This window comes from Veillonella caviae (genome assembly GCF_003992125.1).
GTDB classification, from domain to species: Bacteria; Bacillota; Negativicutes; order Veillonellales; family Veillonellaceae; genus Veillonella; species Veillonella caviae.
Map to the genome: position 1 here is coordinate 57,672 of NZ_RQUY01000006.1, position 46,347 is coordinate 104,018.

Genomic DNA, 46,347 nt, shown 5'->3' on the forward strand with positions numbered 1-46,347 from the left:
ACCGCATGAAACACCTTTTACGACGGAACCATATCGCTATATTGACCCAGAAAAACCATGGCGTGAATTGTATTTTGAGGATTGTACCTTTAAAAATATGCAGGAATTGGTTATCAGTAGAGGCACACAAATTGTAGAGTCCCCATCGTTAGAAGACATTCGTAAGTATGTGTCTTATCAATTAGACAATGAAATTTGGGAAGAAGAACAACGCTTTGAAAATCCGCATGGTCATTATTTAGATATGAGTCCAGACTATTATCGTATGAAGATGGACTTGCTTAATAAATTGGGACGAAAAAAATAGCACTAGTTTACTTTGTGTTGCTACTGTTTCGATAGTAATACAACATTATAGCGTGCCGTGGTTCTCAGTGACTGCATATAATAGAGGAGGGCTTATGTTAGTGAATCCAGAACAGACAAAAGAAGCATTAATTCAGTGGATACAACAGTATTTTGAGGTCAATGGCCCGAAATGCTCCGCTGTAGTGGGCATATCGGGTGGCAAGGATTCTACCATTGTAGCAGCCCTTTGCAAAGAAGCGCTCGGTGCAGACCGCGTCGTTGGTGTTCTCATGCCTAATGATATACAATCGGATATAGACGATGCTAAAGCCGTTGTAGCACATTTAGGTATTCCTCATATAATCGTTAATATCGGCTCTGCATACCGCGCGTTAACATCTGCTATTGTTAATGCTGAAGGTTTTACAGCTGTTACAGGTCGCAGGGATTTGAGCAGTGATGCAGCCATTAATACGCCGCCTCGCCTTAGAATGGCTACTTTGTACGGAGTAGGGCAAAATTTGCCAAACGGCGCTCGTGTAGCTAATACATGTAATGGTTCTGAAGATTATGTAGGGTACTCTACAAAATTCGGCGATGCAGCTGGTGATTTTAGCCCTTTGGCTAATCTCGTTGTAGAAGAAGTGCGTCAAATCGGTAGATTGCTTGATATTCCACAGTACTTGGTAGATAAAACGCCTAGTGATGGGTTGAGTGGACAATCTGACGAAACTAAATTAGGATTTACCTATGCCGTACTAGATAGATATATTCGCACTGGGGAAATTGATGATAAAACTACGAAACAGAAAATTGATCATTTGCAACGTATCAATCGTCATAAATTAGAATTGATGCCTGCTTTCATTCCCGCAGGCGTAAAATAGGAGGCTCATATGGATACAAAAATTGCCCTCATCGGCACTGGTGGGACTATTGCTGGACAAGGTGCATCGGATACGGACTTAACAGGTTATACTCCTGGAATATTGTCTTTGCAAGACATCGTTGCAGATATTCCTGGCATGCGCGATTATGGGCCTTATGCGGCTACACAATTTGCTAATATTGAAAGCTCTGATATTACGGTGTACCAATGGATTAAATTGGCGAAAACAGTACAAAAATGTGTAGATAAAGATGATATTGGTGCTGTTGTTATTACTCATGGCACTGATAGCATGGAAGAAACAGCATATTTTTTGCATCTTACGGTACATACAGATAAACCAATTATTATTACTGGATCCATGAGACCAGCTGGCGCCATTAGTGCCGACGGACCACTAAATCTGTTACAAGCTGTACAAGTAGCGAGGACTCCAGAATCTCATGGTAAAGGTGTATTAGTTGTATTAAATGGATATATTGATGGTGCTCGTGATGTGACGAAAATGAATACTACTAATGTAGCCACCTTTGGCAGTCCTAATACAGGTCATATGGGCATTGTTCAAGATGGAATGGCGCATTTCTATTCTGTTCCTGTGCGAAAGCATACGATGGATTCTGAATTTGGAGTGGAACAGGATTTACCTCGTGTAGATATTCTTACTTGCTATGCTGGCATCGAAGAAGTAATGGGGCTTGCCATATTGGCGACAAATCCAGCGGGCCTTATCTTGACTGGTTTGGGACATGGCACAATTCCACAAGTCATACGCAACATAACTAAAAATCTATCAATTCCTGTAGTGAGAGCCTCTCGTACAGGTAGTGGTATTGTTTCAAAAGTTCCACAAGACGAAGATGCAGGTTACTATGTAAGCGATTCCTTGAGTCCGCAAAAGGCGCGCATACTGTTGATGTTGGCACTACAAAAAGAACGGACTGCTAATGATTTAGAACGGATTTTTAAAGAATACTAATCGTTATATGATAATTCAGTAAGATAGGCTTATAGGCGAAAAACAACACTTTGGGGTCCTATAAACCACTTTTTATCTTATAAGTTATAAGATAAAAGATAGCTCCTACAGTATATTCTGCGGGAGCTATCTTTATTGTTATATTATTTGGTTGTTACGCATAAATCCCATTAGCTAATGCTCTTTGCACCCCCATGTACACGGCTTTGGCTAATGTATCGCCAAAGAGAGAGAAGGTTCCTGCGTCTGTTAGCACATCACCATTGGTGTCGATGGTGATGATGATCCCGTCGGTGGCAGTTCCTGTAGCGGAAGTATGAACAGACTTAGCGAGGTTGTGGTCTAGTTCGGTAGCATAGGTAGTGTGGTGATTGGTACCTTCAATATTCCAATCTTGTAAAGCCGAAGTTTTCGCCTCCGTAATGGTCATAATAGCTTTCACCATAGCGCTGTCAGTTAGCGCCTTATTAGTAAATACAAGGATATTGATGGTTCCTGGTGTTTGGAATTGCCCCTGCTTTTCTTCGTAGCAATAGCCGGTACCAGCGCGATGAGCGGTTTCGTCAACACCAGCGGTGATAATGGTCTCAATAATAGTATCCCCTTCTTCGACAATGGTGTAGGCAGCACGGTCCATCGTTGCCGATGTTAACAGGGCTGTGCTAAAATGGACGGGAACATCAATGTGCTCGAATTCTTGGGCTAAATAGTTTGCCACTGAACCACCAGGCAAATCGGACTCTGTTTCGATTTGATACGTTAACTGTTGGTTGCGTACACCTAAGGTGTGATGAAAACCGCCATTTAATTGGCCACTACTCAAAGAGTAGTGAATATCGTCAAATAAGATGGTGACCGATGTGGATTCGGCCATAATATGACCGCCACAGGCAAGTTCTAATGGCGGTGCGTATGGATTGGTAAACATAATAGGGCTCCCTATGAATTTATATCGCATTCGTAACAGGGCAATAGATAGTAGTTAAAACGTTCTTGCTACAGCCTGTTGTGATAGTTATGATATATATGAACATATTACGAATATATATGGAAAATTATAACATAGAAAGGTGTATATGAATATTAATGAATTCATTGCTTCCGCGTCAGAATTGATTTTTAATGACGCTCACATGCTCTTAAAATTACGAGATTGGTTTTTTAGTCAAGCTGGTAATATTTTGCTGGCACTTATTATCTTTTGGATAGGACGTCGTATTATTGGGTGGATCAAAAATGTGGCAATCCGCATTATGACTAAGGCACAGTATGATTCGGCAGCCATGAGTTTTGTGGCACAAATTATTAATTATGTACTCTTGGCAGGGTTGGTTTTGATTTGCTTGAATCAAATTGGTGTGCCTACTACATCTTTTGTGGCTGCTTTTGGTGCTTTTGGCTTAGGTATTGGATTAGCTCTGCAAAACAACTTGGCGAATTTGGCATCTGGTTTGCTCATCCTTATTTTCAAGCCTTTTAAGGCGGGGCACTATATTTCTACTGGGGCCATTGAAGGTAATGTACATGCGATTCAATTTATGAACACTATCGTTATTACAAAGGATCAAAAACGCGTATATATTCCAAATTCTCAGCTCACATCACAGCCGGTGACGAATTTTTCGTATATGAAAGAACGCGCCATTCCTTTTGTATTTGATATTGGATACAATAATGATCATCATCAAGCGATAGCGATTTTAAAGGATATTTTTGATAAGGAGCCGCGTGTTCTCAATGTAAAAAATATGGAAATTGGCATTACTGAATTTGGCGATAATTCTGTGCGTATTGCGGCTTTTGCGAGGGTGAAAACGTCGGAATATGTAGATGTGCGCTATACCATTATGTCTAAGGTGAAGGATGCATTTGATGCTCATGGCATCGACATCCCATATCCTCAACGGGTGGTGTATGTACACAATGAAACGCGTATGGACACTGATGCTAATGTCGGTGCTCATGAATGTAAACCAACAAGTACTGACAGTACAACTAAATAGGTTTGACTAGATTGTAATTAGAGTGTTTACTTGAAAGCGTAGAAATTAAAAATGTACATAAGTTAATAAAACGTATAAATTAGTAGAGTGTATATATTAAGAAAGAGAAATACATGATAGTAAAACATACTAATAATTTGAGGAAATGGGCGTACACAATTATTGCATTTGTAGCACTGTGCGTGGCTTTCACCATGAATAATATGGTAAACGCCGCAGTATTGACACCGCCATCTACTATTGGGGAAGCGGTGGTTCTCATTGATGCAGATACGAAAGAGATTTTGTTCGCCAAGAATCCAGATAAATGGATGCATCCGGCTAGCACTACGAAGATGGTTACATTGTTGACTGCCCTTGAATTAAAGGGGACGCAGTTAGATGAGTTAGCAACCATTAGTCCTTATGCGACCAGTATGGAAGAATCTAACCTCGGCGTTCGTGTAGGTGACCAAATTACATTGGAAGGTGTCATTGAAGGTATGATGGTGGCTAGCGGTAATGATGCAGCCGTTGTGGTGGCGGAAAATGTGAGCGGATCTGTAGCGAATTTTGCAAAGGATATGGATCGCATTGCTGCCAAGGCAGGAGCGAAGAATAGTAAGTTTCTCAATCCTCATGGGCTCACTCAAATGGGTCATCATTCGACAGCCCGTGATTTGGCGCTCATCGCTGCATATGGTATGAAATATGATATGTTCCGTGATAAGGTGGCCAATGATTATTATAAGGTGCCGTATCAGAATCGGATGCCTGAAACGATTCGTACCACTAATCATTTTATTCGTAACAAGTACCCTGGTGCCAATGGCTTAAAAACTGGATTTACCAATGCTGCAGGGGAATGCTTAATCGCATCAGCCACTCGGGATGGGCACACCATGATTGTGGTTATGCTCAATGATGATAATCGCTGGGAGGAAGCAGTACAATTCTTAGATTATGGATTTAAATTGCGCGGTGTAATTTAGAGTACTCTGTTTCTACGGTTGCATAGTGTATCTGTAATTGATGTATATATGTAAAAAGGTCCTACTTGGGTAGGACCTTTGTTATAGGAGAATGTATGAGTTCATTTTTTGCTTTTTTAAAACGTATGCGTTTCATTAATCGCTGGAGTTTGATGCGTAATACGGAAACGGAAAATATTCAAGAACATAGTTTAGAGGTAGCCATGATTGCCCACAATTTAGGGGCCCTAAGAAATGAATATTTCGGTGGTTCTGTGGACATGAACAAGGTAGCTGTTATTGCCATGTTTCACGAAGTGAGTGAGATTTTTACAGGTGATATGCCGACTCCCATTAAATATTTTGATCCCAAATTACGATCCCTGTACGGTGAAATTGAAACCTTGGCACAAGAAAAAATGCTTACCACCTTGCCAGAGAGATTACAGTCTGTGTATCGCTCTCTCATCGTCGATGCGGAACAATCAGAAGAATGGCCACTTGTAAAAGCGGCGGACACATTGTCGGCGTATATGAAATGCGTCAATGAATTAAAGGCAGGCAATGACGAATTCAAAGAAGCTCATGATACTATTTTGGCAAAACTACAAGGATTACATATGCCAGAAGTAGACATGTTTATAGAGGAGTACATACCAGCGTTGAGTAAATCACTAGATGAATTAAACTATTACGATATGTAGAGTTTATAAGTTGTTGATGTAATCGTGATTTCGTAATAATATAGACTTCCCTCGCCAAGCAAATGCTCGTTTGCCGTATTTCGCTTTGAACTCTCTATTGGTCATGGTTTCTAATTCAGATGCGTCTAGTAGCGGTTCGATATGTTGAAATTCAACGATGGGGGTTATAGGTATGTTGTGATTGTGTGGGCATACTTCTTGGCATTGGTCACAGCCGAATAGCAATGGTGATTTCCCGATGATGATTCGTTCGTCGTCTGTGAGGTCACCTTTTTTTTGCGTTAGATAGCTTTTGCATGTTTCAAATTGGAAGCGGTTTGTGCTGAGGCAGTTACCGAGACAGGTGTGGATACATTGATTGCAGCCTAGACATGTTTCTGTGTTTGGTTGGTTCGGTTCAAAAGGGATGGTGGTGAGGATGGTTCCGATAACTACATAAGAACCCCAAGTGGGATTGATAAAACATTTATTTTTACCGTAGAAACCGAGTCCTGCCAGATATGCCATGTATCGGTCAGCGAGAGGACTCGTGTCGCAGTGAATGGAATGTTGGGCAGATGGAACTAAAGAGGTAAGCTTATCCACTACGCGTTGTAAATATGTATTCACTACGATGTGATAATCCGTGCTCCATGTATAGCGGGATAGATTGCTTTCGCCATGGAATGGCACATAGTAGGGGAACAAACAAACGATGGCGCTCTTTGGGGTAAAATCAGATGGCCCTTGTATTCGTTCCTTTACGTTCGCAGCGGTGAATGGACACGGCTCAGAATCGAATAAAATGTCTTGTGCCTCGTCGGGCAATGGCCAGGATGTGGCACCTGTTACGGGTATATGTAATTCCTTGCAAATTTCCTGTAATTTTATATTGTCTACCATAGATTTACGATGTAATAATTGATACAATTAGAATATATAAGTAGATGATTCCATAGGTCATCTGTGCAATACTCAGTGACACCTTTTTGTGCACTGTGAGGTCGATTGTTTTTAGTATACCATTGAGAGGACAGATTATGTTAGCCTTTTTGAAAGTATTACAACCGAAGACGGTGGAAGAGGCCTTTGAAATGGCCACAAAAAACAAGACTGCCCCAATGCTTGCCGGCGGATGTTGGCTGCGTTTAGGGCGTCGTACATGGCCTGCTGTGATTGATATGGCAGGACTAGATTTGCGGTATGTCCGCGAAGAGGATAATGAATTTGTAATTGGTGCTATGGCGACGCAAGGTGATGTGGAACGGTTTGAACCACTTAAACAGTTTTGCGGCGGTGTCGTAGTGAGCGGCGTGAAAGAAATCTTAGGTGTACAATTTAGAAACATGGCTACTATGGGGGGATCCGTAGCTAGCAAATTTGGCTTTTCCGATATTATTCCGGCACTCCTTGCAGTGCATGCAGATGTGGTCACTTTCAAAGGGGGCCGCATGTCTATACAGGATTATATGAATTATCGGGAGCGAGATATTTTAGTGGAAATTCGCATTCCTAATAATCCAGTGCCTGTTGCCATCGAAGCGTTGCGTATTTCTCGAGGTGATTTCCCGTACTTAACAGGATCGATTCGTCGTGATGGCCGTCAATATGAAGTGTACATCGGCACGAGACCAGGGGCACCACAACTAGCAACGCAAGCGAGCTCTGTGCTTTCAGAAAAAGGAATGGACGGAATAGCGGAAGCAGCTCAATTGGCGTCTGAAGAGTTGGTGTATCAAAAAAATTCCCACGCATCTAAGGAATACCGTGTGGAAATGGTAAAATCTATGGTTCGACGATTAGTTAAGGAGGTGGCGCAATAATGGAATTAGTATTACATATTAATGGTAAAAATGTTACCGTTAATGTTGCTACGGATGAAATGTTATTGCATACATTGCGCAGTCTTGGCTATTTCAGTGTGCGTTGTGGTTGCGATACAACAAACTGCGGTTTATGTACCGTCTGGGTGGATGATGAAATTACATTATCTTGTGCATATCCTACATTCCGCGCACCAGGTCATAAAATTACGACCTTAGAAGGCTTACAAGAAGAAGCGTCCTTGTTAGCGGATTGCCTCGCATCGGAAGGGGCGGACCAATGCGGTTTCTGTACTACAGGCATGATGATGAGTGCCATCGCATTGAAACGGAGAAATCCAAATGCATCTGATGATGAAATTCGTGAATATTTAATCGGCAACCTCTGCCGTTGTACTGGATATGCATCCCAATTGCGGGGTGTACGCAAGTTCCTCAAAGGAGGTCTATGATGAAATACATTGGTAAGTCTTATGATAAAGTCGATGCCAAAGGGATTCTCAGCGGCAAACCTTCCTATACAGGTGATTTTGTACCAAAAGATGCGCTTATTATCAAAGTATTGCGTAGCCCTCACGGCCAAGCAACGATTAAATCTATCGATACATCGAAGGCCAAACTCATTCCTGGCGTAGAAGCTATTTTCACTTATGAAGATGTACCTACAACACGATTTACCTTGGCTGGACAAACTTTTCCTGAACCATCTGCCTATGATACATTGATTTTAGAACCTACTGTGCGTTATGTAGGTGATGAAGTGGCGTTGATTGTGGCGAAAGATGAAGCAACAGCGTTAAAAGCGATGCCTCTCATCAAGGTGGAATACGATGTGAAAACACCAGTTTTGGATATGCATACTGCTATCGGCCATGAAACTATTGTTCATCCAGAAGATGATATCCACAATAACATCCCTGTAGGACAAGATTATAAACGCAATATTTGTGTATCCTATCATAAACGTGTGGGTGATGTAGAGGCGGAATTAGCTAAATGTGACTATGTCGTAGAAGGCACCTATTTTGACCAAGCTACGCGTCAATCCGCAATGGAACCATTCCAAAGCTACGGTTATATCGACCATTTAGGTCGCATTGTTATTGTCAGCTCTACGCAAATCGTGTTCCATGTACGCCGTCATATTGCACGGGCTCTCGGTATTCCTGCATCTAAGATTCGCGTTATCAAACCTCGTATCGGTGGTGGCTTTGGTTCTAAACAAACGGCGTGTACAGAAATTATGACTGCTTTCTGTGCGTGGAAATTACAAAAACCTGTATATTTGTTATATGATCGCCCAGAATCACAAACATGTTCTACTACTCGTCATGCGCGAGAATGGAATATTCGGGTAGGTGCTACAAAAGATGGTATCATTCAGGTCATCGATATGGACTCTATTACCGATGCTGGTGCTCATGCAACACATTGTTTCACTACTACAACAGCAGGGGAACATAAATCGGTGCCTCTCTACAATAAGGGCAAAGCCGTTCATTACGGTACCGAAGGGGTGTATATGAACCATACTCCAGGTGGTGCATTCCGCGGATATGGTGCAACGGAAGCCTTGTGGCCTTTAGAATGTGCTGTTAATCGATTGGCCGATGAAATGGGGATTGACCCAGCGGAATTGCGCCAAAAGAATTTAATTGCTGCTGGTGAAACTAGTTTAGTATATCATCCTGATGAAATGATGGATTCAGGTTTATTCCAAGAAACGGTTAATAAAGTAAAAGAAATGGCTCGTTGGGATGAACGTCCTCATAGTTGGGATATTGATGAGCGGTATCGAGGTGGCCTTGGTATGGCATTGGCATTGCAAGGATCTGGTGTAGCTAATATCGATGTCGCATCTGTTGAAATTCGCCTCGGTGATGATGGTAATTATACCTTGTATACTGGTTCTTCTGATATGGGCATGGGGTCTAATACGGTGCTTTCACAAATGGCCTGTGAAATATTGGGCTGTCCAATGGAATATGTAACGGTTGTCGAATCAGATACTGATATTGTGCCTTTTGATCCAGGTTCCTACGCATCTAGTACGACATATGTAACTGGAACAGCGACGAAGATGGCAGCGGAACAGTTGAAGGAAAAAATCATCGCTAAATTAGCAGAATATATGGACGTAGAACCAGAGGCTATTGAATTTGATGGTCTCATAGGTACTACTAAAGATGGATCTAAGCAGATGACAGTGAAGGAATTGGCTCCTAAATTGTTAGTCGGTGGGGAACGGGCAGAACAATTGTCAGGATTTGCTACTTGGGGTAGCCACACATCGCCACCGCCATTTATGGCATCCATTGCAGAGGTTAAGGTAGATAAGCAAACAGGCCAAGTGATTCCATTACATTTCTATTCCTGCATTGATTGCGGCACAGTAGTGAATCCTAAACTCTGTCGCGTACAAGCTGAAGGTGGTGTAGTCCAAGGTATTGGCATGGCATTGTATGAAGATGTGCGGTATTCCGATAAAGGTCGTTTAGAAACAAACAATTTTATGACTTATAAGATCCCAACTCGTCAAGATACAGGGGAATTGCATACTGAATTTATCGAATCTTATGAACCGACAGGCGGTTTCGGTGTAAAATCTATAGGCGAAGTCGTAATTAATACGGCGTGTCCGGCTATACAACATGCCGTGAAAAATGCAGTCGGTGCTGATGTTCGTACATTACCTATGACACCAGAGAAGGTATTTATGGCAATGGACGCGAAATATAAGGTATAACCATTTTTTGCATTCCTGAAAGGGGCCTTGAGTTATGACATCACAAACACAGTATTGGAATCGCTTAATCGGACCGGGCATCGTCGCCTTGGTTGGTGCAGGCGGTAAAACAACGGTTTTATCTAAGTTGGTAGAATACGGTCGGCTGAAAGGTCAGCCTATGGTGGTCACCACTACCACTCGTTTGTATGAATCTCAGGTGGCTCAATATGAGCCGATTTACTCAAAGGATATTAATGATGTAGATGAATACTGTACACATCGTATCTTACAAGGTTATTGCGGAGCTTGGTTTACCGGTATTTCTAGAACTAAGGTGGATTCTGTAGATTGTGAAAGCATCGATCATCTCACCACATTACATCCTAACTGGCAAATCGTAGTCGAGGCGGATGGAGCAAAAGAAAAATGGCTAAAAGCACCAAAAGATACGGAACCTGTGGTGCCTAATAAGACGACTACCACCATTGGGGTTGTGAATTTACAAATGTTAGGATCTCCATTAGATGATGAACACGTACATAATCTTGAATTGGTGCAATCCATTGTGAACCGCGATATGGGAGCTATTGTAACACCTCACATGTTGGCACAAATCGTTTTACATAAACAAGGTTTGTTTCAATACAGTAAGGGTAAGAAAATCCTATTCTGTACAGGCTACGATACCGTGCAACATCGCATTATTGACGATTTTATTGGATATATAGTAGATAGCGACATTAGTGCTATCGTATTGGCAGATGGATATAAGGAGAGTTGTGAAATTCGCCGTATCATTCAGTGCCGATAGGTGTATATATGAATGGTGTGTTTTATGAAAGCGCTCCCGTTGGGAGCGCTACTTCATCGTCTAATCCGCATATAGGTATTCTTCTATTAGCGGCAGGTCAATCAACACGTATGGGCCAAAACAAGCAACTATTGCCGTGGCGAGGAAAAACCGTATTACATGCGGTATGTGAAGCTTTACGGGGCGGGTGGGATTTGTCAAGTGTACATCCTCCAGTAGGGCGTTACCCCTTTGTGGCTGTTACAGGCTATGACCATAAATTCTTGGATCCTATTGTAGAGTCCTATGGATTTTCTACTGTGTGGAATCTTAGGCCTGAAAATGGACAGGGGTTATCTATCGGATTAGGTGTTCAACAATTGGTGAACCAAGAATGGCTGCCATTAGATGGCATAATTTGCTCTGTAGCAGATCAACCGTTATTAACACCATTTGTTATTTGTGAATTAATTAATGCCTTTCAGAATCAATGGATAATAGAGTGTAGGGACGGTGAATTACCATCAAAGACCATTGTAATGCCACATTATGGGGCAGCCTACACACCAGGCAATCCTGTACTATTTGGTGCACATTGGTTTGATGCTCTTTGTCATATCGAAGGTGATCAGGGAGGCAAAACGATTATACAAGGTCCCGGTCGGGATTATATCAGAAACATATGGATTCCTGCTGACATAGGGGATGACGTAGATACGCCAACGGATTATGAGCGTATTGGAAATCGTGAAAGCGAGGATATATGAAACCATTAGTACTTATGCGTGGTGGCGGCGATATTGCGTCCGGCGCTGTATATAGATTATGGCGAGCAGGTTATCCTGTTGTTATCAATGAAATCGCCATTCCTACCATGATTCGTCGCGAAGTTAGCTATGGCAATGCGGTACACATGGGGGAAATGATTTTAGAACGATTAGTAGCTCGTCATGTATCGGTTGACGAAATTACAGATACCTTGGCAACTGGTGTAATTCCTGTAGTGACTTGCTCTTATGAGGAATTATTAGCGGCTATTAAACCAGATATCGTTGTAGATGGTATTTTAGCGAAACGCAATTTAGGCACTAAACGGCTAGATGCTCCTTTTGTTATTGGTATTGGACCGGGATTTAGTGCCGGCCACGATGTGAATGTGGTTATCGAAACGATGCGAGGCCATTATTTAGGGCGTTGTATTTATGATGGTGAGGCAGAACCTAATACTGGTATTCCTGGTAATGTAGGGGGCTACACTCATGAACGTGTTATCCACTCACCAAAATCAGGGTTATTTACGGCAAAACGACATATCGGTGACTCTGTACAAGCTAATGAAGTTATCGGCTATGTCGATGATGAACCAGTGCGAGCTAAAATTAATGGTATTTTACGGGGCATTTTGAAAAGTGGACTCATGGTGTCTGATCACTTTAAATTAGCCGATGTAGATGCTCGTTGTGAAGAATCTCATTGTTATAGTATTTCCGATAAATCCCTTGCTGTTGGTGGCGGTGTATTAGAGGCTGTAACTGCTTGGGACTATGAAAGGAATCGCGATGCAAACTATATATGATGTTATGAAAGCCCGTTTACAAGTGACGGCGCCAACCTTTATGGTAACTATTCTCTCCGGCCCACGGCAGGGGGATAAAACGATTTATAGTGAAACTGGCGATGTTCTCTATGGAGAGGCCATTGATGGATTTTCTCTTGCTAGTGTAAAACCCAATTCTCTTTGCGTATTTGAAGGAACAGAATATTTTGTACAACCGGTAGAAAAAGATCCATCTGTTCTCGTCCTCGGTGCAGGTCATGTGAGTCGAGCGATTACAGATTTGTTATTGTTCATTGGATGTAGTGTAACCGTTGTAGACGATAGACCAGAATACGTAGTGCCAGAATTTTTTGATGAGCGCGTCATAAGAAAGTGCTTACCTCTTGATAATTTTAAAGACTCTTTGGATTTATCTGAATATAATGGCTTTATTGTGGTAACGAGAGCTCATGAATTTGATAATACTTGCCTCGATCAATTGCGCGATCAATTGCCAACCTATATGGGTGTTATGGGGAGTCGACAACGGGTATATTACGCTCTTGAAAATTTGCGTGCTCAAGGCTGGACACAGGAAGAAATTGATATGGTGTATGCTCCAATCGGCCTCGATTTAGGTGCTCAAACACCGGAGGAAATTGCACTATCCATAGTCAGTGAATATCTGGCAGTAGTGAGAGGTAAACAAGGTCAGTTTTTACGAAAAGGGAGAGTAAGCAATGAATCGTGAGTTTGTAGAATATCTGAGTGAACGACAAGATACAACATTGGCAGTAGCTACTATTCTTCACACAAATGGTTCTACGCCACGCAAGGCAGGTGTATCCATGGTAGTATACCCTGATGGGTCTATTTTTGGCACCATTGGCGGTGGCCGTGCGGAAAATGAAATCCGTTTGAGTGCCCTTGATTCGTTAGAAAAAAGAGAATCTCATCGCCGCATTGAAGTTCTTCTCAACGATGATGTAGCCGTTAAAGAAGGCATGGTTTGCGGTGGTCGCATGGATGTATGGATTGAAACTCAAAATGTATAGTTCCTTTCGTGTACATTTTGTATTCGCTAGTATTATTGTAGAAATAATAAATCAAATTGTAATCAATTAAATGGATGGTTTTGAATTTACAGTCCTAGTAAAATACGATAAAATATAAGGTACAGCTAAATAGGCTGTACCTTATTTGTTGTATAAGGAGATTCCTATGCATTTTGATGCTCTCATACATACCTTTCGGGTTCTCGATGTGATAGACATCTTGACAGTTGCCATCGGTATTTATTATATGTACAAGCTGTTGAAAGATACACGTGCTGTGTCTCTTCTGAAAGGTTTGCTCTTTTTGGCTGTATTAAATCTAATCAGCCATTTATTTAATTTATATGTTATTAATTGGATTTTACAACAAGGTATGACAGCCCTTCTCTTCGCATTGCCAGTAGTATTTCAGCCTGAATTGCGTCGAGCTTTAGAACAATTGGGCCGAGGCCGGATTTTCTCTAAAGCGCAAAACGTAAATGACGAAGAAATGGATATGGCTATTAATGAAGTGATGGCCGCTGCTCGCGTTATGTCTCGCGAACATACAGGGGCTCTCATCGTATTTGAACGAGAAGTAGGTCTTAATGATTTCATCGATACTGGTATCATCGTTGATGCAGTGCTCAGTCGTGAACTTATCAAGAATATCTTTGTTCCTAGTACACCTCTTCACGATGGAGCCATGATTATTCGCAACGGTCGTATTCGCGCTGCCGGTTGCCTATTACCGCTTACTGAAGATCGCACCTTGAGTACAGAACTTGGTACACGTCATCGTGCTGCTATTGGTTTGTCGGAACAAACAGATGCGGTTGTTGTGGTGGTCAGCGAAGAAACGGGTGTTATTTCCTATACTTATGGTGGTCATATTTACCGACACCTCCCAGAAGATCAAATTAAAGAGGCTCTCCGTACCTTTATGGAACGACCACGCCAAAACATTACGAATATGTGGAAATGGGGTGGCAAAAAATGATGATACATTTTAAACGCAATTGGATTGCGAAAATACTTTCACTATTGGCAGCCATCGTCATGTGGTTTTTCATCATGCGTGACCAAAACCCTGTGATGGAGGTAACCTATACGGTGCCTGTGCAGGTGCAAAACCTAGCGTCTAACTATATTGTAGAAGATGCGCCACCATTTGTACGTGTCACTCTCAGTGGACCTAGGGACACTATTATTTCTATGAAAAATGATGTTCTCAAGGCCTATATCGATGCATCAGGCGTAGGGGTGGGAAATAACAATGTGAGCATTCGTTTTAACCCACCAGCAGGTATGAATGTGGTAGAAATTCGTCCAGAGAATATTACCCTCACAGTAGACGAATATGCAGAGAAAACATTACCTGTTGAAATTGTGCCAATTGGTAAATTCCCAGATACGGTCGCATTGAAATCGGTAACGGTTATACCAAAAGAAGTGACAATATCTGGCCGTAAACAACAAGTGATGAACGCCACTCGTGTGATTATGAAAGTAAACGCTGAGGGGCAAACGAAAAACTTTAGTTCTGTTTCTCCTTTAGAGGCTTGGGATAATGCAGGTAATGTATTGGACGTAAATATAAACCCAGCTCAAGGGCAAGCACAATACGAAATTACTTTGCTAAGGAAAGACAAAGCGGTGCCTATTAATGTGCCGCTAGTTGGTCAAGTTCCATTTGGTTATGAAGTAAAGGGTATCGTTGTTAATCCAGTGCAACTCACAATTTCTGGGCGTGAAGAAGTGGTTGATAGTGTAACGGATATCAAAACAGAACCAATTGATATTTCTAATGCTACGGCTAATATTGAAGGGGCTTATAATCTTGTGCTCCCAAATGGTATTACAAGTAAAGTCACCACAGTACGTGTAAAAATAGAAATTGCACAGAAACCATAATATAAAAGGTATACTATGATTAGAATTATAAATCTTCGCGTTGCCGTGACCGTATCGTCAAGCATCGAAGAAATAGTAGAAAAAAAATATCCTCCATTGCGTGGACATATTGAGCGTATTCACGTTGTGAGACGTGCTGTAGATGCGCGGAAGAAACCGAATATTGTGTTCGTATATACTCTATTAGTAGAGGCTCAACAGGAAACACAAATCATAAAAAAACTCGGTAAAAACAAAGACGTTACTTTGTTTACGCCTGAGGATCCAGAACCTATCGTCATTGGTACTGTACCATTGGTGCATCGACCAGTAGTCATGGGTTTTGGGCCTGCAGGAATGTTGGCGGCTTTTTACCTAGCCCGCGAAGGGTACCGACCTATCGTATTGGAACGGGGACAAGATGTAGATACGCGCAGTGCAGACGTAGAAACATTTTGGAAAACAGGCCAATTTAAATCGGAATCGAATGTACAGTTTGGTGAAGGTGGAGCAGGTACCTTTTCGGATGGCAAACTGACAACTCGCATTACGCACCCACGATTACATGAAATTTCAAAATATTTTGTTAACTTTGGTGCGCCAGAGGAAATTTTATATAAACATAAACCTCATGTTGGTACCGATAAATTACGGCATATGGTAAAAGCTATGCGTCAACGCATTATAGAATGGGGCGGCGAGGTGCGCTTTGGTGCAAAAGTAACAGATTTGTTTATAGAACATGACCGTATCGTTGGCGTAGAAGTGAATGGCGATGAACGCATCGATACTACTATTGTATTGGCTGGGGTAGGGCACAGTGCCCGTGATACATATGAAATGCTTTATCACCGTAACGTTGATATGACTGCCAAACCCTTTGCTATCGGTGTACGCATTGAACATCCGCAATCCTTGATTGATTACTCCCAATACGGTGTAGAGCCGGAAAGTCTCGGCCTTGGTGCAGCAGAATACTCCTTGGTGTACCACGACAAGGAAACAGGCCGTACTGCTTATAGCTTCTGCATGTGCCCAGGCGGTCAAGTGGTAGCCTCTGCATCGGAACTGGGTGGTGTTGTCACTAATGGTATGAGTTTGTATGCTCGTGACAGCGGTGTTGCTAACTCTGCTATTGTAGTCAATGTAGGACCTGATGATTTTGGGCAACACCCATTAGACGGAATTGCATTTCAACGAGAATGGGAGCGCAAGGCTTATGAATTAGGTGGTTCTAATTTTGATGCCCCAGCGCAGACAGTGGGGTCTTTCTTAGGCCTTGATAATGCACCATCTATAGCAGACAGCGTTCATAGCTATGAACCACATATTGTAGATAGAGATTTACATGATTGCTTACCCCCTTATGTGACATCTGTGCTAGAACGAGCATTGCCGTACTGGGGGCGCCGTATTAAGGGATTCGACGGCGAACATATTTGCATGACTGGCGTAGAAACGCGCACTTCTGCACCGCTTCGCATGGGGCGCAATGAACAGCGCATATCCCCAACGGTACACGGATTTTACCCTATGGGAGAAGGTGCAGGCTATGCAGGTGGGATTATGAGTGCTGCCCTTGATGGGGCGGAAACAGCCATCGCTTGCATGAGCGTGTACGCAAAACCGGAATAGTGATATAATACACACAAGAATGAATAGAACTAAACATTTTGTTTAGATATACGGAGGATATTATGGCTCGATTATTTGGCACCGATGGTGTGCGTGGCGTAGTCAATGAATTTTTAACACCTGAATTGGCCTATCATTTAGGTCGTGCTGCAGCAATGCATTTTAGCAAGGATAAGGAACATCCTACATTTTTAATTGGCCGAGATACGCGTATTTCTGGATCTATGTTAGCCAGTTCTCTAGCAGCAGGTATTTGCTCTGTAGGCGGCAATATAGTGATGGCTGGTGTAGTGCCAACACCAGCGGTGGCGTATTTAGTGCGCCAACAAGGTTTTGATGCAGGCGCAGTGATTTCTGCCTCTCACAATCCATTTCCAGATAATGGCATTAAATTCTTTGATGGCAATGGCTATAAATTGCCAGATGATGTAGAGGATCAATTAGAATTTTATGTTCGTCAAAGTGCGGACAATGAATTGCCTCGCCCTACAGGTGATGGTATTGGATCTATCGAGTTCAATCCAAACTTAGCACATCATTATGCCCATTTTGTGCGCCACACTATCAATACGAGCCTAGATGGGTTGACTATCGTATACGATGGTGCTAATGGGGCAGCTTCTAGCGTAGGTCCTGAAATCTTGGCAGGCCTTGGGGCTAAAGTTATCAATATTAACATTAATCCAGATGGTAAAAATATCAATCATCACTGTGGCTCTACGCATATTGAAGGTTTGCAAGTGGCAGTAAAACAACACAATGCCGATATGGGTATCGCTAATGATGGTGATGCGGACCGTTGTTTACTAGTTGATGAACAAGGAAATGTATTAGACGGCGACCAAATCATGCTTCTTTGCGGATTGAAATTGAAAGAAGCAGGAAAACTCAAAAATGATACTATCGTTGGCACAGTAATGAGTAATATTGGTTTCCACAAAGCAGCTGAAGAATTGGGTATGAAAACAGTATCTACTGCTGTAGGTGATCGTTACGTATTGGAATACATGCGTGAACACGACCTTTCTATTGGTGGCGAACAATCAGGTCATGTTATCTTTTTAGAACATAATACTACAGGTGATGGCATGCTCACTGCTGTACAAGTGGCGGCGTTGGTGAAAGAAAAAGGTAAAACCTTATCTGAACTAGCTGGTATTATGACAAAATACCCACAAGTCCTCGTGAATGTACGAGTAGCTACTAAAACAGGTTGGGAAGACAATGACCTTATCCAAGCTGCCATCGTCACTGCCGAAGGTGAACTAGGCGATGAAGGACGCGTCCTCGTTCGCGCCTCTGGTACAGAACCACTCATCCGCGTCATGGCTGAAGGCCCTGACCAAGAAGCATTGCAGTCCCTCTGTCAAGAAATTGCTGATATCATTGGGAGAGAACAAGGACTGGCGGAGTAAATCTAATCTACACTAAAGAACATAGTGATATTACAATAATTGTAAAAGCTACTTGGTGCTCTGGTGCCAAGTAGTTTTGCTTTAGAGAGAATTAAAATGATGAAACAAACTTATGTGGTTTTTATGGCAGTACTAGCATTAACAACGGCAAGTATGCCAGTATTAGCTAACAATACAACTACTGCGAATGCTACGAGTATTGCGACTATGACAAAGAGTAAAGAGGCGATGAATACAACTACAGTTGGCAAACCTGTGTATATCGTAAAGGACGGCTATGGTCAGGTAAAGACCTATAGCAATGGTTTTTCGCTAGATAGTCAGTCTGCAGATAAAGCTATTTTGTCTGTAGAGGCTATCGGATTTGTGGATACGGATGGATCAAAATTACAGGCCATCGCCGTACAATATGATCGTCCTATTACGGCGAATGCTGTATCTAACGACACCTATGAAATCGAAGACTATGGAATGACGCTTTCACCAAAGGATTTAACATACGGCATAAATCCTGGTGTCATTAAAGGGGTGTACACTAATGACGAACCAACTACTATTGAAAGTGGCATAAAAAAAGATGGTAACTATGTCATCATTGAAGTGAATACAGATTATCAAGCCGGCCGTTTTGCTCGTGCATATCCTATTACCATGTTTGCTGGGGTAAAGCAAATCAAACCTGTTGAAACAGTGACGGGGGATATAATTACGCCGTCGACGGTTGAGAAAACAAATTACACGAAGGATGCATACATTAGTTATAACCCTCAAACAGGGGAAAATCGCGCACCGGAATATTATAATTTTGCCAATACTGGTACTTATAGCATTAAAGGGCTAGAAGGGTACGAACTGCACACCACAGAAAAAGGCAATGCGTTCCACGCCAGCCATGCTTTTGATGAGGGAAATGGAGAGTATTGGGATTTTGATTTGAATTATGCTCTCTATGTGCCGAAAGATTATAATCCTGCTAAGAAATATGGCTTACTACTGCACATTCACGATGCAGGTTCTATGAGTAGTGACCCAATGTTAACATTGACGGAATCCCAAGCGGCAGCGAATTATGCATCTCCTGAATTTCAACAAATGGCGAAGGACCAAGGTCTTGCAGGGGTTATCGTAGTGGCACCAGCCATTCCAGAATTTTTCTACATGGACGAGGCACACCCTCGCTATGAACTGCGCCTAGCTCGCGATAATTGGACATTGAGTGCTGGCGTGCCTGCTATTTGGCAATTAATGGACTCCATAACTAGCCAATACAGCATTGATACTAATCGCATTTACGGTAGCGGTCAATCCATGGGTGGTATGACCGTTATGGCTATGGCGGCACAAAGGGATAACTACTTCGCTGGCCTTTTGCCGATGAGTGCTAAATGGGGCAATAACTATAATAAGGACTATGAATTTAATGGCAATCGCGCCTACGAAGCACCAGCAGATGGCACCATCATTTGGACGAAGGACAGCGATGGTAAACCAGCAGATTATAGAAACTGGTTCTACATGGTCAGCGACGACAATATCCTCTACTTCAATACTATTGGGGAAAACACGGAATTTGTGAACCTCTACCATGACCTCGCTGGTGTTACAATCCCTCGCGTTACTTTGGAACTGGGGGATAGCTCTTTGCTAGTTAGTCAGGATGAAAGTATCCGCACCCTTACCAAACAAAAACAAAAAACTGGTACATACCAAGTTGTTCTCGGCGGCAACGTAAGCCATATGTCTGCTTGGTTTTATGGACACGGATTCCATAGCGCCTATGAGTGGCTTCTCAAACAAACGCGAGATACAGAAATGAAACGCTCTAAATTGAAATTAAACAGACCATTCCGAATGGGAACAAAACAAATTCATGATGACATACATCTATTCAAAGAAGATAAAAACGATGCATCTAAAAGCATCTATTACCCAACAGGGAAACGCGGCGCTGGTACTAATGATTACAATTCACCAGTAACGGTGTTAGGGTCTAAAGAACTGTTGGCGCCGAATTGGAAACCGTAAGGTAAATTGGGGATAGAGACATTTTAAAATAACTACATACTGAAATGAAGGAATACCTAATGTTCTAGTAGCGTTAGGTATTTTGTTATATATTTATATGACTTTTGCCCTCATATAGCTTATTCTTATGCTAAACATTTACATTACATTGACGAATTTAGTATAATATACGTTGGTACAACTTTCACATGTACCAATCTGCCACATATTATAAAAAGGAGTTCCTAATTCGTAAAGGCGAATAGCGCAAGTACCCACGAGGGCAGTCGTATGGGTAGACGAGGTGAAGGGTTATCGAATCATCAGCGGATGCTCTTCCGGTTAGCTCGAATCGTGACAGGCATTAAAAATACCTTTGGTAACAGAGGGGACAAAATGTGTCTGGTAGAGCGTAGATATAATCAATTAACCTTAATAGTTAGACTGGGATTGAGGTCGCAGTCGTAGGAGGATATAGTATGTGCGGTATCGTAGGATACATCGGTTTTAATCAAGCATCTGATTTTTTATTGGACGGTATGGCAAAATTAGAATACCGTGGTTATGATTCTGCTGGCATTGCTGTCATTGGTGCTGACAATGTTATTAAAATTCAAAAAAAGGTAGGTCGTTTGGCAAACTTGGCAGCTATTGTAGAAGCTGACCCAAACGAAGGTACTATTGGTATTGGTCATACTCGTTGGGCTACTCATGGTCGTCCATCTGATATGAATTCCCATCCCCATGCTAGTGAAGATGGCAAATTTGCAGTAGTACACAATGGTATCATTGAAAATTACATGCCTTTGAAAGAGGAATTAATCGCAAAGGGATACCATTTCAAATCTGAAACAGATACAGAAGTAGTAGCTCATTTATTGGCTGATATGTACGATGGCGATTTTGTGGGCACTGTGCGCCGTATGTTGGCTCGTGTTGATGGTGCTTATGCTTTGGAAATTATTTGTAGCGATGAACCAGATAAAATTATTTGTACAAAAAAAGAAAATCCTTTAGTTATCGGTTTAGGTAAAGGAGAAAATTTCGTTGCTTCTGATATTCCTGCTATCATTAATTATACCCGTGATACATACATTTTGAATGATGGCGAGTTAGCTATTGTTACACGAGATGGTGTAGCTATTTCTGATCGGGCTGGCAATCCAGTGAATAAAGAAGTATACCATGTAACATGGAATGCTGAGGCTGCTGAAAAAGGTGGTTATGAGCATTTTATGTTGAAAGAAATTCATGATCAACCTAAGGCGGTACGCGATACATTCGGTACTCATATTTCCGAAGATGGTAAAACGGCTGTATTTGAAGAATTGAACTGGACCGCTAATGATGTGGCAGCTTTCAATAAAATCCTTATCGTTGCGTGCGGCACTGCGTACCATGCAGGTCTTGTGACGAAACAATATATTGAAAGTTTGGCGCGCATTCCTGTTAACGTGGAAATTGCGTCTGAGTACCGTTACAGCAATCCATTGACTGACGAGAATACATTGTGCATCGTTATTAGCCAATCTGGTGAAACATCGGATACATTGGCGGCGTTGAAAGAGGCAAAACGTTTAGGCGCAAAATCCTTGGCGATTACCAATGTAGTAGGTTCCAGTATTTCTCGTGAAGCGGACAATACTGTATACACATGGGCGGGCCCAGAAATTTCTGTAGCATCCACGAAAGCATATACAACACAATTGGTAGCAGGTTTATTGTTAGCCATATATCTTGGCCAACTGAACGGTAAATTGGATGCAACCTTAGGTGCAGATATTCTCAGTGGTATCAAAGAATTACCAAACTTGATCCACGAAATTTTTGAAGTTGACGAAGATATGAAAGCCTTTGCTAAACATTATGGTTTTAAATCGGATGCATTTTTCTTAGGTCGTGGTATCGATTATGCAGTAGCCATGGAAGGGGCTTTGAAATTAAAAGAAATTTCCTATATCCATGCAGAAGCATATGCTGGTGGTGAGTTGAAACATGGTACATTAGCCCTCATTGAAGAAGGTGTACCTGTTATTGCATTGGCTACGCAAGAAGATGTGTATGATAAAATGATTAGCAATATTCGCGAGGTGAAAGCCCGTGAAGCAGTTGTTATTGGTATTGGTTTAAAAGAAGATGAAGAATTATCTAAACATGTAGACCATGCTATCTATGTGCCGCGGGCGAATAAATTTATCGCTCCAATTTTAGCTGTTGTGCCATTACAATTATTGGCGTACTATGCAGCTATCACACGTGGTGCTGATGTAGATAAACCACGCAACTTGGCAAAATCTGTAACTGTAGAATAGGAGAAATATATGTCTGTTATTTTTTCTGGTATTCAACCTAGTGGGGAATTGACCTTGGGCAACTATCTAGGAGCATTGCGCAATTTCCTAGATTATCAAGATACTGATGAGTGTTACTATTGCATCGTAAACCAACATGCTATCACAGTGCCACAAGACCCAAAGGAATTGTTCCATAATACGCGTAGTTTAGCAGCCATTTATTTGGCGGCTGGTCTTAATCCCGATAAGGTGACATTGTTTGTGCAATCCGAAGTACCTCAACATGTGCAATTGGGTTGGATTATGCAATCTATTAGCTATGTTGGCGAATTAGAGCGTATGACACAATACAAGGATAAAGCGCAAAAGCAAGGTGAATCCATTCCTACAGCTTTGTTAACATATCCACCATTGATGGCAGCAGATATTTTACTGTATGGTACAAACTACGTTCCTGTAGGGGATGACCAAAAACAACACATGGAATTGACTCGCGATTTGGCGGAACGTTTTAATCGTCGTTTTGGCGAAACCTTTGTGGTACCTGAAATTAAGGTGTCCGAAGGGGGCGCTCGTATAATGAGTTTGCAAGAGCCTACTAAAAAAATGAGTAAATCCGACGACAATCAAAATGCTACTATCCGTTTGTTGGATACACCAGATCAAATTGTGAAAAAATTAAAGCGCGCTCAAACGGATTCTGATAATGCAGTGCGTTTTGATAAAGAAAATAAACCAGGTATCTCCAATTTGATGGGCATCTATCGTGCTATTACAAAAGATAGCTATGAAGCCATCGAAGAAATGTATGCCGGTAAAGGTTATGGTGCGTTCAAATCTGATATCGCTGATTTAGTGGTATCCACATTAGAACCACTACAACAACGATACAATGAATTGATTAATAGCCCTGAACTTGATAAAATCCTCGACGAAGGGGCTGTGAAAGCACAAGCTAAAGCGAGCGTGATGTATGATAAAGTTATTCATGCTATGGGGCTGTGCCGCAAATAATCTATAAGAATACGAAACTACATCCCTGTCTTTGTTTTAGGTAGTCGTTTCAAAATTTTATAAGATGTAAACATACACCCCTGTCTTTGTGAATTGAGCCCCGTAAGGGATAAGCTCACCTGAACAAAGACAGGGGTGTATGTTTTGCTATATATGTGTGGATTGACATAATTTACAAAGACAGGGGTGTAGTTTCTTTAATTATAGCTTCTTTGCTGATGGGCACAGTGTGGTATGTGTTTTTAGTCTTATACACGTATGTGGTGGTTTGGTATAATTATGTTAAAGTTAGTATGAGGTATGGTTTTATCTTATTGTTATTGTTGTGGTTAGATGGGGTGGTAGGTTGTTTTTGGCGAATTTGACCGGCTGTAGGCAAAATAGGTCATGGAGCATACAACAACCTACCATCACAAGCGAGGAATAGTTATGACAAAACAAGAGGTAAGTGAACGTTTTTCAGGTGGAAAAGTGCGTCATGAGGTGTGTACGCATAAAGGTGTACAGTGGATTGGACGGATTATAGGGCTTCTAGTTTGTGTGTTGCTCATAAAATGGGCTCCATCGGATGTGGGGAATCGGATATTGTGTTATATGCTAGTAGGGTGCATTATGTGGTGGATGCATGGTCTCGATGAGGTGCTAGTATATATTTGTGAGCGTGGGTTTGTATTAAAACAAAGGCCTAGCACATTGCGTGATTATTTTCGCAGTGTAATTTGTCATGATGAGTATTATATGTATGTTGCTTTTGATACCGTAGTGGGATTTACAGAAAATTGGAAAGAACTACAGGCTGTGAGTCCTCATGGAGGTATTTATGTAGTGCCTCTCGATTTGCAATTGGCGTCGTATAAGGATAAATTACGATTGCAAGAGGCTGTACGGTATTACCGTGAAAATCATGACTAGAATCAAAAGAGAAGGGGATTACATGATTTCCTTCTCTTTTGTCTGCTACAGAGGGAGAATATTTGTAGATGTTCTGTCTTTAGAAATTTATAAAATGCTTTTAATACATAGTAAATATGTTAATAAAGAATGGAGAATGCAATTTTACTAGTTTACAACTTTAGCGTACTAAAGTATAATAAGTTCATAAGTTAAAATGAAATCGTATTGATGTGTATAGCAATAATCGTTGGAGGCTCATATGAACTGGAAGAAAATTATGGCTGTTGGTTTAGCCGCTGTGTCTATGATGGCATTTGTAAGTGGTTGTGGTAGTGAAACTAAATCTGATAATGCATTACCTAAAAAAATCGTTGTTGGTTTAGATGATAGTTTCCCACCAATGGGATTTAAGGATGATAGCGGTAAATTAGTTGGTTTTGATATCGATATGGCTACGGAAGCGGCAAAACGTGCTGGTATGGAAGTAGAGTTCAAAGCTATCGATTGGTCCAGTAAAGAAGCGGAGTTGAAATCCAAGAAAATCGACGCTTTGTGGAATGGTTTGACTATTACCGATGAAAGAAAGCAAAATATTTTGTTCTCTAACCCATATATGAAAGATAAAGCATACATCGTAGTTCGCAGTGATGATAACTCCATTACTGGTAAGGATTCCTTATCAGGTAAGGTAGTAGGCGTACAACAAGCAAGTTCTGGTGAAAAAGCATTGAATGAAGATCCAAGCGGTAAATTGGTAAAAGATATTAAATCTTATGGTGATTTTGTAAGTGCTTTCATGGATCTTGGTATTGGTCGTGTTGATGCTGTTATCGCTGATGGTGTTATAGCTCGTTACCTTATGACAAAAGAGCCTGGTAAATACAAAATTGTAGAGGGCGTTGACTACGGTTCTGATGATTTTGGTGTAGGTTTCCGCAAAGACGATACTGTATTGCGAGATAAAATTAATAGCATCTTAGTAGACATGAAAAAAGATGGTTCTGCTGATAAAATTGCAGAAAAATGGTTCGGCACAGGAGCTGACCTTGATAAAGCAGATGCTAAATAGTAAACTAGAGAAGAGGCCTTAGCGCCTCTTCTCTAATTGTGTTTGAAGGAGTATTTCATGGATTATTTATTGCAAATTATCCCCACTATTGCCGATGGGTTAAAGGTAACTATATCCCTGTTTTGTGTGGTGTGGATTTTGTCTATTCCAGGGGGCATTGTACTAGCATTATTGCGCCTATCTAAATTACCGCTAATCGATAAAATCGTTGAGGCTTTCGTGTATCTAATGCGCGGCACCCCTTTGATGTTGCAAATTTTATTTATGTATTTTGCGCTGCCTATTATGACGGATGGTGCCATTCAAATGGATGATGCCACTGCAGCGGTAGTGACATTCGTATTAAATTACGCAGCTTATTTATGTGAGATTTTCCGCGGTGGTATTCAATCTATTCCGCGTGGTCAATATGAAGGTGCTAAGGTACTTGGGTTTACATATGGTCAAACGATGCGTACCATTATTTTGCCACAAATGTTTAAACGCGTATTGCCTCCATTGGCGAATGAAACGATTAATTTGCTCAAGGATACATCTCTCGTATATGTATTGGCCATGAATGATATTTTGCGTATTACAAAATCTATCGTGCAACGAGATTTTGATATTTCTGCGTTCATCGTAGCAGCTATATTCTATTTGATTTTTACATTTATTTTGACGAATATTTTCAATTATTTGGAAAAACGTTTCTCTGTATACGACGAATAAGAGGTAATTATGGCTTTTGTAAATATGGAACGCATAGAGAAACAATTTAATAATCAGACAGTATTAAAAGATGTTTCTTTGCAAATGAACAAAGGGGAAATCGTATCTATTATCGGTCCCTCTGGTTCTGGTAAATCTACATTTTTGCGCTGTTTAGGGCAGTTGGAAACTATTGATGGTGGCGCTATTACCGTAGATGGTATAACTTTGGTTTCTACAGATAGTAGTGGCATGGTGCATTATGCAAATAAACAAACGATGCACGATTTACTTCTTCGCATGGGCATGGTATTCCAATCATTTAATTTATTTCCACATATGACGGTACTAGAAAATATTATGGTAGCACCACGCATGGTGAAAGCCATGAAAGATGCTGAGATTTTACCGATTGCAGAACGATTGCTCAATAAGGTAGGGCTTTGGGAAAAACGTGATATGTATCCATCTCGTCTATCTGGCGGGCAACAACAGCGGGTTGCTATAGCTCGTGCATTAGCAATGAATCCTGAAATTATGTTATTCGATGAACCTACGTCTGCACTAGATCCTGAGCTAACTGGAGAAGTATTGAAAACCATAAAACAATTGGCCGATGATCACATGACTATGATTATCGTAACTCATGAAATGAACTTTGCCCGTGAAGTATCAGATCGTATTATTTTTATGGCCGATGGTGTCATTCAAGAAGAGGGCTCTCCTGAACAAATCTTTACAAACCCACAGTCGCCACGGACTAAAGCATTTTTAGAAAATATGCTGTAAATAATATGTTATATTTTAATTTGCACAACTCTGATAGAATAGAGTTGTACAGAGTTAATATCGATTACCACCTATGGAATTATAGGTGGTAATTCCATATAAGAAAGGCAATACGATGAAATTACCTATTATATTAGCACTAACGGGATTGTCTATTATTACACCGGTTGCGTATGCAACGGAGACGATTCCGGCGACGCCGAAGGCAATTAGTGCATCTCAACAAGATGCGACGTCGGTGTTACCTGAACAGTATAAACAATATGCAACGAAAATGAAAACCGTCGTGACGGACCGAAAAAATGGATATACTTTTACCATCCCTTGGCGTGTTAGCGATGGCGTGATGATTGATATGGATGTGCGTAGTGAAAGCGAGCATATTCAAGGATATTCGTTTAATTTGACGGGACCAAATCAAGAGGATGCGTATACGGTATCTTTTACGAAACGCAATAATACACCGCAAGGTAAGGTATCTCAAAAGGTGTGGAATACGACGTGGTACGATGTGCCCATTAAGGGGATGAGCGATGACGAATATCTCCGCATTTGGCGCCAACATAGCAATGTGTTTGAAAATAATGAGGTGGTAGGGGGATTTTTCTCTAAAAAAGGTGCTCAAGCAGCTCGTTGGAGTAAGATTACGCCTAAATCCTATTCCGATATGAGTTCTACATTACCAGTTCATTCTATATTTGAAGCGGAATTTATTATGGAAAAGGATCCTACCCATCGTTATAATTTGGTGAGCACCTATCCACCTATTCAATCAGGATTTATGGAACAAGGATTATTAGAAACTACTATTCCATCTTTTAGTTTGTTAAACACTGCGGGCGGTAGTTCTACCATTAAAGGAGTGAAACAATTCTTAACGGGGACTAGCGATATCGTTGTGGCTGATGGTATAAAGTTTACTTATCCGAAGGGGTTCACAAGAGTGAAAGAACCGCGCAAAATTACTTTCACAAAAGATAATATGCGTCTAGAAATTGAAAGTTTCTCTGTACCTATTCAAGCGGTGAGCAGTGCTATGCCAACTATGATGGGAAAACAGATGTTAGGGGACCAATATGTTAAATCGCTAGTAGATGTGAATCAAGCCACTATTGAGCATTATGAAACACATATTAATGATGGCGATGTGTCCTTCTATGTAGTGGGAACTATGAAAAATCCAGAAACCTCTGATACATCGGCAGCAGAACCGGTAGCATTTGCAGCATCTATTATATTAGGTAGCGGTAGCAATGTGGGAGTGGCACGGTTAGTAGCACCTGTGGGAACAACATTAACGACACCGCAATTAGTAGAAATCCTAGATGGGTTTAAATTAAACAATACATTGAATATTAATAATTCGTCTATAGTTCTTTAATCTGCAAAAGAATGTGCTATAATGTATATAAATCCTCAGAAGAAAAGAGGAGTTTTCCTAGTTCGTATAGAATATATAAGTATAGACTAAACGATCATTAATCATATCCCCGATGAGGGATTAGAAATAGGAGGGGTTATTATGGTTACCTACAAAACTATTGTTGTACCTACTGATGGTTCTGAAAATGCGAAACGTGCATTGGAACATGCATTAGCTGTAGCAGACCGCAACCAAGCGGAATTAATTGTTGTTCACGTAGCGAACATCGTATCTGCTATTTCTAACTTTGACCAAACACCGATTAGTGGTGGCTATGTGTCAGAGCAAATTGCAGAAGACATGGAAGAAACTGGCAAAGAGATTTTAAACGATGTGGTGAAACATATTCCTGCAGGCGTTAAAATTAAAAGCGTATTCGAAGTTGGCTCTCCTGGACCTGCTCTCTTGGCAGTGGCTAAGAAATACAATGCAGATCTTATCGTAATGGGCAGCCGTGGCCTTGGACCATTGAAAGGCTTGTTCATGGGTAGTGTAAGTAGTTATGTAACTAGTCATTCCTCTTGTCCAGTATTGGTTGTAAAATAATGACTAACAATAATGGGAATTTGTTAAAATTAGCAGAATTGTTTAAGATTTTAGGCGATCCAACGCGTTTAAAAATCGTTCAGTTATTATTAGAAAATGAGATGTGTGTGAACCACATTGCAGAAACGATGGGGATGGGGCAATCCGCTATTTCTCATCAATTGCGCGTATTGCGCCAAGCTCGATTGGTAACATATCGCAAAGAAGGTAAAACAGCATATTATTCCTTAAATGATGACCATGTAGAAGGACTTGTTCGTATGGGCATGGACCATGTGGCGCATCAGTAGGATACAGGAAAACCGTCTACTCTTGTAAAGGTAGACGGTTTTCTCAGTTTTTATGATTGTTTCGCTTTGGAGTACCTATATATTAGAATTAGCAGCTAGGTGTATATCCACACGAGTAATGTATATATAAACATAGTACGGTGTGTTTATGAATTATTTAAATAGGAAATAGATAATACGCCATGGTAATAAATATTGGCATCGTTATGGCGGATAGAATCGTGGATCCCATAACGATTTGTGTAGCATACTCCGGATTGTTTTTCATTTCTATAGCGATAAGAGCCATATTAATAGCACTAGGAACACTATAAGTAATGATAATGGTTTGTGCCGCAATAGGGTGCATAGGACCGTAGAAATTGATGAATAGTAATGTTACTCCTGCTGCTAGAATCGGACTAGCTACTAATCGCAATACTGCGGCGAGCATGACGTCCCCCTTAAAGAAGTTGAGCGGTGTTCGATTAATTTGCACCCCTAAGGCGAGCATAGCCACACCGACGAAGGCATTGGCAAAAATATTGAGTGGTGCATAGGCGAATAAATTGTGTAAATCATAGGGTAATAATTTTGCTAATAGCGCTATCGGTACAGCATATACCATAGGCATATGAAATACTACTCGTAGGGCATCACGAGCACTCAAACGTCCTGCACCAGCTTGGTAGAAACCAAAGGTGTTGCTTGTAATCGTTTGGATAACCATGATAGATACGACACTTAGCATGCCTAAATCCGCATATGGCGTCTTACCATCTATGATGTACGGGACATTGCTAAACACAAATAATGCTAAAGCAACGCCCATATTGCCACAGTTATTGAACATAACACAGTTTTTTAATGTTGCTGTTTTGGCTATATCGTAGCCTTGCCATTTTCCTACTACGCTAGACATAATATAGTTTATAATGAGTACTGTTACCGCACAGAGTACGATTTCCAAGGTACTCCATGTAAAATGTGCCTCATAGAGAGACCTAAATACAAAGGCTGGTAATAATATATAGAAATTTAATTTGCTTAGTGTATATAAATCGAGTTTAAATTTTTTGTCTAATACGATGCCCATGCTAATGAGCATAAATATAGGGACCATAGAATTGATAAAAATATGCCCCATTATAGTGAAAATATTCATCATCTCACCTAGATTCATCATCGAATTTATGCGATTTATATCGCATACTTATATATATTATGTATACTACTATCATATCATATTCTCAATTATTTGTGTGTTGGTGAAAGTAAAGTTCTGAGATATTTTGCATATATAAATAGCTGAGCTTTATATTAGTAATGAACCCTGTAACCATGAGTTTTTATAGTGAAATTAAGCATGGTATTTATCCATGAATCATGTATAATAAAAAATATATATACTTAATGTAGTTATTTTGATAGGAGGCTATTATGAAACGTTTATTATCTATGATTATGATGATGTGTTTTGCATTGGCTATTGTAGGATGCGGCATGATTAGTGATAAGACTAAAGAACAAAAAATTACTATTCAAGCAGCGGCTAGTTTAAAAGGTGCCTTGACGGAACTTTCAGATAATTATAAGAAAGCCCACCATTTATCAGATGATCAAATAGCTATTAATTTTGCTGGTTCTGGTACTTTGCGTCAACAAATTGAACAGGGCGCACCAGCAAGTTTATTCATTTCTGCAGACGAAAAAAATATGAAAATGTTAGAAGAGAAAGATTTAATGACCGATGTAAAGCCCTTTGTTACAAATGAGCTCGTATTAGTAGTACCGAAAGACGGAAGCAAAGTTACATTGGAACAATTACCAACAGTGAAACGGATTGTATTGGGAAACCCAGACACTGTGCCAGCAGGTAATTATGGCAAGCAAGTATTGACTAAACTAGGTATGTGGGAACAAGTAGAACCAAATGTAGTATATGCTAAGGATGTAAAAGCAGTTACTGCCGCTATTAGCCAAGGTGCTGGGGATGCTGGTTTTATTTATAAAACTGATGCTATCGCAGCCGGTGACGCAGTACAAATCTCGGCCATTACCTCTGCAGATTCCCATGATCCTGTAATTTATCCAATTGGGATTATAAAAAAATACGACAATGAATTAGCTCGTGATTTTTATAAATATGTAACATCTCCAGAAGGTCAACAGATTTTAGAAAAATACGGATTTACGAAGGGGTAATTATGAATCCTTTTTGGTTATCCATAGGGGTCGCTGTTATAGCCCTCATCATTGTTATTACCATAGGCTTATGTGTTTGTTTTTGGATGAATCGATGGCGTGGTAATGTTATTGCTTTATTGGATGCTATCATTACATTGCCTTTAGTATTACCTCCGGTAGTGGTAGGTTTTGCTTTGTTGATGGTATTTTCTCCTGGTTACGCCTTTGGCGGGTGGTTGGAAAAACATAATTTAGGTGTTGTATTTTCTAGTGCTGGTGCCGTCATTGCGTCTGCAGTTATTTCATTTCCATTATTTTATCAAACCGTGCGTTCTGCATTACAGTCCGTAGACCATAATATTGAGGACGTGGCGAGAACACTTGGGGCATCGGAGTTGCGTATATTTTTTACTATTTCAATTCCTCTTGCTTGGAAAGGGATATTGACTGGTTCTATACTCGCCTTTTGTCGTGCTATGGGCGAGTTTGGGGCTACTATTCTTATTGCCGGCAATATTCCGGGATTAACACGCACTATGCCACTGGCCATTTATTCCTATGTTGAGGCTGGTCAATATATGGATGCCTTTGAGTTGGTTATATACATTTGTGCTCTTACGTTGGCTCTGTTGAGCGGTATTCATCTGCTCACTAAAGCTTCTATGTTTCGTAATATTGAACGCAGTTAGATTAAAACACTTTCTAGTAGTACATTGATGCTGTATGCTAACAGAATGTATCCTATAGAAAAGGGGAACTATGATTACATTTTCATTTACCGTAGCGAGACCTACTATCATTGTGAAAGCGGATGGCGTTTTGCCATCTGGTATAACCGTCCTTACTGGTCAATCTGGCAGTGGAAAGAGTACTTTTATAAAAAGTATTGCTGGCCTTGTAAAGCCTAGCACCGGTATTATTCGTTACGATGAGACTACATGGGTGGATCGGGACCGTAAGGTTTGGGTGCCTGCCCAAGAGCGTCAAGTGGGTTATATGCCGCAAGGAAATATAGTGTTTCCTCATATGTCGGTGGAAAAAAATATTACTTATAGTAATCGTGGTACACCGAAAATATGTGATGAGTTATTGGTACGCTTGGGCCTTGAAAAATATCGCCACACTAAAGCAGGACGGTTATCTGGGGGCGAACAACAACGGGTGGCTTTGGGACGGGCCTTATATTCGAAACCGACCGTACTGTTGCTAGATGAACCCTTATCTGCACTAGACTGGAATCTGCGTAAACAAGTACGCCAAGAACTGATGGATATCATCCGTGAATGGGATGTACCGTGTTTGTGGGTTACCCATGATGAATCGGATGTAGCCGCAGTGGGGGATAGACATTGGATCTGTGAAGCGGGGATTATTAGAACTGGGTGTATCTGCAAACATACATAACTATATAAAAAAGGCACCAATTTAATGGTGCCTTTTTGCATGTTAATATATTATATCAAATTTTTTACAGTGCACATTGATATCGTGTAATACATAGTCGTGAAGTCTATTTTTGTAATATGTTTTTTACTAGCACATTACGCTCATCAGTGGACATCGTTAAATATTCTTTTGATAAGGCTGATACCCAACTGCCATAAACAGGATTAGGTAGCATGATGAATTTTGAGCCCCATTCTGATGCGGTATCATCGATTGACTTGTTTCGCTCCTCGATGGTCTTTGATTTTGGTAATGGGAAATCTCCATAATTATCGCCTACATACAGAATTACATCATGTGTTTCTAAAATCTGATTAAATCGAAGCTGTTTATCACTAGAATCTTTCATCAAGAGAACATGTTCTTTGTCTATTTGTGGAAATTGCACCGTTTGTAGTGCTTTTAAAGTTGGTTCGAGGTTGACTGGTTCGTAGCGATTGGACACATAGTATATGGCGACACCTTTATCTGCAGTGGCTTGTAAAAATTCTCTTGCCCCAGGCAATGCATAGGCCGTAGTATCGTGAACAGTTTTACGCCACCATGGTGCTCGATACTGTCCGTTCCCTTTGGCGGCTTCTTGTGAAAGCGCATCTATATTGGATACTACCGTTTCGTCACAATCAAGAATAATGGCTAATGGTTTATCGCTAGATTTATGATTAGTTATAGATTTATCTATTTCCATAGAGGCTATATTGTACGCTTGATATGCAAGCGCACGATATTCCGCAGCGGTTTTCATCCACAATAGAGACATCGTTTCTTGCTCTGCTAATTGTTGTTGTGTAGCTAATAGTGCTGTATCAGTTTCCTGTGCTACCTTGGTTGTAGTTGTTGCCTGTAAAGGGTCAACACTAGTTCCTTGCATTGCAGTAGTACTGGCGCATGCCTCATAAGTAAAGACTGCAGGTGTTAGTAATAGGCTGAGAATCATAGCCGTGGATATCGTCTTAGTTTTTAACTTCATAAGTACAACTCCTTTATGATTAAAATATACAATTATATTGATACTGTAGTATGTTCTGTGGAAAGTGTCAATACAGAAAAATTTAATATGTTACATTAAGGTAAAATCTGTTGAATTGAGCAAATAAACCTTGTATATTTGGTAAATGGATGATATAAATACATATAACAACATAATTGACCACTAGGGGTGCAGTAGCTGAGATTGAATATTCAAAACCCTAGACCTGATTCAGATAATGCTGGCGTAGGAAAGTGGAGTGACTCTCTCTGTAGGATAGATATAACAAAGGACCATTCCATGAATGGTCCTTTTTGTATTGATTTTAGATGTAGTATATTCGGATTGCTAGGTTGAATGTAAACTGATGCTAATTCTGAGTGGAGGTATTATAATGAAATTGCAAACAGCCTTAACTATTGCTGGTACTGACCCTAGTGGTGGTGCAGGTATAATGGCAGATTTAAAGTCCTTTCAAAGTCGAGGTGTTTATGGTATGGCAGCTATTACATCGGTGGTGGCACAAAATACTATGGGCGTGCAGTTGGTAGAGCATGTGTCGATAGCTATGCTAGAGGCGCAGTTGTACGCTGTATATTCAGATATTATGCCTCATGCTGTAAAAACAGGGATGATTGGGGTGCCGGAAATGATGGATGTAATATATCCATATCTCAAAAAGGGAGTTCCTTATGTGATGGATCCTGTTATGATTGCTACTAGCGGAGATCGATTGATTTCGGAAAAGGCCGTAGAGGTGCTAACAACTAAATTAATACCTTTAGCTACTGTTATTACACCTAATCGTAGTGAAGCGGAGGTATTGTCCGGTATGTCTATTGAAACAGAGGAGGACATAAAAAAATCGGCTCAGATTATTCTAAAGGAATTAGGCTCTCAATCGGTGATTATCAAGGGTGGTCATATTGGCGCTGATGCAACAGATTATTTATTTACTAAAAATGGTGAGTTATATCAATGGAGTAGTCCTAAATTTAATACAATCCATACCCATGGTACAGGATGTACCTTTAGTGCTGTTATTACGGCAGAGTTAGCGAAAGGAAAGAGCTTAGTAGATGCCGTCGGTATTGGTAAACAATATATTTCTATGGCTATCGAAATGAATCCAGGATTGGGAGAGGGTCGTGGACCGGTGAATCACATGGCATATACCGATTAATTACTATTTTATAGCTGGTACTATATGTGCATTTCTATGATAGATAGACATAGATTTTAACCTAATCCGCCAAAAGTCCTATAGGTCCTAGGTGGGAAATGAAGGTGAGGCTGGCGAATCTACTTGAGAGTGTAAATAAGTTAATAAATATAAATGTAAAGCACGGAATGTATAAAAATTCTTTTTATACATTCCGTGCTTTTTTGTTTTAGCCAGTATATATTTAATTTCCTCTTTTTAACTCCTATAAGTCAATTCCTATAGGTTAAATCCTATAAATTAATGCCTATAAAATAAGTAAATTAAAGATAAATGAAGTTAAAAAAATTTGTAATAAAAATCACATATAATGGAGGAATTTATAAACTTAGTAAATAACAGGCTTCATAAATTCCTTAAAAAATTAGAAATATACATAGATATAAAAATTTATACAATATTGATGTTGACATGTAGTTGAGAAAGTAGTAATATCCTATCCAAGCAATAGGTTATAAACCGAAGTGAGTTTGTACGGTATCGTATATGAATGGAGAAAGGAGTCTTTCCATGGCTATCTCAAAAGCATTACAAGAAGAATTAATCGTTGACTATCCTACTTTTGTGGAAAATACTCGGAAGTTTTATAATAAGGAAATTTCAGTGCAAGATTATAAAGGATTATCTGGCCCTTTTGGTAGTTATGCTGAAAAAGGGGCTGAAACAGGCATGTCCCGCTGGCGGTTTCCTAGTGGCATCATTAATAAAGAGCAAATCTTATTTATTGCAGATGCTATGCGTCGTTATGATTTAGCATATCCGCATTTTACCACTGGACAATGTATTCAATTTCATCGCCTTGATGGAGAAACGATTATTAAATTATTCCCTGAATGTCATAGTCATGGTATTTACAATCGTGGTGCTGGTGGGGATCACCCTCGTAATACTGGTACATCTCCATTGCTAGGAATTCGCAAAGACGAATCTTGGGATTTTTCACCTTATGTGCGTGCACTATCTGAATATGTGTTGACCTTGATTAAAGGGATTAAATTCCCTCGTAAATTTAAAACAGCTTTTTCTGATGGCACTGAAAATACTAGTCATGTAACATTCAAAGATTTTGGTGTAGTGGCAAATGTGGAGGATAACACTTTTTCTGTGTATGTAGCTGGTGGTCTTGGACCAAATCCTAAAATGGGTGTTTTAGTAGGTAGTCATATTGCGCCAGAAGATATTTTGTACTATGTGAAAACCTTGGCGCTCATCTTTTCTGAACATGGTAACTACAACAATCGTAGCAAAGCTCGCGTTCGTTATTTACAAGATATTCTAGGTGGCCCAGAAGCATTGTATGATACGTTCCAAGAGTATTTAGCTAAAGTTCGTAATACCGAACAATTGACTGTAAATCCAGAAGAGGTTGCTTTTACAATTAACAAGCGTGGTACTGTAGATCCTACATTGGTAGATAGTCGTGTAGGAGAGCAAAAGCAAGAAGGTTTATACTATGTGTCCTATCATCCGTTTGGTGGCAACCCGACAAAGGACGAATTCTTGGCACTTCTTGACTATGTGGGGAGCCTTGATGATGAGGTACAATTGCGTCTCTGCGCTGATGAATCTGTATATATTGTAAATCTTACAGCTGATGAAGCGCGTCATGTGCTGTCATTAACGGAAAACGGTGGCGACAATGATTTTTACCGTTCTGTATCTTGCATTGGTGCCAATTTTTGCCAAGTAGGATTACAAGATTCGTCTGGATTATTAATTAATATTTTTGATGCTGTGCGCGATGCTAAACAAGTCAATAGTGATTTGCTACCAACCTTCCACATTTCTGGATGTCCATCTTCTTGTGGGACACACCAAATAGATGCTATTGGATTCCATGGGGCTATGAAGGTGGTGGACAAGGTTCCTACATCGGCATTTAAAATTTTCCGCGGTGGTAATGAAACTATCGGTCGTGAACATTTTGCAGAAGAAGTAGGTACTATTGTAAGTAGCGATATTCCTAAATTCTTTATCGCTCTCGGTGAATTGCTTACAAAAGAGCAAACTCGATTTGCCGATTGGATTGTAGATAATACAGCAGTATTTGATCAACTAGTGGCGGAATTTGAATAATCGATTCGACCATATCTAGTTTGGATTTAGTTTGTAATAATCCCGCAGTATTGTTATAAATGCGAGATAGGTGTATTAAGTTATAAGTATGTAGAAAGGATGTTTATCATGAGTGATGTAGCCATAACTAATATAGAAACACTAATATTTATCGTCAGTGGGTACATAGCTATGTGCTGCATCGCAGTATGGCAACATCGATTGCGCCACTATATTAGCTTTTCTAACAATCTCAATAGTTTATTAGCGTTACATACAATCTTATCTGTAGGTGCTCTCATCGGTAGATAGAGGTGGCTATGAAATATTTATATAAGAACTATTTACCTATAAAAGGCGTAGGGAAGCAATGGTTTTCGATGAAAGTTTTGAATAAACAAATAGCACCTATGAGATTTGTATTGATTTTCTCTGTATTGTTTACGATAGTCATTTTATCTGGCTGTACAAGGCAAAGCAAGGTGGACGGCAATCATGTAACTATAACAAATGTATCATATGATACGACTCGCGAATTTTACGAGGTATATAATAAACGATTTCACGATTTGTACCAACAACAAAGAGGTCTTGATGTGCAGGTCTTACAATCACATGGTGGTTCCGGCGGTCAAGCGAGAGCTGTTATGGAAGGCAATAATGCGGATGTAGTGACATTGGGGTCTGAGCAAGACGTTAATTTATTAGCCCGAGCAGGGCTTATTAATAGTGATTGGCGAAGTCAACTGCCGAACAATTCGGCACCTTATACATCGACCATCGTTATGCTCGTAAGAAAAGGCAATCCTAAGCATATTCATGATTGGAATGATATTATAGCTCCCGATGTACGTATTATCGCGCCAGATCCGAAAAGTAGTAGCGGTGCCTGCTGGATTTTCCTCGGTGCTTGGTATTACGGTTTACATCATTATTACACAGAAGAGGGAACTAAAGAATTTGTGCGCCAATTGTATCGGAATGTAAGTGTTATGGACTCTGGTGCACGGGGGGCGACTACTACATTTGTGGAAAATAGACAAGGAGATGTACTTCTTTTATGGGAAAACGAAGCGCTATATCTAATGGAACATTATCCAGAGCGTTTTGACCTCATTGTACCGTCTATGAGTATTTTAGCTGAACCTAGTGTTGCTGTTGTTACAGGAATAACAGAAAAAGATAGCACTACACAGGTGTCTAATGATTATTTACGAAATTTATATACAGAAGAATCGCAACGATTATTGGCCAATTATGGGTTCAGACCTCGTAATGAGCAAATATTACGAGAATTTTCAAACAAATTTGATACATCTATTCAATTAGGAACAGTGGATGATTTTGGAGGTTGGAAGGCGATTTATACTAAATTCTTCAAAGATGGAGGTGTATTTGATGAGATTTACGGCTCTTAAAAAACATACACCGATTCCTGGATTTGGTCTTACGTTAGGAATCACTATTTCTATGGTATCCATCTTTGTACTGATTCCTTTGGCATCCGTATTGTATTTTGGTACCACCTTATCTTGGATGGAGTTTTGGCATATCATCACTATGCCTAATGTACTCTATGCGTTTGCTACTAGCATTGGTACATCTTTTATAGCGGCTCTTATGAATGTTATCTTTGGCGTACTCCTTGCCTGGGTTATCGTACGCTATGAATTTACAGGAAAGTCGCTTATCAACGGGCTTATTGAGATTCCTTTTGCACTACCTACAGCAGTAGCAGGGATTACATTATCTAAACTGTATTCTGATCAAGGTCTCATCGGTGCTTGGCTTTCACAGTGGGGAATACATGCATCATATAGCCACATCGGTATCGTTGTAGCCCTCGTATTTGTGGGCATTCCCTTTGTGGTACGCACGGTACAACCAGTATTAGAAGATTTTGACTCTACTTATGAGGAAGCGGCCTATATGTTAGGGTCGAGTACATTTGATTTATATCGCCGCGTTATCTTTCCTGAATTAAAACCTGCGATTTTAACAGGATTTGGGCTTGCTTTTGCGCGAGGAATTGGTGAATATGGCAGTGTTATTTATATTTCTGGCAATAGTTTACGCGAACATACACAGATTGTATCCTATGTTATCATGCAGAAATTGAATTATGCCGATTATGCTGGTGCTACGGCGGTGGCTATAGTATTGTTAGTGATTTCTTTTCTCGTTATGTTAACTATTAATGCTATGCATATTCATCAGTCAAAACGGGGAGGTGCATAATATGAAACGTCGCTCCCTAGGTGAATTGACGGCCATTATTATAGCTGTACTCTTTGTACTGCTTATGCTCGTGGTACCTCTTATTAGTGTGCTCACCAATGCGCTATCCAAAGGGTTAGATTTTTTTGTGAAAGCTATCTCTACCTCTCATGTTATATCTGCTTTGGGATTAACTATAGGTACTATGATTGTCACAGTCTTGATTACTGGCGTGTTCGGTGTGGCTGCAGCCTATTGTATTGGTAAATTTCAATTTAAAGGCAAGTCTATATTGACGACTCTCATTGATATTCCCTTTACTGTATCTCCCGTTATTGCAGGGCTAGCCCTAATTATGACCTTTGGACGAATGGGGTGGTTTCATCCTTATATTGAGGCGATTAACAATTATTTTAATCTCGATATTCGCATTGTTTTTGCTGTACCTGGTGTTATTCTAGCTACCGTATTTGTTACATTCCCATTTATTTACAGGGAAATCATTCCTGTGTTGTTCAGTCAAGGGAAGGATGAAGAGGAAGCGGCAGCCATGATGGGCGCCTCAGGGTGGACTATATTTCGACGCATCACATTTCCTGCTATTAAATGGCCATTTTTATATGGCATTATTCTCTGCAGTGCTCGTGCGCTTGGTGAGTTTGGTGCCGTTGCAGCCGTATCTAAGGCGCGAGGGCAAACTTTTACATTGCCCTTAGAGATCGATGCACTCTATATGTCTGGTTCTGAAAACGGTGCTGTATCGGCCTTTGCCGTATCATCTCTACTGGTAGGTATGGCTCTTATCATGTTAGTGATTCGCAGTATTGTTGAAAAGAAAGGATAGTCCACATGTATGTAGAACTAAAACAGGTGAATAAGTACTATGATACGTATCACGCATCCAAAGATATATCTATTGGTATCGAACAAGGACAAGTTCTTGCATTGTTAGGGCCTAGTGGCAGTGGTAAAACAACAATTCTACGTATGATCGCAGGGCTTGAAATACCTGATTCTGGAGATATTACTATTGCGAATCAAATCGTAAATACTATGCCGCCGCGAGAACGAGAAATAGGATTTTTATTTCAGAATTATGCATTATTTCGCCATATGACAGTATTTGAAAATATCGCCTTTGGCCTTGAAATGCAGGGGTTAAAACAAAAAGAGATTAAGCCTCGTGTAGCGGAATTGATTGAACTTATTGGATTAACAGGTTTAGAGAAACGGTATCCTATGGAATTATCGGGTGGACAAAAACAACGTGTTGCCTTTGCTCGTGCGTTAGCGCCGAATCCAAAGGTGCTTCTATTAGATGAGCCTTTTGCCGCTATCGACGTAAAGGTAAAGGAAGAATTACGTATTTGGCTAAAAGAGACGATTCATAAAATCGGTATTACAACTATTTTTGTTACCCACGATCAAGAGGAAGCCGTAGAATTAGCCGATATTATTGTTGTTACTAATCAAGGTCGAGTAGAGCAGATGGGAACGCCAGAGGAAATATACGGAGCTCCTAATACGCCTTTTGTGGCGCAGTTTATGGGAAAATCTACAGAAGTTTTATCCTACCGTGATTTAAAGGGCTTTCAGCATATCGATTATGGCTCATCTGCCATCATACGACCAGAAGCTATCAAGATTTATAAAAAAGGAACGCTTCGCCAATTTATGAGTGCTGCTGAAGAAGGTGTAATCGAACGGATTCTATTCAAAGGCAATCATTTGGAATTATGGGTTCGCATTGGAGACATGTTGATTTATAGCAATGCGGATATGGACAGTGCGCATTTTTCCGTTGGTGAAAGCGTAGATGTTTTGATTTATCGATTGTATATTTTTGATCACAATACTACACAAGTAGTAGAAAACAGCAAGATGAATGTTGATGATGTGTACTATATTTAGGTTGGTGAAGTGCTGTGAAAATTGAAGAAACAAAGTTGTTACATACTGATGTGCTCATCATAGGTGGCGGTACTGCCGGTTGTTATGGTGCACTTACATTGCGAAAACATAGCGATTTATCTATTATGATTGCAGAGAAAGCGCATATTAAACGGAGCGGTTGTTTGGCAGCCGGCGTCAATGCGTTGAATGCGTATATTGTAGAAGGACGCACTGCTGATGATTATGTAAATTACCAATTAAAAGATGCTAATTGCATTGTACGGGAAGATTTAGCCATCACTATGTGTGAAGGATTAAATCGCGTCACAGCAGAACTAGAGAAACTAGGCTTAGTTATACTAAAGAATCCTGATGGCACATATGTGGCGAGGGGCAATCGCAACATTAAAATCAATGGGGAAAATATAAAACCTATTTTAGCTGATGCGGTGGCGTCATTAGATAATGTGACTATCATTAATCGACTGGTTATAACCGATTACATCGTTGAAAACAATACTATATTAGGTGCAGTAGGTTTTCACATTGATACAGGCATAGCTTATGAGATTCGTGCCAAGTATGTCATTATTGCCACTGGTGGTGCATCAGGTCTCTATCGACCTAATAATCCAGGATTTTCTCGCCATAAGATGTGGTATTCTCCATTTAATACAGGCGCTGGTTATGCCATGGGGATTCGTCATGGCGCAGAAATGACTACTTTTGAAATGCGATTTATTGCTTTGCGTTGTAAGGATACAATTGCCCCTACGGGCACTATTGCACAAGGTGTAGGAGCCCTTCAAGTAAATAGTCGAGGTGAGGTGTATGAAACAAAATATGGCATCACCACATCAGAACGTGTTTATGGTACTGTAAAAGAGAATATTGATGGACATGGACCTTGTTATTTAGAAACTACAAATATTAGTGATGAACAAAATTCAGATTTATTAAAAGCTTATTTAAATATGGCACCTAGCCAAACCTTGCGATGGATTGAAAATGGTACAGGACCTAAAGCAGAAAATGTAGAAATAGAAGGCACTGAACCATATATTGTTGGTGGACATACAGCAAGCGGTTATTGGGTAGATACCAATCGAGAAACGACCATTAAAAATCTATACGCTGCTGGTGATGTAGCTGGTGGGTGTCCTCAAAAATACGTTACTGGTGCTCTAGTAGAAGGGGAAATAGCAGCCCTTGCTATTATAGAAAAAGAAAAGCATTTAGGAACCCATATTAATTCCCATGAGCATTTGCAGAATCTAGCTTTACAGGATGAATACAATCAATATTTGCTTTCACCAGGAGAGCCTAAACCAAGATTTTCCGTCTATGATTTAGAGGAAGCTATGCAGAAGGTGATGGATACTTATGCAGGCGGTATTAGCACTATGTATCAATATACGACGAAACAACTGGAAAAGGCAGAACAAGAAATTTCTCGTATTGAAGAATTGGTTACACAAGTCAAAGTTGAAGCGGTGCGAGAACTAGTATTCGTATATGAATTAAAAGAGCGCCTCACCGTATGTCACGTATTAATTGCTCATTTATTGGGGCGAAAGGAAACGAGATGGCATACATTTGGCGAGTTCTTAGATTATCCTGAGTCTTCTGATGCAGGATTACATTATGTGAATTCTAAATTAGTAGATGGCCGCATTCAAGTGTTAGAAAGACCATTAGTGAAACGAGGTGAACGCTATGAGCATAGCTATTCATAAGGACAAATGCATAGGTTGCAAACGGTGTAGCATTGTATGCCCTGGTTCCCTTATCGTTATAGATGATGATAAAAAAGCTCGTATTGCCTATCCTCGTGATTGTTGGGGTTGTGTATCCTGTGTGAAGGAATGTCCTGTGTCGGCTATCGACTTTTACCTCGGCGCCGATATGGGGGGGCGTGGCAGCACCATGACTGTTTCGTCAGAAGATTCCTATTTACATTGGCATATTCAAAAATATGATGGTACTACACAAACTATAACCATCGATCGACGAGAATCGAATCAATATTAGAAAGGAATATACTATGAGTCAGTTTTCCCACTTAGATGAATTAGAGGCGGAAGCCATATATATTATTCGAGAGGTAGCAGCACAATGTGAAAATCCTGTTATGCTCTACTCTATTGGCAAAGATAGCTCTGTTATGCTCCATTTAGCTTTGAAAGCTTTCTATCCAGAAAAACCACCATTTCCATTTTTACATGTAAATACAACATGGAAATTTAAGGAAATGATTAAATTCCGCGATGAAACAGCGAAAAAACTTGGCATTACTATGCTTGAGTATATCAATGCAGATGGTGTAGCACAAGGTATTAATCCTTTTGATCACGGTTCAGCGTATACGGATATTATGAAAACACAGGCTTTGAAGCAGGCATTACATAAATATGGTTTTGATGCAGCCTTTGGTGGGGGGCGTAGAGATGAAGAAAAATCGCGTGCCAAAGAACGTATTTTCTCATTCCGTACTAAAGAGCAAGCGTGGGACCCTAAAAATCAACGGCCAGAAATGTGGAAACTGTTTAACACGAAAATCAATAAAGGGGAGAGCATGCGCGTATTCCCTATTTCTAATTGGACGGAAACAGATATTTGGCAATATATCAAACGTGAAAATATCGATATTGTGCCATTATACTTTGCTGCAGAACGCCCTGTAGTAGAGCGAGATGGCAATATTATTATGATTGATGATAATAGATTTCCATTGCGTGAAGGCGAAGTACCAGAATTGAAAAGCGTGCGATTTAGAACTCTCGGTTGCTACCCATTAACTGGTGGTATTGAGTCTACAGCGCATACTTTAGATGAAATTATCGATGAAACATTGAGTGCAGTATCCTCTGAGCGAACTACTCGCGTTATCGATAGTGAAGCAGCGGGCAGTATGGAACGAAGAAAAAGAGAGGGGTATTTCTAATGAAAAGTTTACTAAAATTCATAACTTGTGGCAGTGTAGATGATGGCAAATCTACATTGATTGGACATATCCTTTACGATTCTAAATTGCTCTACGCAGACCAAAAGGAAGCCTTAGAGTTGGAAAGTAAGGTGGGGAGCCGCGGTGGTGCTATCGACTATTCTTTATTATTAGATGGTTTGATGGCAGAGCGGGAGCAAGGTATTACTATTGATGTAGCGTATCGTTATTTTACTACTGATAATCGTAGTTTTATCGTAGCTGATACACCGGGTCATGAAGAGTACACTCGCAATATGGCGGTAGGCGCATCCTTTGCAGATTTGGCGATTATTTTGGTAGATGCAAAACAAGGCGTTCTCGTTCAAACTCGTCGACATGCTCGCATCTGTAAATTGATGGGTATTGAATATTTCGTATTTGCCATTAATAAAATGGATCTTGTTGGTTATGATGAAAACCGTTTCCGTACTATTGAAAAAGAAATCCTAACCCTTCAAGAAGAGTTAGGATTAGCCAACATTGTTTTAATCCCTGTATCCGCTACAGAAGGGGATAATATTACTACCTTATCCCAAAATACACCATGGTATGCAGGACAAGCCTTATTGCCGTATTTGGAAAATGTAGATATTGCCACAAAAGGCGAAGTTGGATTCTACATGCCTGTACAACGTGTATCACGACCAGACCATACCTTTAGGGGCTTTCAAGGTCAAATTGAATCTGGATCTATTCGTGTAGGTGATAGGGTTACTATTTTACCGAGCGGAGAACAAGCAGAAGTTAAGTCTATTATAGTTGGCTTTGATGCAGTTACAGAAGCATATGCAAATCAACCTGTATCCATACAATTGAATCGGGAAGTAGATGTATCACGAGGTTGCGTGTTATACAAAGATATTGACCTTTATGTGAGTGCTAAAATCGATACTAATGTATTGTGGATGGATGACAGCCCTCTCGTGGAAGGTCGTGAATACATTGCTATGATTGGTACAAAAACGGTGTCTGCTATAATTTCTAAAATCCGCTATAAGATCGATGTAAATAGTGGTGAATTATTGCAAGCTGATGAGCTTAGTAAAAATGAAATTGCTCACGTGGTGCTATCATTGCAAGAACCTGTTGCAGTAGATTCTTTTGTGGAACATAAGACGCTTGGTGAATTTATTCTCATCGATCGTGTATCTCATATGACATCTGCGTGTGGTACCATTGTAAAACGTCTTGATGGCGATAAGGAGCTCTATACCTTTGTAAACGGTACTATAAAGGCTCGGGGCGATATTTTTGAAGAATTCTTCTACGATATCGAAGGTTTTACAGTGAACAAGGTACAGTCTAACGATTATGTATATCGCGTTGGAGATAATATTCCCGTACATGGTGAAAGCTATGATTATCCAGCAGATTTTGATATTATCGTCATTCGTGATAAAGTTGCTATTTCTATACGAAATGAGCAAATTGCAAATATCATAGCCTTGCGAGATTATCAATATAGTGAATTGCCAATACTTAATGGCCGTGGTTTTGCATTAGCTATTCATAATGAGACTGACTCTGAGGATTTTTATCAATCCTTAGATACTTCCTTTACCGAAGATTGGTATGATAAGTGGGTAGATTTTGGTGTATATCGCCGCATTGTATTTAAAAAGTTATAAATTAAGGCTTATAGGACAAAAGGTGTTGGTTTTTAATCCCATGAAGAATTGAAACTTTTATCATAAAAGTGTAAATCACTCCAAACAATAGCATCACCCCATGT

46 protein-coding genes and 1 riboswitch (1 of these 47 cut by a window edge) are annotated in these 46,347 nt (G+C 40.3%); of the genes, 42 read left to right on the forward strand and 4 right to left on the reverse strand.

Annotation, left to right across the window (positions count from 1 at the left end; all coding sequences use genetic code 11):
• From EO120_RS03445 to EO120_RS03455, 3 genes are all read left to right on the forward strand, one after another.
• Window positions 1–307: the 3' end of a nicotinate phosphoribosyltransferase gene (locus EO120_RS03445; RefSeq protein ID WP_127134112.1), read on the forward strand. Its footprint begins 1,145 nt before the window's first position; the window shows 307 of its 1,452 coding nt (coding positions 1,146–1,452); its start codon lies off the left edge, out of view; the stop codon is at window positions 305–307.
• Window positions 308–401: 94 nt separating this feature from the next.
• The gene (nadE, locus tag EO120_RS03450) at window positions 402–1,175 is read left to right on the forward strand and encodes an NAD(+) synthase (RefSeq protein WP_127134113.1); all 774 of its coding nucleotides are present in this window, start codon (window positions 402–404) and stop codon (window positions 1,173–1,175) included.
• Window positions 1,176–1,184: 9 nt separating this feature from the next.
• Window positions 1,185–2,156, forward strand: coding sequence for an asparaginase (locus tag EO120_RS03455; protein ID WP_127134114.1), 972 nt, complete (start codon window positions 1,185–1,187; stop codon window positions 2,154–2,156).
• A gap of 154 nt (window positions 2,157–2,310) precedes the next feature.
• Here the strand turns inward: EO120_RS03455 and EO120_RS03460 are convergent, their stop codons facing one another.
• Window positions 2,311–3,084: an adenosylcobinamide amidohydrolase gene (locus EO120_RS03460; RefSeq protein ID WP_127134115.1), complete on the reverse strand. Its 774-nt coding sequence runs from the start codon at window positions 3,082–3,084 to the stop codon at window positions 2,311–2,313.
• A gap of 154 nt (window positions 3,085–3,238) precedes the next feature.
• Here EO120_RS03460 and EO120_RS03465 point away from each other — a divergent pair, with 154 nt between their 5' ends.
• The 3 genes from EO120_RS03465 (at window position 3,239) to yfbR (ending at window position 5,813) form a co-directional block, all read left to right on the forward strand.
• On the forward strand, window positions 3,239–4,159 hold the full coding sequence (locus EO120_RS03465) for a mechanosensitive ion channel family protein (protein ID WP_127134156.1): 921 nt from the start codon (window positions 3,239–3,241) through the stop codon (window positions 4,157–4,159).
• Between the two features lie 194 nt (window positions 4,160–4,353).
• The gene (locus EO120_RS03470) at window positions 4,354–5,130 is read left to right on the forward strand and encodes a D-alanyl-D-alanine carboxypeptidase family protein (RefSeq protein ID WP_407833009.1); all 777 of its coding nucleotides are present in this window, start codon (window positions 4,354–4,356) and stop codon (window positions 5,128–5,130) included.
• Between the two features lie 95 nt (window positions 5,131–5,225).
• Window positions 5,226–5,813 (forward strand): 5'-deoxynucleotidase, encoded by a 588-nt coding sequence (gene yfbR, locus EO120_RS03475; protein WP_127134116.1) that lies wholly within the window; start codon window positions 5,226–5,228, stop codon window positions 5,811–5,813.
• Between the two features lie 3 nt (window positions 5,814–5,816).
• Here yfbR and EO120_RS03480 read toward each other — a convergent pair whose 3' ends face one another.
• Window positions 5,817–6,695 (reverse strand): epoxyqueuosine reductase, encoded by an 879-nt coding sequence (locus tag EO120_RS03480; protein ID WP_127134117.1) that lies wholly within the window; start codon window positions 6,693–6,695, stop codon window positions 5,817–5,819.
• A 137-nt stretch (window positions 6,696–6,832) separates the two neighbouring features.
• On the opposite strand from EO120_RS03480, the gene EO120_RS03485 reads away from it, so the two are divergent.
• From EO120_RS03485 to EO120_RS03590, 22 genes are all read left to right on the forward strand, one after another.
• Window positions 6,833–7,615: an FAD binding domain-containing protein gene (locus tag EO120_RS03485; RefSeq protein ID WP_127134118.1), complete on the forward strand. Its 783-nt coding sequence runs from the start codon at window positions 6,833–6,835 to the stop codon at window positions 7,613–7,615.
• Entirely contained in the window at window positions 7,615–8,067 is a 453-nt protein-coding gene (locus EO120_RS03490) for a (2Fe-2S)-binding protein (protein WP_127134119.1), read from the forward strand. Before EO120_RS03485 ends, EO120_RS03490 begins: the two co-directional genes overlap by 1 nt.
• Window positions 8,067–10,361 (forward strand): xanthine dehydrogenase family protein molybdopterin-binding subunit, encoded by a 2,295-nt coding sequence (locus tag EO120_RS03495; RefSeq protein ID WP_127134157.1) that lies wholly within the window; start codon window positions 8,067–8,069, stop codon window positions 10,359–10,361. Before EO120_RS03490 ends, EO120_RS03495 begins: the two co-directional genes overlap by 1 nt.
• Window positions 10,362–10,395: 34 nt before the next feature.
• Window positions 10,396–11,154 carry a selenium cofactor biosynthesis protein YqeC gene (gene yqeC, locus EO120_RS03500; RefSeq protein ID WP_127134120.1) on the forward strand — a complete coding sequence of 253 codons (759 nt, stop codon included), beginning with the start codon at window positions 10,396–10,398 and terminating at the stop codon, window positions 11,152–11,154.
• Window positions 11,155–11,162: 8 nt separating this feature from the next.
• Window positions 11,163–11,900 (forward strand): nucleotidyltransferase family protein, encoded by a 738-nt coding sequence (locus EO120_RS03505; protein ID WP_127134121.1) that lies wholly within the window; start codon window positions 11,163–11,165, stop codon window positions 11,898–11,900.
• Window positions 11,897–12,709 (forward strand): selenium-dependent molybdenum cofactor biosynthesis protein YqeB, encoded by an 813-nt coding sequence (yqeB, locus tag EO120_RS03510; protein ID WP_127134122.1) that lies wholly within the window; start codon window positions 11,897–11,899, stop codon window positions 12,707–12,709. Before EO120_RS03505 ends, yqeB begins: the two co-directional genes overlap by 4 nt.
• Window positions 12,693–13,421 carry an XdhC family protein gene (locus tag EO120_RS03515; RefSeq protein WP_127134123.1) on the forward strand — a complete coding sequence of 243 codons (729 nt, stop codon included), beginning with the start codon at window positions 12,693–12,695 and terminating at the stop codon, window positions 13,419–13,421. The genes yqeB and EO120_RS03515 overlap by 17 nt, the downstream gene beginning before the upstream one ends.
• Window positions 13,411–13,725: an XdhC family protein gene (locus EO120_RS03520; RefSeq protein WP_127134124.1), complete on the forward strand. Its 315-nt coding sequence runs from the start codon at window positions 13,411–13,413 to the stop codon at window positions 13,723–13,725. Before EO120_RS03515 ends, EO120_RS03520 begins: the two co-directional genes overlap by 11 nt.
• 166 nt (window positions 13,726–13,891) lie before the next feature.
• Window positions 13,892–14,704 (forward strand): diadenylate cyclase CdaA, encoded by an 813-nt coding sequence (gene cdaA / locus EO120_RS03525; RefSeq protein WP_127134125.1) that lies wholly within the window; start codon window positions 13,892–13,894, stop codon window positions 14,702–14,704.
• Window positions 14,701–15,618 (forward strand): CdaR family protein, encoded by a 918-nt coding sequence (locus EO120_RS03530; protein WP_127134126.1) that lies wholly within the window; start codon window positions 14,701–14,703, stop codon window positions 15,616–15,618. The genes cdaA and EO120_RS03530 overlap by 4 nt, the downstream gene beginning before the upstream one ends.
• Window positions 15,619–15,633: 15 nt before the next feature.
• Window positions 15,634–17,232 carry an NAD(P)/FAD-dependent oxidoreductase gene (locus EO120_RS03535; protein WP_127134127.1) on the forward strand — a complete coding sequence of 533 codons (1,599 nt, stop codon included), beginning with the start codon at window positions 15,634–15,636 and terminating at the stop codon, window positions 17,230–17,232.
• Between the two features lie 62 nt (window positions 17,233–17,294).
• Complete coding sequence (gene glmM / locus EO120_RS03540) at window positions 17,295–18,647, forward strand: phosphoglucosamine mutase (RefSeq protein ID WP_127134128.1); 1,353 nt, start codon at window positions 17,295–17,297, stop codon at window positions 18,645–18,647.
• Window positions 18,648–18,743: 96 nt separating this feature from the next.
• Window positions 18,744–20,672, forward strand: coding sequence for a hypothetical protein (locus EO120_RS03545; RefSeq protein WP_127134129.1), 1,929 nt, complete (start codon window positions 18,744–18,746; stop codon window positions 20,670–20,672).
• A 458-nt stretch (window positions 20,673–21,130) separates the two neighbouring features.
• Window positions 21,131–22,963 (forward strand): glutamine--fructose-6-phosphate transaminase (isomerizing), encoded by a 1,833-nt coding sequence (gene glmS, locus EO120_RS03550; protein ID WP_127134130.1) that lies wholly within the window; start codon window positions 21,131–21,133, stop codon window positions 22,961–22,963.
• A 9-nt stretch (window positions 22,964–22,972) separates the two neighbouring features.
• On the forward strand, window positions 22,973–23,959 hold the full coding sequence (trpS, locus tag EO120_RS03555; RefSeq protein ID WP_127134131.1) for a tryptophan--tRNA ligase: 987 nt from the start codon (window positions 22,973–22,975) through the stop codon (window positions 23,957–23,959).
• A gap of 429 nt (window positions 23,960–24,388) precedes the next feature.
• Window positions 24,389–24,871, forward strand: a complete 483-nt coding sequence (locus tag EO120_RS03560; RefSeq protein WP_127134132.1) for a hypothetical protein — start codon at window positions 24,389–24,391, stop codon at window positions 24,869–24,871.
• Between the two features lie 241 nt (window positions 24,872–25,112).
• The gene (locus EO120_RS03565) at window positions 25,113–25,922 is read left to right on the forward strand and encodes an amino acid ABC transporter substrate-binding protein (RefSeq protein WP_127134133.1); all 810 of its coding nucleotides are present in this window, start codon (window positions 25,113–25,115) and stop codon (window positions 25,920–25,922) included.
• Between the two features lie 57 nt (window positions 25,923–25,979).
• A complete protein-coding gene (locus tag EO120_RS03570; RefSeq protein ID WP_127134134.1) occupies window positions 25,980–26,633 on the forward strand; it encodes an amino acid ABC transporter permease in 654 nt (217 codons plus the stop codon).
• Window positions 26,634–26,642: 9 nt separating this feature from the next.
• Window positions 26,643–27,401: an amino acid ABC transporter ATP-binding protein gene (locus EO120_RS03575; RefSeq protein ID WP_127134135.1), complete on the forward strand. Its 759-nt coding sequence runs from the start codon at window positions 26,643–26,645 to the stop codon at window positions 27,399–27,401.
• Between the two features lie 115 nt (window positions 27,402–27,516).
• Window positions 27,517–28,782, forward strand: a complete 1,266-nt coding sequence (locus tag EO120_RS03580; protein WP_127134136.1) for a DUF4179 domain-containing protein — start codon at window positions 27,517–27,519, stop codon at window positions 28,780–28,782.
• Between the two features lie 141 nt (window positions 28,783–28,923).
• Complete coding sequence (locus tag EO120_RS03585; RefSeq protein WP_127134137.1) at window positions 28,924–29,370, forward strand: universal stress protein; 447 nt, start codon at window positions 28,924–28,926, stop codon at window positions 29,368–29,370.
• Window positions 29,370–29,660: an ArsR/SmtB family transcription factor gene (locus EO120_RS03590; RefSeq protein WP_127134138.1), complete on the forward strand. Its 291-nt coding sequence runs from the start codon at window positions 29,370–29,372 to the stop codon at window positions 29,658–29,660. The genes EO120_RS03585 and EO120_RS03590 overlap by 1 nt, the downstream gene beginning before the upstream one ends.
• 157 nt (window positions 29,661–29,817) lie before the next feature.
• Here the strand turns inward: EO120_RS03590 and EO120_RS03595 are convergent, their stop codons facing one another.
• Complete coding sequence (locus tag EO120_RS03595) at window positions 29,818–30,804, reverse strand: AEC family transporter (protein ID WP_127134139.1); 987 nt, start codon at window positions 30,802–30,804, stop codon at window positions 29,818–29,820.
• 275 nt (window positions 30,805–31,079) lie between these two features.
• Here EO120_RS03595 and modA point away from each other — a divergent pair, with 275 nt between their 5' ends.
• The 3 genes from modA (at window position 31,080) to EO120_RS03610 (ending at window position 33,230) form a co-directional block, all read left to right on the forward strand.
• Window positions 31,080–31,844, forward strand: coding sequence for a molybdate ABC transporter substrate-binding protein (gene modA / locus EO120_RS03600; protein ID WP_127134140.1), 765 nt, complete (start codon window positions 31,080–31,082; stop codon window positions 31,842–31,844).
• A gap of 2 nt (window positions 31,845–31,846) precedes the next feature.
• Window positions 31,847–32,515: a molybdate ABC transporter permease subunit gene (gene modB, locus EO120_RS03605; protein WP_127134141.1), complete on the forward strand. Its 669-nt coding sequence runs from the start codon at window positions 31,847–31,849 to the stop codon at window positions 32,513–32,515.
• Window positions 32,516–32,585: 70 nt separating this feature from the next.
• Window positions 32,586–33,230, forward strand: coding sequence for an ATP-binding cassette domain-containing protein (locus tag EO120_RS03610; RefSeq protein ID WP_127134142.1), 645 nt, complete (start codon window positions 32,586–32,588; stop codon window positions 33,228–33,230).
• A gap of 106 nt (window positions 33,231–33,336) precedes the next feature.
• Here EO120_RS03610 and EO120_RS03615 read toward each other — a convergent pair whose 3' ends face one another.
• Window positions 33,337–34,242, reverse strand: coding sequence for a 5'-nucleotidase, lipoprotein e(P4) family (locus tag EO120_RS03615; protein WP_127134143.1), 906 nt, complete (start codon window positions 34,240–34,242; stop codon window positions 33,337–33,339).
• Between the two features lie 175 nt (window positions 34,243–34,417).
• A riboswitch (TPP riboswitch) is annotated at window positions 34,418–34,512 on the forward strand.
• Between the two features lie 124 nt (window positions 34,513–34,636).
• Here EO120_RS03615 and thiD point away from each other — a divergent pair.
• The 11 genes from thiD to EO120_RS03670 all read left to right on the forward strand — a co-directional run bounded on the left by thiD (window position 34,637) and on the right by EO120_RS03670 (window position 46,243).
• Window positions 34,637–35,425, forward strand: coding sequence for a bifunctional hydroxymethylpyrimidine kinase/phosphomethylpyrimidine kinase (gene thiD, locus EO120_RS03620; protein ID WP_127134144.1), 789 nt, complete (start codon window positions 34,637–34,639; stop codon window positions 35,423–35,425).
• A 549-nt stretch (window positions 35,426–35,974) separates the two neighbouring features.
• Entirely contained in the window at window positions 35,975–37,540 is a 1,566-nt protein-coding gene (locus EO120_RS03625) for a nitrite/sulfite reductase (RefSeq protein ID WP_127134145.1), read from the forward strand.
• 108 nt (window positions 37,541–37,648) lie between these two features.
• Window positions 37,649–37,831, forward strand: coding sequence for a hypothetical protein (locus EO120_RS03630; protein WP_127134146.1), 183 nt, complete (start codon window positions 37,649–37,651; stop codon window positions 37,829–37,831).
• Window positions 37,832–37,839: 8 nt separating this feature from the next.
• Window positions 37,840–38,937 carry a sulfate ABC transporter substrate-binding protein gene (locus tag EO120_RS03635; protein WP_241234873.1) on the forward strand — a complete coding sequence of 366 codons (1,098 nt, stop codon included), beginning with the start codon at window positions 37,840–37,842 and terminating at the stop codon, window positions 38,935–38,937.
• Window positions 38,918–39,757, forward strand: a complete 840-nt coding sequence (gene cysT / locus EO120_RS03640; protein WP_127134159.1) for a sulfate ABC transporter permease subunit CysT — start codon at window positions 38,918–38,920, stop codon at window positions 39,755–39,757. The genes EO120_RS03635 and cysT overlap by 20 nt, the downstream gene beginning before the upstream one ends.
• Window position 39,758: 1 nt before the next feature.
• Window positions 39,759–40,580 carry a sulfate ABC transporter permease gene (locus tag EO120_RS03645; RefSeq protein WP_127134147.1) on the forward strand — a complete coding sequence of 274 codons (822 nt, stop codon included), beginning with the start codon at window positions 39,759–39,761 and terminating at the stop codon, window positions 40,578–40,580.
• Window positions 40,581–40,585: 5 nt separating this feature from the next.
• Window positions 40,586–41,647: an ABC transporter ATP-binding protein gene (locus EO120_RS03650; RefSeq protein ID WP_127134148.1), complete on the forward strand. Its 1,062-nt coding sequence runs from the start codon at window positions 40,586–40,588 to the stop codon at window positions 41,645–41,647.
• Between the two features lie 14 nt (window positions 41,648–41,661).
• On the forward strand, window positions 41,662–43,365 hold the full coding sequence (locus EO120_RS03655; protein ID WP_127134149.1) for an adenylyl-sulfate reductase subunit alpha: 1,704 nt from the start codon (window positions 41,662–41,664) through the stop codon (window positions 43,363–43,365).
• On the forward strand, window positions 43,346–43,660 hold the full coding sequence (locus tag EO120_RS03660; RefSeq protein ID WP_127134150.1) for a 4Fe-4S dicluster domain-containing protein: 315 nt from the start codon (window positions 43,346–43,348) through the stop codon (window positions 43,658–43,660). Before EO120_RS03655 ends, EO120_RS03660 begins: the two co-directional genes overlap by 20 nt.
• A 13-nt stretch (window positions 43,661–43,673) precedes the next feature.
• On the forward strand, window positions 43,674–44,573 hold the full coding sequence (gene cysD, locus EO120_RS03665) for a sulfate adenylyltransferase subunit CysD (protein WP_127134151.1): 900 nt from the start codon (window positions 43,674–43,676) through the stop codon (window positions 44,571–44,573).
• Window positions 44,573–46,243 carry a sulfate adenylyltransferase subunit 1 gene (locus EO120_RS03670; protein ID WP_127134152.1) on the forward strand — a complete coding sequence of 557 codons (1,671 nt, stop codon included), beginning with the start codon at window positions 44,573–44,575 and terminating at the stop codon, window positions 46,241–46,243. The genes cysD and EO120_RS03670 overlap by 1 nt, the downstream gene beginning before the upstream one ends.
• Window positions 46,244–46,347 lie beyond the last annotated feature (104 nt).

What these genes read in the sequence shown, in the direction of transcription:
- EO120_RS03490 (WP_127134119.1), top strand. Translation starts at nt 7,615, where the DNA reads ATGGAATTAGTATTACATATTAATGGTAAAAATGTTACCGTTAATGTT.
- EO120_RS03630 (WP_127134146.1), top strand. Translation starts at nt 37,649, where the DNA reads ATGAGTGATGTAGCCATAACTAATATAGAAACACTAATATTTATCGTC.
- EO120_RS03585 (WP_127134137.1), top strand. Translation starts at nt 28,924, where the DNA reads ATGGTTACCTACAAAACTATTGTTGTACCTACTGATGGTTCTGAAAAT.
- yfbR (WP_127134116.1), top strand. Translation starts at nt 5,226, where the DNA reads ATGAGTTCATTTTTTGCTTTTTTAAAACGTATGCGTTTCATTAATCGC.
- EO120_RS03635 (WP_241234873.1), top strand. Translation starts at nt 37,840, where the DNA reads ATGAAATATTTATATAAGAACTATTTACCTATAAAAGGCGTAGGGAAG.
- EO120_RS03485 (WP_127134118.1), top strand. Translation starts at nt 6,833, where the DNA reads ATGTTAGCCTTTTTGAAAGTATTACAACCGAAGACGGTGGAAGAGGCC.
- modA (WP_127134140.1), top strand. Translation starts at nt 31,080, where the DNA reads ATGAAACGTTTATTATCTATGATTATGATGATGTGTTTTGCATTGGCT.
- EO120_RS03565 (WP_127134133.1), top strand. Translation starts at nt 25,113, where the DNA reads ATGAACTGGAAGAAAATTATGGCTGTTGGTTTAGCCGCTGTGTCTATG.
- EO120_RS03470 (WP_407833009.1), top strand. Translation starts at nt 4,354, where the DNA reads ATGAATAATATGGTAAACGCCGCAGTATTGACACCGCCATCTACTATT.
- EO120_RS03590 (WP_127134138.1), top strand. Translation starts at nt 29,370, where the DNA reads ATGACTAACAATAATGGGAATTTGTTAAAATTAGCAGAATTGTTTAAG.
- glmS (WP_127134130.1), top strand. Translation starts at nt 21,131, where the DNA reads ATGTGCGGTATCGTAGGATACATCGGTTTTAATCAAGCATCTGATTTT.
- EO120_RS03560 (WP_127134132.1), top strand. Translation starts at nt 24,389, where the DNA reads ATGACAAAACAAGAGGTAAGTGAACGTTTTTCAGGTGGAAAAGTGCGT.
- EO120_RS03660 (WP_127134150.1), top strand. Translation starts at nt 43,346, where the DNA reads ATGAGCATAGCTATTCATAAGGACAAATGCATAGGTTGCAAACGGTGT.
- cysT (WP_127134159.1), top strand. Translation starts at nt 38,918, where the DNA reads ATGAGATTTACGGCTCTTAAAAAACATACACCGATTCCTGGATTTGGT.
- EO120_RS03625 (WP_127134145.1), top strand. Translation starts at nt 35,975, where the DNA reads ATGGCTATCTCAAAAGCATTACAAGAAGAATTAATCGTTGACTATCCT.
- glmM (WP_127134128.1), top strand. Translation starts at nt 17,295, where the DNA reads ATGGCTCGATTATTTGGCACCGATGGTGTGCGTGGCGTAGTCAATGAA.
- EO120_RS03575 (WP_127134135.1), top strand. Translation starts at nt 26,643, where the DNA reads ATGGCTTTTGTAAATATGGAACGCATAGAGAAACAATTTAATAATCAG.
- yqeC (WP_127134120.1), top strand. Translation starts at nt 10,396, where the DNA reads ATGACATCACAAACACAGTATTGGAATCGCTTAATCGGACCGGGCATC.
- yqeB (WP_127134122.1), top strand. Translation starts at nt 11,897, where the DNA reads ATGAAACCATTAGTACTTATGCGTGGTGGCGGCGATATTGCGTCCGGC.
- EO120_RS03520 (WP_127134124.1), top strand. Translation starts at nt 13,411, where the DNA reads ATGAATCGTGAGTTTGTAGAATATCTGAGTGAACGACAAGATACAACA.
- EO120_RS03595 (WP_127134139.1), bottom strand. Translation starts at nt 30,804, where the DNA reads ATGAATATTTTCACTATAATGGGGCATATTTTTATCAATTCTATGGTC.
- EO120_RS03670 (WP_127134152.1), top strand. Translation starts at nt 44,573, where the DNA reads ATGAAAAGTTTACTAAAATTCATAACTTGTGGCAGTGTAGATGATGGC.
- EO120_RS03505 (WP_127134121.1), top strand. Translation starts at nt 11,163, where the DNA reads ATGAATGGTGTGTTTTATGAAAGCGCTCCCGTTGGGAGCGCTACTTCA.
- cysD (WP_127134151.1), top strand. Translation starts at nt 43,674, where the DNA reads ATGAGTCAGTTTTCCCACTTAGATGAATTAGAGGCGGAAGCCATATAT.
- EO120_RS03545 (WP_127134129.1), top strand. Translation starts at nt 18,744, where the DNA reads ATGATGAAACAAACTTATGTGGTTTTTATGGCAGTACTAGCATTAACA.
- thiD (WP_127134144.1), top strand. Translation starts at nt 34,637, where the DNA reads ATGAAATTGCAAACAGCCTTAACTATTGCTGGTACTGACCCTAGTGGT.
- EO120_RS03480 (WP_127134117.1), bottom strand. Translation starts at nt 6,695, where the DNA reads ATGGTAGACAATATAAAATTACAGGAAATTTGCAAGGAATTACATATA.
- EO120_RS03615 (WP_127134143.1), bottom strand. Translation starts at nt 34,242, where the DNA reads ATGAAGTTAAAAACTAAGACGATATCCACGGCTATGATTCTCAGCCTA.
- EO120_RS03650 (WP_127134148.1), top strand. Translation starts at nt 40,586, where the DNA reads ATGTATGTAGAACTAAAACAGGTGAATAAGTACTATGATACGTATCAC.
- EO120_RS03530 (WP_127134126.1), top strand. Translation starts at nt 14,701, where the DNA reads ATGATGATACATTTTAAACGCAATTGGATTGCGAAAATACTTTCACTA.
- EO120_RS03495 (WP_127134157.1), top strand. Translation starts at nt 8,067, where the DNA reads ATGAAATACATTGGTAAGTCTTATGATAAAGTCGATGCCAAAGGGATT.
- nadE (WP_127134113.1), top strand. Translation starts at nt 402, where the DNA reads ATGTTAGTGAATCCAGAACAGACAAAAGAAGCATTAATTCAGTGGATA.
- EO120_RS03460 (WP_127134115.1), bottom strand. Translation starts at nt 3,084, where the DNA reads ATGTTTACCAATCCATACGCACCGCCATTAGAACTTGCCTGTGGCGGT.
- trpS (WP_127134131.1), top strand. Translation starts at nt 22,973, where the DNA reads ATGTCTGTTATTTTTTCTGGTATTCAACCTAGTGGGGAATTGACCTTG.
- EO120_RS03515 (WP_127134123.1), top strand. Translation starts at nt 12,693, where the DNA reads ATGCAAACTATATATGATGTTATGAAAGCCCGTTTACAAGTGACGGCG.
- cdaA (WP_127134125.1), top strand. Translation starts at nt 13,892, where the DNA reads ATGCATTTTGATGCTCTCATACATACCTTTCGGGTTCTCGATGTGATA.
- EO120_RS03455 (WP_127134114.1), top strand. Translation starts at nt 1,185, where the DNA reads ATGGATACAAAAATTGCCCTCATCGGCACTGGTGGGACTATTGCTGGA.
- modB (WP_127134141.1), top strand. Translation starts at nt 31,847, where the DNA reads ATGAATCCTTTTTGGTTATCCATAGGGGTCGCTGTTATAGCCCTCATC.
- EO120_RS03535 (WP_127134127.1), top strand. Translation starts at nt 15,634, where the DNA reads ATGATTAGAATTATAAATCTTCGCGTTGCCGTGACCGTATCGTCAAGC.
- EO120_RS03610 (WP_127134142.1), top strand. Translation starts at nt 32,586, where the DNA reads ATGATTACATTTTCATTTACCGTAGCGAGACCTACTATCATTGTGAAA.
- EO120_RS03580 (WP_127134136.1), top strand. Translation starts at nt 27,517, where the DNA reads ATGAAATTACCTATTATATTAGCACTAACGGGATTGTCTATTATTACA.
- EO120_RS03645 (WP_127134147.1), top strand. Translation starts at nt 39,759, where the DNA reads ATGAAACGTCGCTCCCTAGGTGAATTGACGGCCATTATTATAGCTGTA.
- EO120_RS03570 (WP_127134134.1), top strand. Translation starts at nt 25,980, where the DNA reads ATGGATTATTTATTGCAAATTATCCCCACTATTGCCGATGGGTTAAAG.